Annotated in this window: 52 protein-coding genes, 1 tRNA gene and 1 pseudogene; 32 read left to right on the plus strand and 22 right to left on the minus strand. The window is 64.5% G+C overall.

Annotated features, from left to right (window positions below; genetic code table 11):
- A partial coding sequence (locus OE747_RS22245) for an integrase core domain-containing protein (protein WP_404818352.1) occupies window positions 1-242 on the plus strand: 242 nt, incomplete at its 5' end.
- Between the two features lie 151 nt (window positions 243-393).
- On the opposite strand, the gene OE747_RS22250 is transcribed toward OE747_RS22245, so the two are convergent.
- From OE747_RS22250 to OE747_RS22260, 3 genes are all read right to left on the minus strand, one after another.
- Window positions 394-1,764 carry a glutamate--cysteine ligase gene (locus tag OE747_RS22250; RefSeq protein WP_263830659.1) on the minus strand — a complete coding sequence of 457 codons (1,371 nt, stop codon included), beginning with the start codon at window positions 1,762-1,764 and terminating at the stop codon, window positions 394-396.
- Window positions 1,765-1,918: 154 nt separating this feature from the next.
- A complete protein-coding gene (locus OE747_RS22255; RefSeq protein WP_263830660.1) occupies window positions 1,919-2,446 on the minus strand; it encodes a hypothetical protein in 528 nt (175 codons plus the stop codon).
- A complete protein-coding gene (locus OE747_RS22260; protein ID WP_263830661.1) occupies window positions 2,443-3,168 on the minus strand; it encodes a 16S rRNA (uracil(1498)-N(3))-methyltransferase in 726 nt (241 codons plus the stop codon). The genes OE747_RS22255 and OE747_RS22260 overlap by 4 nt, the downstream gene beginning before the upstream one ends.
- A gap of 12 nt (window positions 3,169-3,180) precedes the next feature.
- Between OE747_RS22260 and ubiA the strand changes: the two genes are divergently transcribed.
- The 3 genes from ubiA (at window position 3,181) to OE747_RS22275 (ending at window position 6,452) form a co-directional block, all read left to right on the plus strand.
- Window positions 3,181-4,143 (plus strand): 4-hydroxybenzoate octaprenyltransferase, encoded by a 963-nt coding sequence (gene ubiA / locus OE747_RS22265; protein ID WP_263830662.1) that lies wholly within the window; start codon window positions 3,181-3,183, stop codon window positions 4,141-4,143.
- A 62-nt stretch (window positions 4,144-4,205) separates the two neighbouring features.
- Window positions 4,206-6,137, plus strand: coding sequence for an OmpA family protein (locus OE747_RS22270; RefSeq protein WP_263830663.1), 1,932 nt, complete (start codon window positions 4,206-4,208; stop codon window positions 6,135-6,137).
- Window positions 6,138-6,452, plus strand: a complete 315-nt coding sequence (locus OE747_RS22275) for a hypothetical protein (RefSeq protein ID WP_263830664.1) — start codon at window positions 6,138-6,140, stop codon at window positions 6,450-6,452.
- A 40-nt stretch (window positions 6,453-6,492) separates the two neighbouring features.
- Here the strand turns inward: OE747_RS22275 and OE747_RS22280 are convergent, their stop codons facing one another.
- Entirely contained in the window at window positions 6,493-7,506 is a 1,014-nt protein-coding gene (locus tag OE747_RS22280) for a zinc-binding alcohol dehydrogenase family protein (RefSeq protein ID WP_263830665.1), read from the minus strand.
- A 95-nt stretch (window positions 7,507-7,601) separates the two neighbouring features.
- Between OE747_RS22280 and OE747_RS22285 the strand changes: the two genes are divergently transcribed.
- Window positions 7,602-7,985 (plus strand): winged helix-turn-helix transcriptional regulator, encoded by a 384-nt coding sequence (locus OE747_RS22285; RefSeq protein ID WP_263830666.1) that lies wholly within the window; start codon window positions 7,602-7,604, stop codon window positions 7,983-7,985.
- Window positions 7,986-8,053: 68 nt separating this feature from the next.
- Here the strand turns inward: OE747_RS22285 and OE747_RS22290 are convergent, their stop codons facing one another.
- Both OE747_RS22290 and OE747_RS22295 read right to left on the minus strand, forming a co-directional pair.
- On the minus strand, window positions 8,054-9,508 hold the full coding sequence (locus OE747_RS22290) for a D-alanyl-D-alanine carboxypeptidase family protein (protein ID WP_263830667.1): 1,455 nt from the start codon (window positions 9,506-9,508) through the stop codon (window positions 8,054-8,056).
- Between the two features lie 301 nt (window positions 9,509-9,809).
- The gene (locus tag OE747_RS22295) at window positions 9,810-10,511 is read right to left on the minus strand and encodes an HAD family hydrolase (protein ID WP_263830668.1); all 702 of its coding nucleotides are present in this window, start codon (window positions 10,509-10,511) and stop codon (window positions 9,810-9,812) included.
- A gap of 90 nt (window positions 10,512-10,601) precedes the next feature.
- On the opposite strand from OE747_RS22295, the gene clpS reads away from it, so the two are divergent.
- The 4 genes from clpS to hemF are packed head-to-tail and all read left to right on the plus strand — an operon-like array spanning window position 10,602 to window position 13,684.
- Window positions 10,602-10,943, plus strand: a complete 342-nt coding sequence (gene clpS / locus OE747_RS22300) for an ATP-dependent Clp protease adapter ClpS (RefSeq protein ID WP_164127358.1) — start codon at window positions 10,602-10,604, stop codon at window positions 10,941-10,943.
- Between the two features lie 40 nt (window positions 10,944-10,983).
- Window positions 10,984-11,949 carry a class I SAM-dependent methyltransferase gene (locus OE747_RS22305; protein ID WP_263830669.1) on the plus strand — a complete coding sequence of 322 codons (966 nt, stop codon included), beginning with the start codon at window positions 10,984-10,986 and terminating at the stop codon, window positions 11,947-11,949.
- Between the two features lie 37 nt (window positions 11,950-11,986).
- Window positions 11,987-12,787 carry an SDR family NAD(P)-dependent oxidoreductase gene (locus OE747_RS22310; RefSeq protein ID WP_263830670.1) on the plus strand — a complete coding sequence of 267 codons (801 nt, stop codon included), beginning with the start codon at window positions 11,987-11,989 and terminating at the stop codon, window positions 12,785-12,787.
- Between the two features lie 12 nt (window positions 12,788-12,799).
- Window positions 12,800-13,684 (plus strand): oxygen-dependent coproporphyrinogen oxidase, encoded by an 885-nt coding sequence (gene hemF, locus OE747_RS22315; protein WP_263830671.1) that lies wholly within the window; start codon window positions 12,800-12,802, stop codon window positions 13,682-13,684.
- 90 nt (window positions 13,685-13,774) lie between these two features.
- On the opposite strand, the gene OE747_RS22320 is transcribed toward hemF, so the two are convergent.
- Window positions 13,775-14,194 carry an RraA family protein gene (locus OE747_RS22320; protein WP_263830672.1) on the minus strand — a complete coding sequence of 140 codons (420 nt, stop codon included), beginning with the start codon at window positions 14,192-14,194 and terminating at the stop codon, window positions 13,775-13,777.
- Between the two features lie 142 nt (window positions 14,195-14,336).
- On the opposite strand from OE747_RS22320, the gene OE747_RS22325 reads away from it, so the two are divergent.
- Window positions 14,337-15,563: a trypsin-like serine peptidase gene (locus OE747_RS22325; protein ID WP_263830673.1), complete on the plus strand. Its 1,227-nt coding sequence runs from the start codon at window positions 14,337-14,339 to the stop codon at window positions 15,561-15,563.
- 7 nt (window positions 15,564-15,570) lie between these two features.
- On the opposite strand, the gene OE747_RS22330 is transcribed toward OE747_RS22325, so the two are convergent.
- The 3 genes from OE747_RS22330 to hemC all read right to left on the minus strand — a co-directional run bounded on the left by OE747_RS22330 (window position 15,571) and on the right by hemC (window position 19,401).
- Window positions 15,571-16,515, minus strand: coding sequence for a fatty acid desaturase family protein (locus tag OE747_RS22330; RefSeq protein WP_263830674.1), 945 nt, complete (start codon window positions 16,513-16,515; stop codon window positions 15,571-15,573).
- Between the two features lie 64 nt (window positions 16,516-16,579).
- Window positions 16,580-18,352, minus strand: coding sequence for an adenylate/guanylate cyclase domain-containing protein (locus tag OE747_RS22335; protein WP_263830675.1), 1,773 nt, complete (start codon window positions 18,350-18,352; stop codon window positions 16,580-16,582).
- Window positions 18,353-18,441: 89 nt separating this feature from the next.
- Window positions 18,442-19,401, minus strand: coding sequence for a hydroxymethylbilane synthase (hemC, locus tag OE747_RS22340; protein WP_263830676.1), 960 nt, complete (start codon window positions 19,399-19,401; stop codon window positions 18,442-18,444).
- A 106-nt stretch (window positions 19,402-19,507) separates the two neighbouring features.
- On the opposite strand from hemC, the gene hemE reads away from it, so the two are divergent.
- Window positions 19,508-20,542: a uroporphyrinogen decarboxylase gene (hemE, locus tag OE747_RS22345; RefSeq protein WP_263830677.1), complete on the plus strand. Its 1,035-nt coding sequence runs from the start codon at window positions 19,508-19,510 to the stop codon at window positions 20,540-20,542.
- A 63-nt stretch (window positions 20,543-20,605) separates the two neighbouring features.
- Here the strand turns inward: hemE and OE747_RS22350 are convergent, their stop codons facing one another.
- On the minus strand, window positions 20,606-21,700 hold the full coding sequence (locus OE747_RS22350; RefSeq protein ID WP_263830678.1) for a CaiB/BaiF CoA transferase family protein: 1,095 nt from the start codon (window positions 21,698-21,700) through the stop codon (window positions 20,606-20,608).
- Window positions 21,701-21,767: 67 nt separating this feature from the next.
- On the opposite strand from OE747_RS22350, the gene OE747_RS22355 reads away from it, so the two are divergent.
- Window positions 21,768-22,697, plus strand: a complete 930-nt coding sequence (locus OE747_RS22355) for a crotonase/enoyl-CoA hydratase family protein (RefSeq protein ID WP_263830679.1) — start codon at window positions 21,768-21,770, stop codon at window positions 22,695-22,697.
- Here the strand turns inward: OE747_RS22355 and OE747_RS22360 are convergent.
- Window positions 22,694-23,134 carry a winged helix-turn-helix transcriptional regulator gene (locus OE747_RS22360; protein ID WP_263830680.1) on the minus strand — a complete coding sequence of 147 codons (441 nt, stop codon included), beginning with the start codon at window positions 23,132-23,134 and terminating at the stop codon, window positions 22,694-22,696. The two genes, OE747_RS22355 and OE747_RS22360, sit on opposite strands and share 4 nt — an antisense overlap.
- Before the next feature lie 91 nt (window positions 23,135-23,225).
- On the opposite strand from OE747_RS22360, the gene OE747_RS22365 reads away from it, so the two are divergent.
- Together OE747_RS22365 and OE747_RS22370 are read left to right on the plus strand one after the other, a co-directional pair.
- Entirely contained in the window at window positions 23,226-24,146 is a 921-nt protein-coding gene (locus OE747_RS22365) for an alpha/beta hydrolase (protein WP_263830681.1), read from the plus strand.
- A gap of 84 nt (window positions 24,147-24,230) precedes the next feature.
- Window positions 24,231-25,520, plus strand: a complete 1,290-nt coding sequence (locus OE747_RS22370) for a TAXI family TRAP transporter solute-binding subunit (RefSeq protein WP_263830682.1) — start codon at window positions 24,231-24,233, stop codon at window positions 25,518-25,520.
- Here OE747_RS22370 and OE747_RS22375 read toward each other — a convergent pair.
- The gene (locus OE747_RS22375; protein ID WP_263830683.1) at window positions 25,504-26,484 is read right to left on the minus strand and encodes a DMT family transporter; all 981 of its coding nucleotides are present in this window, start codon (window positions 26,482-26,484) and stop codon (window positions 25,504-25,506) included. The two genes, OE747_RS22370 and OE747_RS22375, sit on opposite strands and share 17 nt — an antisense overlap.
- Window positions 26,485-26,641: 157 nt before the next feature.
- On the opposite strand from OE747_RS22375, the gene OE747_RS22380 reads away from it, so the two are divergent.
- The 12 genes and pseudogenes from OE747_RS22380 to OE747_RS22435 all read left to right on the plus strand — a co-directional run bounded on the left by OE747_RS22380 (window position 26,642) and on the right by OE747_RS22435 (window position 36,582).
- Entirely contained in the window at window positions 26,642-27,151 is a 510-nt protein-coding gene (locus OE747_RS22380; protein WP_263830684.1) for a CoxG family protein, read from the plus strand.
- A gap of 79 nt (window positions 27,152-27,230) precedes the next feature.
- The gene (locus OE747_RS22385) at window positions 27,231-28,160 is read left to right on the plus strand and encodes an ABC transporter ATP-binding protein (protein WP_263830685.1); all 930 of its coding nucleotides are present in this window, start codon (window positions 27,231-27,233) and stop codon (window positions 28,158-28,160) included.
- Entirely contained in the window at window positions 28,157-28,918 is a 762-nt protein-coding gene (locus OE747_RS22390; protein WP_263830686.1) for an ABC transporter permease, read from the plus strand. The genes OE747_RS22385 and OE747_RS22390 overlap by 4 nt, the downstream gene beginning before the upstream one ends.
- Before the next feature lie 191 nt (window positions 28,919-29,109).
- Window positions 29,110-29,907 (plus strand): S49 family peptidase, encoded by a 798-nt coding sequence (locus tag OE747_RS22395; protein ID WP_263830687.1) that lies wholly within the window; start codon window positions 29,110-29,112, stop codon window positions 29,905-29,907.
- A 1-nt stretch (window position 29,908) separates the two neighbouring features.
- Window positions 29,909-30,079, plus strand: coding sequence for a hypothetical protein (locus OE747_RS22400; RefSeq protein ID WP_203582942.1), 171 nt, complete (start codon window positions 29,909-29,911; stop codon window positions 30,077-30,079).
- Window positions 30,076-31,035, plus strand: coding sequence for a calcium/sodium antiporter (locus tag OE747_RS22405; protein WP_263830688.1), 960 nt, complete (start codon window positions 30,076-30,078; stop codon window positions 31,033-31,035). The genes OE747_RS22400 and OE747_RS22405 overlap by 4 nt, the downstream gene beginning before the upstream one ends.
- 16 nt (window positions 31,036-31,051) lie before the next feature.
- A pseudogene (locus OE747_RS22410) lies at window positions 31,052-31,834 on the plus strand (SDR family oxidoreductase); the annotation flags it as partial.
- Between the two features lie 290 nt (window positions 31,835-32,124).
- Entirely contained in the window at window positions 32,125-33,996 is a 1,872-nt protein-coding gene (gene uvrC / locus OE747_RS22415; protein WP_263830689.1) for an excinuclease ABC subunit UvrC, read from the plus strand.
- A gap of 50 nt (window positions 33,997-34,046) precedes the next feature.
- On the plus strand, window positions 34,047-35,207 hold the full coding sequence (locus OE747_RS22420; protein WP_263830690.1) for a serine hydrolase domain-containing protein: 1,161 nt from the start codon (window positions 34,047-34,049) through the stop codon (window positions 35,205-35,207).
- 57 nt (window positions 35,208-35,264) lie between these two features.
- Window positions 35,265-35,888, plus strand: a complete 624-nt coding sequence (gene pgsA, locus OE747_RS22425) for a CDP-diacylglycerol--glycerol-3-phosphate 3-phosphatidyltransferase (protein WP_263830691.1) — start codon at window positions 35,265-35,267, stop codon at window positions 35,886-35,888.
- The gene (gene moaD, locus OE747_RS22430; RefSeq protein WP_263830692.1) at window positions 35,888-36,133 is read left to right on the plus strand and encodes a molybdopterin converting factor subunit 1; all 246 of its coding nucleotides are present in this window, start codon (window positions 35,888-35,890) and stop codon (window positions 36,131-36,133) included. Before pgsA ends, moaD begins: the two co-directional genes overlap by 1 nt.
- 5 nt (window positions 36,134-36,138) lie before the next feature.
- A complete protein-coding gene (locus tag OE747_RS22435) occupies window positions 36,139-36,582 on the plus strand; it encodes a molybdenum cofactor biosynthesis protein MoaE (RefSeq protein ID WP_263830693.1) in 444 nt (147 codons plus the stop codon).
- Window positions 36,583-36,586: 4 nt separating this feature from the next.
- On the opposite strand, the gene OE747_RS22440 is transcribed toward OE747_RS22435, so the two are convergent.
- The 8 genes from OE747_RS22440 to OE747_RS22475 all read right to left on the minus strand — a co-directional run bounded on the left by OE747_RS22440 (window position 36,587) and on the right by OE747_RS22475 (window position 44,220).
- Window positions 36,587-37,348, minus strand: coding sequence for a LamB/YcsF family protein (locus OE747_RS22440; RefSeq protein ID WP_263830694.1), 762 nt, complete (start codon window positions 37,346-37,348; stop codon window positions 36,587-36,589).
- A 10-nt stretch (window positions 37,349-37,358) separates the two neighbouring features.
- Window positions 37,359-38,357: a 5-oxoprolinase subunit C family protein gene (locus OE747_RS22445; protein ID WP_263830695.1), complete on the minus strand. Its 999-nt coding sequence runs from the start codon at window positions 38,355-38,357 to the stop codon at window positions 37,359-37,361.
- Window positions 38,354-39,103 carry a 5-oxoprolinase subunit B family protein gene (locus OE747_RS22450; protein WP_263830696.1) on the minus strand — a complete coding sequence of 250 codons (750 nt, stop codon included), beginning with the start codon at window positions 39,101-39,103 and terminating at the stop codon, window positions 38,354-38,356. The genes OE747_RS22445 and OE747_RS22450 overlap by 4 nt, the downstream gene beginning before the upstream one ends.
- Window positions 39,090-40,010, minus strand: coding sequence for a hypothetical protein (locus OE747_RS22455; RefSeq protein WP_263830697.1), 921 nt, complete (start codon window positions 40,008-40,010; stop codon window positions 39,090-39,092). The genes OE747_RS22450 and OE747_RS22455 overlap by 14 nt, the downstream gene beginning before the upstream one ends.
- 27 nt (window positions 40,011-40,037) lie before the next feature.
- Window positions 40,038-41,348: a TRAP transporter large permease gene (locus tag OE747_RS22460; RefSeq protein ID WP_263830698.1), complete on the minus strand. Its 1,311-nt coding sequence runs from the start codon at window positions 41,346-41,348 to the stop codon at window positions 40,038-40,040.
- Window positions 41,349-41,352: 4 nt separating this feature from the next.
- A complete protein-coding gene (locus tag OE747_RS22465) occupies window positions 41,353-41,874 on the minus strand; it encodes a TRAP transporter small permease (RefSeq protein WP_263830699.1) in 522 nt (173 codons plus the stop codon).
- 66 nt (window positions 41,875-41,940) lie between these two features.
- Window positions 41,941-42,918, minus strand: coding sequence for a TRAP transporter substrate-binding protein (locus OE747_RS22470; RefSeq protein ID WP_263830700.1), 978 nt, complete (start codon window positions 42,916-42,918; stop codon window positions 41,941-41,943).
- Between the two features lie 39 nt (window positions 42,919-42,957).
- Window positions 42,958-44,220 (minus strand): NAD(P)/FAD-dependent oxidoreductase, encoded by a 1,263-nt coding sequence (locus OE747_RS22475; RefSeq protein WP_263830701.1) that lies wholly within the window; start codon window positions 44,218-44,220, stop codon window positions 42,958-42,960.
- Between the two features lie 120 nt (window positions 44,221-44,340).
- Here OE747_RS22475 and OE747_RS22480 point away from each other — a divergent pair, with 120 nt between their 5' ends.
- Entirely contained in the window at window positions 44,341-44,856 is a 516-nt protein-coding gene (locus OE747_RS22480; protein WP_263830702.1) for a winged helix DNA-binding protein, read from the plus strand.
- 11 nt (window positions 44,857-44,867) lie between these two features.
- On the opposite strand, the gene OE747_RS22485 is transcribed toward OE747_RS22480, so the two are convergent.
- Complete coding sequence (locus OE747_RS22485; protein ID WP_263830703.1) at window positions 44,868-45,995, minus strand: enolase C-terminal domain-like protein; 1,128 nt, start codon at window positions 45,993-45,995, stop codon at window positions 44,868-44,870.
- Window positions 45,996-46,096: 101 nt separating this feature from the next.
- Between OE747_RS22485 and OE747_RS22490 the strand changes: the two genes are divergently transcribed.
- The 5 genes from OE747_RS22490 to OE747_RS22510 all read left to right on the plus strand — a co-directional run bounded on the left by OE747_RS22490 (window position 46,097) and on the right by OE747_RS22510 (window position 49,631).
- A complete protein-coding gene (locus tag OE747_RS22490) occupies window positions 46,097-47,014 on the plus strand; it encodes a LysR family transcriptional regulator (protein WP_263388747.1) in 918 nt (305 codons plus the stop codon).
- Window positions 47,015-47,089: 75 nt separating this feature from the next.
- Window positions 47,090-47,179, plus strand: a tRNA-Ser gene (locus OE747_RS22495).
- A gap of 157 nt (window positions 47,180-47,336) precedes the next feature.
- Entirely contained in the window at window positions 47,337-47,594 is a 258-nt protein-coding gene (locus OE747_RS22500; protein WP_263830704.1) for a cytoplasmic protein, read from the plus strand.
- Between the two features lie 2 nt (window positions 47,595-47,596).
- A complete protein-coding gene (locus OE747_RS22505; RefSeq protein WP_263830705.1) occupies window positions 47,597-48,772 on the plus strand; it encodes a tyrosine-type recombinase/integrase in 1,176 nt (391 codons plus the stop codon).
- A complete protein-coding gene (locus tag OE747_RS22510; protein ID WP_263830706.1) occupies window positions 48,747-49,631 on the plus strand; it encodes a hypothetical protein in 885 nt (294 codons plus the stop codon). The genes OE747_RS22505 and OE747_RS22510 overlap by 26 nt, the downstream gene beginning before the upstream one ends.
- Window positions 49,632-49,704 lie beyond the last annotated feature (73 nt).

Consider the following 49,704-nt stretch of genomic DNA (forward strand, 5'->3'; position numbering starts at 1 on the left):
TGGTTGCCATCATGGATTGGTACAGTCGCATGGTTCTCTCTTGGCGTCTGTCGAACTGCATGGTCGAAAAAGGCGCGCGGCGTGACAATCGGATGATCGAACGACTGTGGTGGTCGTCGAAGTACGAATGTGTCTGTCTGAATGCCTGTGATACGGGTTCAGAAACGCGCGCCGGGATCGGTAAGTGGCTGAGCTACCATAACACCGAACGCCCTCACGCGACACACGGTTTGTTGGCCTAAGCCAGCAAAACACAGACAATGAGAATAGCAGCCTAACTGAACCCCTGATCCATCTCAACCCGGCTGCAAATTGGTCCAAAATCCAGGACCGCCTCTCGCTCAACTGGATCCCCCATCCGCACCGCTCTCGCATGGCGGATGGGGGTAGCGCTCAGTAGCTGTATTCGCGGTAGATGCGGGCCAGGTCGCCGTTCCAGTCGCCGTTGTAGTGGTCGAGCAGCTCGTCGGCGGGGGTCTTGCCGCTTTCAACGCTGTCCTTCAGCGCGCTCAGGAAATGGGTTTCGTCCGGCACCATGCCGCCGGCACCGGGACGGGCGCGGGCCTTCAGCCCGGCTTCGGAGATCGCCAGCACCTCGCGCGCCAGCGCGTGCATGTCGACATCGCCCGCTCGCGCTTGGAGCCCCTGGCGGCTGGCTTCCACCCGCAGGGTGTCGCGGGTCTCGACATCCCAGCCCTTGACCAGATCCCAGGCGGCGTCCAGCGCCGATTGGTCGTACATCAGCCCGACCCAAAAGGCGGGCAGCGCGCAGAGCCTGCGCCACGGGCCGCCATCGGCGCCGCGCATCTCGATGAATTTCTTGATCCGCGCCTCGGGGAAGAGCGTGGTCAGGTGATCGGCCCAATCGCTGAGCGTCGGCGTCTCGCCCGGCAGCGCGGGCAGCTCACCCTTGAGGAAATCGCGGAAGGATTGGCCCAGCGCGTTGATATACTTGCCGTCGCGATAGACGAAATACATCGGCACATCGAGCGCGTATTGCACCCACGCCTCGAAGCCGAACCCGTCTTCGAACACGAAGGGCACCATGCCGGTGCGGTCGTTGTCGAGATGCCGCCAGACGCGGGCGCGCCAGCTTTTGTGGCCATTGGGCTTGCCTTCGAGGAAGGGGGAATTGGCAAAGAGCGCCGTGGCCACCGGTTGCAGCGCGATGGCGACGCGCAGTTTCTGCACCATGTCCGCCTCGGAGGCGAAATCGAGGTTCACCTGCACGGTGCAGGTGCGGCGCATCATGGTGGTGCCGGATGTGCCCACCTTTTGCATGTAGCCGTCCATCAGCTTGTAGCGGCCCTTGGGCATCAGCGGCATCTGGTCGTGGGTCCAGATCGGCGCGGCGCCGAGGCCGATGAAGCCGACGCCGATCTTGTCGGCGATATCCTTGACGTCGCGCAGGTGGTCGTTCACCTCGTCGCAGGTCTGGTGGATGGTTTCCACCGGCGCGCCGCTGAGTTCCAGCTGGCCGCCCGGTTCCAGGCTGACATTGGCGCCGTCCTTGGTCAGGCCGATGAGCTTGCCGCCCTCTTCCAGCGGGGCCCAGCCGTGCTGGTCGCGCAGGCCCTGGAGCACGGCGAGAATCGAGCGCTCGCCCTCGTAGGGGAGCGGTTTCAGCGTGTCCTTGCAGTAGCCGAATTTCTCGTGCTCGGTGCCGATGCGCCAGTCGGACTTGGGCTTGCAGCCCGAGGCAAGGTATTCGGCCAGCTGTTCGTGGCGTTCGATCGGTCCGCCGCCGGACTGGGGAATGGACATGGCTGGGGCTCCGTCTTGGCTGTGCTGCGTCCGCCGAGAAGTGGCATATTTCGCGCGGGTGTCAATGCATGCGGCGCGAGAAGCTCACGCGGATGTGTTGGCCAGATGCATCTTGATGGCCGGGCGCACGCGGACGCGGGGACTGATTCGGCTGTCAGTGCAGCCATTGCGCGGGGGGCCGCGAGGGGGTGCGCTCCCAGATCACCACAGCATGGCGGGGGGTGCCGTTCAGCTCGGCCAGCATGCGTTCCGTGCGCAATCCGGGCAGGCTGGCGAAGACATCAAAGAGCGCCTCGGCCCCTTCGGCATTGACCGGGATCAACAGTGGCGGCTGGCCGGGGCGTTCCAGCACCCAATGGGCGGGTGTGAGAGCGGGGTCGAGGGTGAGCCGTTCGATATCGGCGGCGGCGACCGAGCCGCCGGTGAGCGGGCCCATATAGGTGATCTCGCCCTCGTCCAGCGTAACCACACCCGGCCCGCCGGACCCGGTACGGAAGCGGGCGCGCTGGAGGCCGATGAAGGTCAGTGCCGTACCGGCCAGCAGGGTCGGCCAGCCGACCCAGCCCAAGAGCCCGCCCGGGCCGGTGATCCAGCTAAGCCCCACCAGCGCGATGGCGACCCCCGCCAGCACCTCGCGCCAGCGCCATAGAGCGTCGCGCGCTTCGGGGCGGATGAAGCTCATCCCCAGTCCCCCAACGCCTGCTGCCAGAGGGTCATGGAGGCCACGGCGGCGGTGTCTGCGCGCAGGATGCGGGGGCCAAGGCTGACGACATGGGATTGCTCCATCGCGTGCAGGCGCTTGCGTTCGGCCTCGGAAAAGCCGCCCTCGGGGCCGATCAGGATGGCCCAGGGCTTGTTCCGCCCTTCCGAGGCGAGGCGCAGGGCGGACCCGGCCTCGGCCTCGTCGCAGAACATCAACTGCCGGTCTGCGGGCCAATGATCCAGCAGGCGCGAGAGTTTTTGCAGATCCGCCACCTCAGGCACGAAGGTGCCGCCGCATTGTTCGGCGGCCTCGATGGCGTGGGCCTGGAGCCGGTCCTGACGGATGCGCTCGGAATTGGTGAAATCGGTCTGCACCGGCAGGATGCGGGCGGCGCCCATCTCGGCCGCTTTCTCGACGATGAAATCGGTGCGCGCCTTCTTGATCGGGGCGAACAGCAGCCACAGGTCGGGGGGCAATTGCAGGGGTCTGGTCTGCGCCTCACAGACCAGTGTGCCGCCGCGCTTGCCGGCCTCGGTCACATGGGCCAGCCATTCGCCGTCGCGCCCATTGAACAGCGCAACGGGGGCGCCCGCGTCAAGCCGCATCACCCCGAAGAGGTAATGCGCGTGGTCGCGCGACAGCGGAACCGGTTGCCCCGGGGCAAGCGGGTGCTCTACATACAGCCTGATCTTTGCACTCATGAAAGACTACATATGCAAGGCCAAGCCCCAACACCAGATGGTCAGGTTGCTGATGCGGTGACCGGCAACTGGGTCGATATCCATGCCCCGGCCTGGTCGCGGCCCTATCTGCGGCTGAGCCGGGCCGACCGGCCGATTGGCACCTGGCTGTTGCTGCTGCCCTGCTGGTGGGGGCTGATGCTTGCAATGCTTGACGGGCAGGACGCGCGCTGGGGCGATCTGTGGATCGCGGCGGGCTGTGGCATCGGCGCCTTCCTGATGCGGGGCGCGGGCTGCACCTGGAACGATATCACTGACCGCGATTTCGACGGGCAGGTCGAGCGTACACGCTCGCGCCCGATCCCCTCGGGGCAGGTGAGCGTCCGGATGGCGGTGGTCTGGATGGTAGCGCAGGCGCTGCTGGCGCTGATGATCCTGCTGACCTTCAACCGGGCGGCCATTGCACTGGGTGTGCTGTCGTTGCTGCCGGTGGCGGTCTATCCCTATGCCAAGCGGTTCACCTGGTGGCCGCAGGTGTTTCTGGGGCTGGCGTTCAACTGGGGCGCGCTGTTGGCCTGGACGGCGCATGCGGGCTCAGTGGGCTGGGGCGCGGTGTTTCTTTATGCGGCGGGCATCTGCTGGACGCTGTTCTATGACACGATCTATGCCCATCAGGATACCGAGGACGACGCGCTGATCGGGGTGAAATCCACCGCCCGGCTGTTTGGCGACCAGACCCCGCGCTGGATGATGTATTTCCTGGCGGGAACCGTCAGCCTGATGGGGGTCGCGGTGATCGAGGCGGCGCTGCCCGATGCCTCGATCCTGGCGCTGGTGCTGGCGCTGGCGGGGCCCTGGGCGATGGGCTGGCACATGGCCTGGCAGTTGCGCGGGCTGGACCTGAACGACAATGGCAAGCTGTTGCAGCTGTTCCGGGTGAACCGCGACACCGGCCTGATTCCGCTCATCTTCTTTGGGGCCGCCCTGTTCGCGTGATTGCGCCCGGGTGCGGTGACCGTTAAGAAACCTGTCAAAGACCGGAGAGACACGACCTGCTCATGCGACTTCCCCTGACCCTTGTGGTCGCGCTGACCTTTGTTCTGGCTGCGGCCCTGTGCGGTGTTGCCGCCAGTTTCGCGGTGACCGCTGTCGAGGAGAACTCGGAAATTGCCGTGCGCCGGGCGCTGGACCTGAACGGGCATGACTGGGCCGAGGTCGAGGCGAACGGATTGCAGGTGCAACTGACCGGCATGGCCCCGGACGAGGCGACACGGTTCAACGCGCTGTCGGTGGTGGGCGCCGAGGTGGATGCCTCGCGCGTCATCGACCGGATGCAGATCCGGCCCTCGGCCGGGATGGCGCCGCCGCGCTTTTCGATCGAGATCCTGCGCAATGACAGCGGTATTTCGGTGATCGGGCTGGTGCCCGCCCGGATGGACCGGGCGGCGCTGATCGCCTCGCTGGGTCGGCTGGCCGAGAATGAAAGCGTGACCGACCTTTTGGAGACTGCGAGCTATCCGGTGCCCGAGGGCTGGAACGACGCGCTGGGATTTGCGGTGAAGGCGCTGGACATGCTGCCCCGGTCGAAGATTTCCGTCAGCGCCGGGCGGGTGACGGTCAAGGCAATCTCGGACAGCGGCGCCGACAAGAAGCGGCTGGAAGAGGCGTTGAACCGGGCGGCGCCGCCCTCGGTGCGGATCGGGCTGGATATTGCCGCGCCGCGCCCGGTGCTCACGCCCTTTACCCTGCGCTTCCTGATCGACGAGGAGGGCGCGCGGTTTGACGCCTGCGCGGCCGAAACCGCCACCTCGCGCGCGCGCATCCTGGCGGCGGCAAAATCGGCGGGTGTCAAGGGCACACCCGGCTGTACGATCGGCATGGGCGTGCCCTCGCCCCGCTGGGCGCGGGCGGCGGAACTGAGCATCGGCGCGGTGGCCGCGCTGGGTGCAGGATCGGTGACCATAGCGGATGCCGACATCACCCTGGTCGCCGCCGAAGGTACCGATCAGGCGCTGTTCGACCGGGTGGTCGGCGAGTTGCAGACCGCGCTGCCGGATGTCTTTGCGCTGCATGCGGTGCTGCCGGTACCGGAGAAGACCTCGACCGTGGGACCGCCGGAATTCACCGCGACGCTGAGCCCCGAGGGGCAGGTGCAGCTGCGCGGGCGGCTGGGCAGCGAGGACATGCGGTTCATGGTGGACAGCTATGCCAAGGCGGCCTTTGGCTCGGACGCGGTCTATACCGCGACCCGGATCGTACCTGAATTGCCAGGGGATTGGTCGTTGCGGGTGATGGCCGGGATCGAGGCGCTGGCGACGCTGAAGAACGGCGCGCTGGTGGTGCAGCCCGACAACCTGATCCTGCGCGGGGTCAGCAATGACGCAGAAGCGGGCGCCGGCATCGCGCGGCTGCTCTCCGAGAAGCTGGGCGAATCGCAGAGTTACGAGCTGGACATCGCCTATGAAGAGCCGCCGGTGACCGAGGAGGCCGGGCCCGACCCAGACCTTTGCGAGGCGCAGCTGGTGGAGATCCAGAAAGCCGGGAAGATCAATTTTGAACCCGGTTCGGCCACCATCGCGGGCAGCTCGGCGGATACCATCGAGCAGATCGCAGAGCTGTTGCAGGCCTGCGGACCGATCCGGCTGGAAATCCAAGGCCATACCGACAGCCAGGGCCGTGAGGAAATGAACAAGCAGCTGAGCCAGGCGCGGGCGCAATCGGTGTTGAACGAACTCAGGGCGCGGCGGGTGCTGACCTCGACCTATTCGGCAGTGGGCTATGGCGAGAGCCAGCCGATTGCCGACAACGAGACCGAGGAAGGCCGCGAGGCGAACCGTCGGATCGAGTTCCGCCTGATCCGGCCCGAGTTGCTGAACGAGGAAGCCACCGCATTGGAAGAGATCGAGGCGACGGAAGACGGCGCGGCCGCCCCCACGGATGCGGATGCGGGGACGACCGGGGCTGACGGAGCATCCGGGGAGGATGAGTAAGTGAACAGAACCGAGTTTATCATCACCACCGCGATCATCCTGTTCGTCGCCTTTTCCATGGGCTGGTTCGCCAATTGGCTGGTGCACCGGTTCACCCGCGTGCGCCAAAGCGACGTGGCCGACCTGGACCGGATGAGCCAGGAGCTGCACGAGGCGGAGGAAACCCGCGATCAGGCGATCACCTATCTTCAGCAGCGCGAGGCGGAGCTGTCCAATCAGCTGGCCCAGACCGAAGCGGAACTGGCCGCCGCCATGGACGGTCTGCGTGCGGCGCGGCAAGACGCCGAAGAGTTGCGGCAACATCTGAACGGATAGCCCCGGCGGCGGCGCCACCGGGGCCTCCGGGGCGTCTGTCTCAGAACCCTTTCAGAACGATCTTACCCCTGGCCTTGCCGCTTTCCAGCAGGGAATGCGCCTTTGTGAGGTTGGCGGCGTTGATCCGGCCCAGAGTCTCGGTGACCGTCGAGCGGATGCGGTCGCTGTCCACCAGCGCCGCCACCTGATCCAGGATTTCGCCCTGACGAGCGATATCGGCGGTGCCGAACAGCGCCCGGGTGAACATGAACTCCCAATGGATCGAGACACTCTTGCGCTTGAACGGGGCGATGTCGAAGGTTTCAGGATCGTCGATCAGGCCAAAGCGACCCTGCGGCGCGATCAGTTCGGCGGCCTGCGATAGGTAGGATCCTGTGGCATTAGTCGAGAACACGAAGCCCGGCGCGCCGATGCCCAGCGCCGTGATCTGCTCCGGCAGAGGTCGGCTGTGGTCGATCACGTGATGCGCGCCAAGCCCCGCCACCCAGTCGCGGGTTTCGGCGCGCGACGCGGTGGCGATCACGGTCAGGTCGGTGAGCGCCCGCAGGAGCTGGATCGCTATAGAGCCGACCCCGCCCGCGCCGCCGATGATCAGCACGGCAGGCGCCGCGCCCGGCACCGGATCGGTGACGCGCAGGCGGTCGAACAGCATCTCGTGCGCGGTGAGCGTGGTCAGCGGCAGGGCGGCGGCGGCCGCGTCGGAAACGCTGGCGGGCGCATGCCCGGCGATACGGTCATCGACCAGGTGGTATTCGGCATTGGTGCCGGGCCGGTCGATGGCGCCCGCGTACCAGACCCGGTCACCGGTTTTGAAACGGCTGGCGTGGGTGCCGGTGGCGACGACCTCGGCCACGGCATCCCAGCCCAGAATGCCCGGGGTCTGCCCGGCGGGGGCGACATTCTGGCGGATCTTGTAGTCGACGGGATTGACCGACACCGCAAGGACCCGGACCAGCAGGTCATGGCCGGTCACGGTCGGGGTGTCGGTTTCAAAGTCGATCAGTGCACAGGCGCGGTCGATCGGCCCGGCGGCAGTGTATCCAACGGCTTTCATGGCAGTCTCCTGATTGTGGTCAGGAGGCAGATAGACTAAGCTTCATTGTCTGTCATACGAACAAGATAAGCCTATAGTGTCAAAAAGGATACCATGTGGGAAAGCTCAAGCATCACAGGTTCGATTGCTCTCCGGGTTGTCCGGTCGAGGCAACGGTGAGCCTGATCGGCGGCAAGTGGAAAAGCGTGTTGCTCTGGCATCTGTTCAGCGACGGCACCTTGCGCTTCAGCGAGCTTCGCCGCCGGGTGCCAAACGTCACCCAACGCACCATGACCAACCAGTTGCGCGAGCTGGAGGAAGACGGGCTGGTGCATCGCGAAGTCTATCCACAGGTGCCGCCAAAGGTGGAGTACAGCCTGACCGATCTGGGCCGGGGGCTGGGACCGGTGTTGGTCGCGCTCAAGACCTGGGGCGAGATCAATCTGGACCTGTTCGGCAAGCCGGTGGTACGGAATGCCACCGCCCCGGCAGCGGAGTAGCCAAGCCCGCAAATGAAAAGGCCACGGCTTGGGTCCGCGGCCAATTCACGAGGTAACCGGTCTTGGGCCTAGGACGGCCCGATCATGAAACAGGGCACGTTGCGCGCCGAGAGGCGGCGGCAGGCCAGGTCGGCCTGGTCGCGGGTCATGCCCTGGAACGTGGCCTCATACCCGCGCGAGGACTGGTTGACCTTGCGCAGGGTGCCGTCGAGCGTGTTGATCTCGGCCAGCGCGGTGCGCAGCAGAACCTTTTCGGCATCGTAGCGGCTGGAATAGCGGCCGATATTTATGCCCCAGAGATGCCCGCCCGAGGTGGACAGGCGGGTGACGACCTCACGCTCGACCTCGACCACGTCGGCCTGCGGCGAAGCGGCGTCAACCGAGGCCATGACCAGATTTTCCGGACGCATGGACGGGCGGACACCGGGCACGGCGTCGGCGCCGCGTTCGAGCTGGGTCGCGACCGAGGGGGCGGCGGGCGTGGCTTCGGCCATGGCGGCAGAGATACCGGCCTGAATGCGATCTTCGTCCTGACGGGCGGTCTCGGCAACCGCCTCGGCGACCACAGAGGCGATCTGGCCGCCGGGGCGGGCCAGCGGTCGCAGGCTGTTGCCCGGGGCACCCGCGACGCGCACGGTCTTGGAGGTGCTTTCAGTGCCGGGCGTGTCAGACGGCAGGTTGTCGTTGCCTGCATAGAGCGGAATACCCGGCGCCCGGATCGGGGCACGGTTGGGCGCCTTGCGAAATCCGAGGTCGAGCAGTTCGGCCACCTTGGCATTGCGCGCGGTGCTCGACTTGCCACCGAACACGGTGGCGATGACCCGCTTGTCGCCGCGTTTCGCCGAGGCCACGAGGTTGAAGCCCGCCGCCTGGGTATAGCCGGTCTTGATCCCGTCTGCGCCCTGGTAGGCGTCGAGCAGGCGGCGGTTGGTATTGGCGACGCTCTTGATCCCGGCGCTGGTCTCGCGCCGGGAGAACAGGTTGTAGTACTGCGGATAGTCATAGAGCAGATGCCGCCCGAGAATGGTCATGTCCTGGGCGGTGCTGAGATGACCGGATTCGGTCAGGCCATTGGCGTTCTTGAAGGTGGTGCGAGTCATGCCCATCGCCGCCGCGGTCCGGTTCATGCGGCGGGCAAAGGCCGCCTCGGACCCCGATATGGCGATGCCGATGGCGGTGGCCGCGTCATTGGCCGACTTGATCGCGGCGGCCCGCACCAGATAGCGAAATGCGATTTTCTGACCGGCGCGCAGGCCCAGTTTCGACGGCGGCTCGGCAGCAGCCTGCGGGGTGATGCGGATCTCGGTGTCCATGGTCAGCTCGCCGTTCCGCACCGCCTCGAACGCGATGTAGAGCGTCATCATCTTGGTCAGCGAGGCCGGATGCAGCCGGGCATTGGCGTTCTGCGAATGCAACACCTCGCCCGTTCGCGCATCCATCACCATCGCCGCATAGGGCGCGGCGCGCGCAACCGAAGAGAGCGACAGCATCACCAGCGCCGCGAAGAATAGGAGTAAGCCCATAAGGGCCGGCATTTTTTGCCGAACCTGCACGATCATTGCCTCTGTCTGCCTCGGGCCGCCGGTTTCCGGCTGGCGCATTTATTGTGTTTGGGACAGGCTAACACAGCAATTTCTCAAAATAAACCCGCCGCTTGTGCGCATCGGCAGAAATTGTCAGGATCGGCGGGACCAGATGTAGCGGTCTGGATCTCATTCGCCCCCACACTGGCGATTGTGACGAGAATGTGGCCGATCCCGATGTGATTCGAACAGCTCGAAACTGTGATCCCGGTCACGGGCCGTGCGGTTTCTCGCAACAGGTTCAGCCGATGGTGGCCACCAGCCCCGCCAGTGCGCCGAGATCGGAGAGACTGCGAAACCGGGTTTGGTCGCCGGGCGGGTCGGCTTTCTCGATTTCCCATTCCAGCCCGTGCGGCACGTAGACGCCCCAGCTGCCCGCCGCGATCGGGGCCAGAACGTCCGACCGCATGGAGTTGCCGACCATCATCGAGCGCCCTGCCCCGTCGCCATGGCGGGCAAAGACGGTCTGATAGGTCTGCGCGGTCTTCTCCGAGACGATCTCGACCCCGTGGAACAGATCGCCCAGGCCCGACTGCGCCAGCTTGCGCTCCTGGTCGATCAGGTCACCCTTGGTGATCAGCAGCACACGGTGGGTTTGCGCCACCGCCTCGACCGCGGCGCGGGCGTGCGGCAACAGTTCGATCGGATGCGCCAGCATCTCTTGCCCGGCCTCGATCAACTGCCGGATCACGGCGGCGGGCACCCGGTCCTCGGTCACTTCGATGGCGGTTTCGATCATCGACAGGGTGAACCCCTTTACCCCGTAGCCATAGTGGCGGATGTTGCGCCGTTCGGCGGCCAGAAGGCGCTCCATCAGGTGGTCGGCCTCGGCGAAATCGGCCAAGAGCCCCGCAAAATGCGCCTGAGTCAGTTGAAAGAACCGCTCGTTATGCCAAAGCGTGTCGTCGGCATCGAATCCCACGGTGGTCAGATTTTGCGCCATGTTTCGCGTTTGCTTTCTCTTTTCCATTTCCGCGCTAAGGTTATATAAGCTTGCGACCCAACCGAAGCCGGAATCGGATACGCGCCGCCAATGACCGCAAAACCGCATATGATGTCGGACAAGGACGATCAGGACAACGACGCGTCTGTCCTGTTGCAGACGCGCCCCAAGACCAAGCGCCCGCCGCTGTACAAGGTGCTGCTCTTGAACGACGATTACACGCCGATGGAATTTGTCGTGCATGTGCTGGAGCGGTTTTTCGGCATGAATCACGCGCAGGCGTTCGAAATCATGCTGACCGTGCACAAGAAAGGCGTTGCGGTGGTCGGCGTGTTCAGCCACGAGGTGGCGGAAACCAAGGTGGGACAGGTGATGGATTTTGCCCGCCGCCACCAGCACCCGCTGCAATGCACCATGGAGAAAGAGGACTGACGGCACCCGCCGCCTGCCCCCTCTGGAACGGAAAACGCCGATGTCCCCTCGTCTTGAGCTGGCCTTAGCCTCGGGCCTTGTCCTGAGCCCGCCCGTGTCTGTTCTGGGGCCGTCCCCGGCGCAGGACCTGTCGGCCATGCCCGAAGGCACCCAGGTGGTGCAGCCGTTCCGCCCCTATCACGACCATTTCGCGCGCCTTGGCTTTGACACGGTGGCGCGGTCGGAGGCGCCCTGTACGGATGTGATCGTGTTCCTGCCGCGCGCCAAGGCGCAGGCGCGGGCGATGGTGGCCGACGCCTGCCGCCGCGCCTCGGGCCTCGTCGTGGTGGACGGGGCCAAGACCGATGGCATCGACAGTGTGCTCAAGGATATCCGCAAGCGGGTGGCGGTCGAAGGGCCGCTGTCCAAGGCGCATGGCAAGATCTTCTGGTTCCGGGCCGATGGCGCCGATTTTTCCGACTGGGCGGCGCCAGAGACGCAGGAGGTGGACGGATTCCGCACTGCGCCGGGCGTGTTTTCCGCTGACGGGATCGACCCGGCCTCGGCCCTGCTGCTGTCGGCGCTGCCGAAAAAGCCCGGCAAGGTGATTGCCGATCTGGGCGCCGGATGGGGTTATCTGTCCGCCGGGCTACTGTCGCGCGAGGGGGTCAAGGCGGTGCATCTGGTCGAGGCCGATCATGCGGCGCTGGAGTGCGCCCGGGTAAACGTGACCGACCCGCGCGCGCGGTTTAACTGGGCCGATGCGCTGACCTGGAAAGCGCCCGAGCATATCGACACGGTGGTGATGAACCCGCCGTTTCACACCGGCCGCACCGCCGAGCCGGAACTGGGCCAGGGGTTCATCGCGGCCGCCGCGCGGTTGCTGGTCGCCTCGGGTCAGCTGTGGATGGTGGCCAACCGGCACCTGCCCTATGAGGCGGCGCTGTCGCGGCATTTCGCGCAGGTGGCCGAGGTGGCGGGCAACGCCCGCTTCAAGGTGCTGCATGCCTCTCGCCCCCGGCGGTGATCCCGGCTAAGTTGCGCCCCGAGTCAGGAGGAAGCTCATGTCCTTTTCCATTACCGGCAAGACCGCCATCGTGACCGGGGCCGCCAACGGCATCGGCCTCGCCATTGCCCGTCAGTTTGCCTCGGCCGGAGCGAATGTGATGTTCGCCGATATCGACGAAAAGGGGCTGTCCGAGGAATTGGGCGATCTGGGCGAAGAGGGCAAGATTCGCTATTTCGCGGGCGACCTGCGCGAGCGGCTGACCATCGCCAACCTTCTGTCGGCCACGATGGACGCGTTCGAGCAGATCGACATTCTGGTCAACGGCGCGCGGCAAGTGGTCCCTACCGATCCGCTGGATCCCGAGGACGACACCATCCGCACCCTGCTGAACCAGAACCTGTTTCCCGCCTATCGCCTGAGCCAGGCGGTGGCGAAGCGGATGATCAAACAGGCGGGCGAGGATGGCGAGGGACCTGCGGGCACCATCATCAACATCTCGTCGGTGGCCGCGCGGCGCACCCATCCCGACCTGATGGCCTATTCGGTGTCGACCGCGGCGTTGGACCAGATGACCCGTTCACTGGCGGTGGCGCTGGCGCCGCATCGCATCCGGGTGAACGCCATTGCGATCGGTTCGGTGCTGAGCGCTTCGTTGCAGGCCACGCTGAAGGACAACCGTGAATTCCGCCAGGATATCGAGCGGCATACGCCGCTGGGCCGGGTCGCCGCCGCCAACGAGCTGGTGGAGACCGCGCAATATCTTGCCTCGGAGGCGTCGAGTTTCATGACCGGGCAGATCCTGACGGTAGATGGCGGGCGCACCCTGCTGGACCCGGTGGCAGCACCCGCGCATTAGAGAGAAGACCCGATGTTCGAGACCGAGAAATCCACCGCTGCCGCCTGGTTCCGGGATCTGCGTGACCAGATCGTTGCCGCCTTTGAGGGGCTGGAGGACAGCCATTCGACGGGCCCCTTTGCCGATATGGCGCCGGGCAGGTTCGAGGTGACCGAGACCCAGCGCCAGTCCGATGATGGCACGGATGCGGGCGGCGGGCTGATGAGCGTGATGCGCGGTGGCCGGGTGTTCGAGAAGGTCGGCGTCAACATCTCGACCGTCTATGGCACGCTGGGCGAACGGGCGCAGGCGGCGATGGCCGCGCGCAAGGGCATTCCGGGGATGGCGGACGATCCGCGCTTCTGGGCCTCGGGCATCAGCCTGGTGGCGCATATGCAGAACCCGCATGCTCCGGCGGTGCATATGAACACGCGGATGTTCTGGACCCCGCATGCCTGGTGGTTCGGGGGCGGTTCGGACCTGAATCCCTGTATCGAATATGCCGAGGACACGGCGCATTTTCACGCCACGCAAAAGGCGCATCTGGACCCACATGGGGACGGGCATTATCCCCGGCTCAAGGCCTGGGCGGACGAGTATTTCTATATCCCGCACCGCAAGCGGGCGCGCGGCGTCGGCGGTATCTTCATGGATGATCTCTGCACCCATGACTGGCAGGCCGATTTCGCGCTGACGCAGGATATAGGGCGTGCCTTTCTGCCTGCCTATCTGCCGCTGGTGGAACGCCGCAGGCTGCAGGACTTCGGCGAGGCCGAGAAGGAGGCGCAACTGGTGCATCGGGGACTCTATGCCGAATACAACCTGGTCTATGACCGGGGCACCAAGTTCGGGCTGGAGACCGGCCATGATGCCAATGCCGTACTGATGAGCCTGCCGCCGCTCGCGAAGTGGATCTGACCGGGGAAAGGGGGCGCTGCCCCGGTCGCCTGGCGGCGCGGCCCCGGAGTATTTTCAGCGAAATGAAGCGGCGGGACGGTTTCCGGGCGGTCAGGGCCGAAGCCAGAAATCCTCCTCGAGCCGGTCGTAGCAATAGTTCTGCGCCATCGAGGCGGTCATGTTGTCGCCGACAACCTTGACGCTGACCGAGTAGCCCGGCGTGGTGTTGACCCCCGGCGGCGGTTGCAGCGCATAATGCACGCCCTTGCGGCCCTGGACCGTGACCGCGGGGCCCACCGGGCGGACCAGATAAATCCGCTGGGTGGCGCTGGTGCGCAGCACGCGGATGGCATAGTCACCCGCGCCGCACCAAAAATCCTTGGGCGCCGAGCCGTTTCGGTTGACCACCTCGATCACGCCTTTGCTGACGGGATAGACCTCGAACCGGTTGAAGGCCTGAAAGGCCAGCGCCATGCCGGGGGCCAGAAGGCCCGCGCCCAGCAGCGCCAGTACCGTCTTGCGCCGTGTCATCCAAATCTCCTGCACAAAATGCTTTGAGGTTCACAGGATAGCGGAAATCACGCGCGGCGCCAGTGAAACGAGGGGACGGCGCCGTTTGACCCATTCAGGGAACGCGGGCAAACTGCCGGGGTGTGTTTGGGAGGTGCCAGCGATGCGTTGGAGTGTTTTGCTTGCGTTCAGTCTGATGCCAGCCATGGCTGCGGCGCAGGGTGCGCCTGCAAGCTACGAGGCGGTTTCCGGCGAAGACTACAAGAGTGAGGTGCTCTTTTTTGCCTTTGATGGCAACTACGACGGATTTCTGGCGCGGCGACAAAACGAGTCTCTTCAACAGGCCTTCTGCCTCGAAGGCTGTGAGCGGGCCACACTGGATAATCCAGAAAGTTTCCCCCATGTTCGGGCAGAGCTGATCACGGATGAGAGCGCGACTTGGATCTCTCTTCGCATGTCGGATTTCTGGTTAGGTGAGAAGAGCCACCTTCTCGTATCCGGGCAAACTGGATCGTTTCAGGAGTTCGATCAGCAAAAGCTGGATGACTGGGAAGGCGAAACTGCAGTGTTCAACGGAAACGCTCTATTGCTGGAGTTGGTTGTTTCGGAAGATGCAGGTCTTCTTCCGTTCTATTCCATCGACGAGATCGCGTTCGGACGCCCGCCGGAGGCCAGCCCCCGCGAACCCGGCGCGTTGATCGAGGAAAGTGCCGACAGTCCCCAGGCGGTCTGCGGCACCGATCATCGCGTACCTTCCCATGACGAGCGGCTGTCGCGAGTCTGGAAAAACGGTTGCACCGCCTGGCCTCTGGCCAATGGAGCGATGCTGACCGCAGGCCATTGCGTGACCGCCGGAGGCATGGGCATTCTCGAATTCAACGTGCCTATGTCTGGTCCGGACGGCAGCCCGATGCATCCGGACCAGAGTTTCCAGTACAAGATCATGTCGGACAGCGTCGAATACGACAGTTCCGGTGTCGGACGGGATTGGGCGGTGTTCGGTGTCGTTCCGAACGACGCCGGGCATCTGCCAAAGGATGTGTTCGGGTATTTCCAGGTGACGCGCAAGGGAACGGACGGCGAGGTCACTGTCCGGGGATATGGGCGGGATAGCGACCCGCTGGGATCCGGTCGAAACGGGTTCAACGCCTATAGCCAGACCCAACAGCAACATGGCGGGCGCTATGTTGTGGAGCCGGGCGGATCGGTCGTGGTGCACGAGGCCGACACGGATACCGGCAACTCGGGTTCACCGCTGCTGAGCGGAACGGGGGCGGCCTTTGGCATTCATACGCATGGCAAATGCGACAGCCGCGTGACCGAGAACAAGGGTACCGGATTCATGAACGCCGATTTCTGGGCGGCGATCCAGAAGTTCGGGCCGCTATAGGGCGCGCTCAGACGCTGCGCCAGCCGGCCTCGCGCAGGGCGGCGCCATAGCTGGGGGCGGTTTTCATCCGGGCGCCGAGCCCCTTTTCCAGCAACAGCGCGTGCATCCGGGGCAGGTTGTAGCAGGGCACATGCATGATCATGTGGTGCTCCAGATGGTAGTTCACCCAATAGGGCGCAACCAGCAGGCGGGCGATGGGCCCGGCAAGGGTGGTTCGGACGTTCCGGAACGGGTCCTCGGATTGTTCGGTGGCGCCGTGCTCGGCGATGTTGCGGATGCGCAGGACGAACTGGAACCAGGTGAGATAGGGCAGGATCCAGAAGGCCAGCCCCCACCACCAGTCGCCGACAAGGCTGATCAAGAGCGCAATGCCAAGAAAGACCGGCAGCGATTTCCACAGTTGCGGCGCCTTGAAGCTCTGCGCGAAATCGGACGCGGCGGCCCTGATCGCCTCGTCATCGCCAGCAAGGCGGAAGGACATCAGGATCTGGCCGGTCAGCTGCTTGATCCCGGTACGCCCGGTCAGGTCGCGCGCGAATTTCCTTTTCATCGAAGCATGCGAGGTGGGGAATTTCGACGACAGCACAAGGTCGGGGTCCTTGTCTGTCTGGGTAAAGCGGTGGTGTGTCAGGTGGTAATGGCGATAGGCCGCCAGTTCCGCCAGGATCGGACGGCCGCAGAGCCATTCGCCCACCAGATCGTTGAGCCGCCGGTTACGGAAGAGCGCGTTATGCGCCGCCTCGTGCATCAGGATGGCAAGGCCAAGCTGGCGCGAGCCGATCACGATCACCGCCAAGGCAAAGGTCAGCGGGTTGGGCCAGAGCCCGAAGAGCGCCACCGCCAGCGCGATGGTGCCCCAGCAATGGGCGACCAGCCAGATGCCCATCAGGTCCGACCGTTCGGCCAAGGGGCGGATTTCCTCGGTGCTGAGATAGGCCTTTCCCGGTGTCATGTTGCGTCCTCCATGGCGGAAAGGGTCTCAGGTCGGGGACGGGCCTGTCAAACAGAGCGCCACGTCATTCCGGGGGCAGGCCGAGATCGATCAGGATCTGGAGATTGGCTTCGTCGGCCGCAACCCAGCGCGCCCAGATCGGAAAGCGGAAGGCGCGGCGCCAGAATTCAGCCGTCAGGGCCGGGTATCTTTCGCGTGCTTGAGCAAGGTAATGCGCGGCCTTGTCCCGGTTGCCAAGCTTGGCGTGTTTCAGCGCGGTGGCCATGAAGACGAAGTAGTCCGCATTGGGAAACCGGCAGGCGGTCTCATAGGCGGCCAGCGCCTCGGGATCGGCGGCGTCGGTGTTGCGAAAGGTGAAGGCATTGCCAAGCTGGAACCAGAAGCCCCAGGCCATAGGGTCCTTGGGGTTCAGGCGCAGTGCGGTGCGGGCGGCCCGTTCCAGCCGGTCGCAATCGAGCCTTTGCATGAACAGGCAGGCGTGGCAGCGACCGAAATGCAGCACCGCGTTGTTGGGATTGAGCGCCTCGGCCTTGTCCAGCGCGTCGGCGGCATCCTGTTCCCGCCCGGTTATGGCCAGCAGGACGCCCAGCGCGACATAACCGATTTCAAGGCGATCGTCGCGCTCGATGGCTTGCGCAGCATGGTCTAGCCCAGTCGAGATTTCGGCGGCCGGGTCGCGCGACCGCCCGGTAATGACCTTCACCCAGGCGAGGCGCGCCAGCAGCGCGTGCGGCAGGGCGAAATCCGGATCGGCGGCAATGGCGCGGGTGTAGAAGGCATGTGCCTGCGAATAACCCTCGTCGGTGTAGCGGGTGAATTCGGAATAACCCTTTTGGCACATCTCCCAGGCGGTCAGGCTGTCGGTGGGTTTGCGGCGCGCCAGATTACGTTCGTGCGCGCCCAATTCCGGCTCCACCCCGGACACGATGGCGGCGGTCAACTCGTCTTGCAGGTCGAACAGATCGGCCATGGTCCGGTCCCAGCGTTCAGCCCAGACATGGGCGCCGGTCCGGGCATCGATCAGCTGCGCGGTGGCGCGCAGCCGGTCGCCTGCGCGTCGGACGGAACCCTCGACCACATAACGCACGCCCAGTTCCTCGGCGATCTGGCGCACGTCCTTGTGGCTGCCCTTGTAGGCAAACGCCGAGTTGCGGGCGATCACGGTCAGGGTGCGGAACCGGCTGAGTTCGGTGGTCACGTCCTCGACAATGCCATCGGCCAGGAAATCCTGTTCCGGGTCGGCCGACATGTTGTCAAAGGGCAGGATGACCACGGCGGGCAGTTCGGCGCGCACCTGGGGTTTGTCCGCGGCGCAGGCGATGCCCTCTGCGCCCACGCGCCAGACCTCGACCGGGTCAGGAATGTTCTTGACCGGCTGCGGCCCCAGTTCGATCAGTTCGGCGGCGACCTTGCCGCGCACCTGGTCATGGACACTGCGGGAGATGCAGATGCCGCCGGGAGTGGCCAGGCTTTCCAGCCGGGCGGCGATGTTGACCGCGTCGCCCAGGATATCGTCGCCATCGCTGATCACGTCGCCCAGGTGGATACCGACCCTGAACAACATCCGAGTGTCGGGGTTGGTTTCGGCCTGGTCGCGCGCCACCCGTTGCAGGATGGCGACGGCCGACCGCAGGGCGGCGACGGGCGAGGCGAATTCGGCCAACAGGCCGTCGCCCATGGTCTTGATCAGCCGCCCGCCCTCTCGGGACAGGTCGGGCTGGACGATGTCGGCAAAGAGGTAGCGCAGGCGGGTGACCGTGCCTTCCTCATCCACAGCCATCAGGCGCGAGTAGCCCGACAGGTCGGCGGCGAGGATGGTTGTCAGGCGGCGGTCCATGCGGGGTCTCCGGGCGGGCGCAGCGGTGCGCCCCGCCCACTATGCCCGGGGAACCGGCGATGACAAAGCAGCAAAGGCCGCGCGGGTGGTCAGCCGCGCCAGGCGAAGAAGCCCGGCCCGGCCTGGGCCAGCAGGTCACGCGCCATCTCGGTACCCAGTGCCGGACCGTCGGCCACGTCGCCGCTGCGATCGAGCGCGATCGCCTCGGACCCGTCGGGACGCAGCACCTCGCCGCGCAGGCGCAGGGTGCTACCGTCCAGCTCGGCCAGCCCGGCGATGGGGGTCTCGCAGGACCCGTCGAGCGCGGCGAGCAGCGCCCGTTCGGCGGCCAGCCGCTGACCGGTCTCGGCATGGTGAATGGCGGCCAGCATGTCACCGGCGCGGGTATCATCGGCGCGTCGCTCGATCCCGATGGCGCCCTGCGCGATGGCGGGCAGCATGTCGTCAGGCGAGATTGCGGTGGCGGGCACCTCGGCCATATTAAGCCGCCGGATGCCTGCCATGGCGAGGAAGGTGCATTCGGCGACACCTTCGGAGAGCTTGCGCAGGCGGGTCTGCACGTTGCCCCGGAATTCGACAACCTTGAGGTCGGGCCGACGGTTCAGCAACTGCGCCTTGCGGCGCAGCGACGAGGTGCCGACCACGGCGCCCTGCGGCAGGTCGCGGATCGCCGAATGGCTGGGAGAGATGAAGGCGTCGCGCACATCCTCGCGCGGCAGGAAGGTGTCGAGCACTAGGCCCGCCGGCTGTTCCACCGGCATGTCCTTGGTCGAGTGTACGGCGATGTCGATATCGCCGCGCAGCATCGCCTCTTCGATCTCCTTGGTGAAGAGACCCTTGTTGCCGATCTCTTTCAGCGGGCGGTCCGCCTCGATCATCGCGCGGTTGTCGCCGGTGGTCGAGATCACCACGATCTCGAACGCGTCCTCGGGCAGGTCAAAGGCGGCACCCAGGCGGCGGCGGGTCTCATACGCCTGCGCCAGCGCCAAAGGCGAGCCACGGGTGCCGATCTTGAGCGGCGATGCGGGAGAGGGAAGTACGATTTTCATGGACGTCAGCTTTAGTCGCGTCACATTGCCCTGACAATGGGGGCTGCGCTTGACAAATTGCCGCCGAAGGCAGACCCGTGGCGCAACGTGAAGGATGGGGGCGGATATGGCCGAGACAAAGAAACTGCTGCGGGTGCTGGCGGGCGAGGTGCTGGACACCCCGCCGATCTGGATGATGCGGCAGGCCGGACGGTACCTGCCCGAGTATCGCGCCACCCGCGCGCAGGCGGGCGATTTCCTGTCTTTGTGCTATAACCCTGAACTGGCCGCCGAGGTGACGCTGCAACCGATCCGCCGCTATGGCTTCGACGCGGCGATCCTGTTTGCCGATATCCTGCTGGTGCCGCAGGCGCTGGGCGCCGATCTGTGGTTCGAGACCGGCGAGGGGCCGCGCCTGTCGACCATCGGGTCGCAGGCGGATTTCGACCGGCTGAAGCCGGTGGAAGCGATCCACGAGACGCTGGCACCAATCTATGAAACGGTGCGCATCCTGACCCGCGAATTGCCTGCCGAGACGGCGCTGATCGGTTTTGCCGGGGCGCCCTGGACCGTTGCGACCTATATGATCGCCGGGCGCGGCACACCGGATCAGGGCCCGGCGCATGCGCTGCGCGAGGGCCATCCGGCGCTGTTTGACGCACTGATCGAACGGCTGACAGCGGCCACCATCGAATATCTGAGCGCCCAGATCGAGGCGGGCGCCGAGGTGGTCAAGATATTCGACAGCTGGGCCGGGTCGCTGAAGGGTGAGGCCTTTGCCAGATACGCGCTGGAACCCTGCCGCGAGATCACCCAGGCGCTGAAAGCGCGCCACCCGAACATCCCGGTGATCGGTTTCCCGCGAGAAGCGGGTGAGGGCTATGTCGGCTTTGCCAAGGCCACCGGCGTCGATTGCGTGGCGCTCGACAATTCGGTGACGCCGGATTGGGCGGCGGCGCATGTGCAGGTGGATGGCTGCGTGCAGGGCAACCTGGCCTCGTCGCATATGGTGACCGGCGGTCAGGCGCTGGTGGACGAGACACGGCGTATTGTCGAGGCGTTTTCCAAGGGGCCGCATATCTTCAACCTGGGCCATGGCATCACGCCGGATGCCGATCCTGCAAACGTGCAGCTGATGATCGACACGGTGCGCGAAGGTTGAGTGCGGAGCGAGGGGCGCTGCCCCTCGCGCTCCCCGGAGTATTTCCAACCAGAAAGAAGCAGGTCAGGGGTTGGCGGTCTCTGCCAGTTCGGCAAGGATCTGCGCCGTGTGTTCGCCGCGCGTGGGGCTGGGCTTCGGTTGCCAATCGCGGTCTTTGAAACGGGGCGCAGGTGCGGCCTGGAGCGTGCCGTCGATCTCGGCCCAGGTGCGGCGGGCGGCGTTCATCGGGTGGTGCTGCGCCTCTTGCGGGCTGAGCACCGGCGCGACGCAGGCGTCGGTGCCGAGGAAGAGATCGGCCCAGTGGTCGCGCGGCTTTGTGGCGAAGAGTGCGGCGAGGCGGGTGGTGAGCGCGGGCCAGAGTTTTGGCGCGAATTGCTGCTGAAACTCGGGATCGTCTGACAGGCCGAGGCGGTCGAGGAATTGCGCATAGAACTTGGGCTCAAGGCATTGCACGGTGACATGGCCACCATCGGCGCAGGCATAGGTCCGGCTCCAATGCGGGCCGTCGAGCAGGCTGCGGCCGCGTATCTCGGACAGGCTGCCTGTCTGGCCGAGGCTCATCAGCAGGTTCATCATATGGGCCGAGCCGTCATAGATCGCGGCATCGACCACGGTGCCCTGTCCGGTGGCGCGGGCGTTCAGCAGGCCAGCCAGCAGCCCGGTGACCAGATACATGGCGCCGCCGCCGATATCGCCCACCAGCGTGGCGGGCGTCTGCGGCGCGTCGCCGGGGGCCGAGCCGTACCAGAGCGCGCCCGACAGCGAGATATAGTTGAGGTCATGCCCGGCGGCATGGGACAGCGGCCCGTACTGGCCCCAGCCGGTCATCCGGCCATAAACCAGCGCCGGGTTCAGAGCGTGGCATTCGGCGGGGCCGAGGCCGAGTTTTTCCATCACGCCGGGGCGGAAGCCTTCGATCAGCGCGTCGGCACTGGCGATCAGGGCGCGGGCGGTGGCGATGTCGGCGGCATCCTTGAGGTCGAGCGCGATCGAACGCTTGCCGCGATCCAGAAGCGAACGCTCTGGCATGCCCGGGGTCACCGCGCCACCCTTGCGATGCACGGTGATCACGTCTGCGCCCAGATCCGCCAGCAGCATGGCGGCAAAGGGTCCGGGGCCCAGCCCCTCGATCTCGACGATGCGGATGCCGTTCAGCATGATGCTCTCCTTTTCTTTGTGGCAGGTTCCCGGCCCCGCGTGCCGAAATCAAGCGCGGCGGTGCCGCATGACGTGGCGTCGTATTTTGTCCGAGCCGCGCCGCGTGCTCTGCTGGAGTGCAGTCAGGGAGGAAGACATGTCCGTTGTTGCCTATGAAAAGGACGGGCGCATCGCCCGGATCACGCTGAACCGGCCCGAGGTGATGAACGCCATCAATGACGAGCTGCCCGGCGCACTGGCCGCTGCCGTGGCGCGGGCCGATGCCGATCCGGGTGTGCATGTGATGGTGCTGTCGGGGGCGGGGGGCGCGTTCTGCGCGGGCTATGACCTGACCTATTACGCCGAGGGCAACGGGGCGGGTGACGTGACCCAGCCGATGCCCTGGGACCCCATAAAAGACTATCGGTTCATGTGGACCAATACCCAGCATTTCATGTCGCTCTGGCGGGCGGTAAAGCCGGTGCTGTGCAAGGTGCACGGCTTCGCGGTGGCGGGCGGGTCGGATATTGCACTCTGCGCCGATCTGACGATCATGGCCGAGGATGCGCAGATCGGGTACATGCCGTCGCGGGTCTGGGGCTGTCCCACCACGGCGATGTGGGTCTATCGGCTGGGGGCCGAGCGGGCCAAGCGGATGCTGTTCACCGGCGACAAGATCAGCGGGCGTCAGGCGGCGGATATGGGGCTGGTGCTGGAGGCGGTGCCGGCGGAGCATCTGGATGACCGGGTCGAGGAACTGGCCGCGCGCATGGCCACCGTGCCGATCAACCAGCTTGCTATGCAGAAACTGGTGATCAACCAGGCGATCGAGCAGACCGGGCTGATGCAGACCCAGCGGCTGGCCACCATTTTCGACGGCATCACCCGGCACAGCCCGGAAGGCATCCATTTCAAGGAGCGCGCCGAGGCGGTGGGCTGGAAACAGGCGGTGGACGAGCGCGATCAGGGCACCTGGGACTGGACGGCGAATGAGGCGATCCCGAAAGGCAACCGCTAGGTTCGCCGGAGACGCATCGTTTCATAGGTAAGCGGCGTGCCGGTGGCGCGGTCGACCACAACCGGATCGACCTCGCGCCCGTCCTCCAGCGAGACGACGCGAACCGGCGGTGGCAAGTCGCTGGGCAGGTTCTCGGTGGCCCAATCGACCAGCAGCAGCATGACCGGGCCAAAGGCACGCCCCGTCGGGGTCAGCCGGTATTCATGCCTGAGGGGCCGCTCCTGATAGGGGGTGCGGTGCATCAGGCCCAGCGCCTCAAGCTTCTTGAGCCGTTCCGCAAGAAGGTGACGGGTGATGCCGAGCCGGTCCTGAAACCCATCGAACCGGAGGGTGCCCAGAAATGCCTCGCGCAGGATGAGCAGGGTCCAGCGGTCACCCACCACGGACATGGCGCGGGCTACCGGACAGGGATCTTGATCGAGGTCGCTCCATTTCATGCCGTTGGTTTTAGCATGAAAGTTATGGGTTCCAAATAGGAACTTACTGATGCATAGTAAGTTCTGTTTTAGAACGCAATGGGAATCAGGAATGTCGATCACAGATCCCTCTGGTCGGTCCCGCCAGCCCGACCGCTCAGACCCGCTGGTGATACGGTTGACGAGAGCGGCGGCCGCCCTCGCCTCGCGCGCGGTACCGGGGCTTTCGGCGGGGGTTCTTGAGCGCCTGTTCACAACGCCGCGCCGGTATGCGCTTCGGCCGCACGAAGCGGACCGGATGGCCAGCGCGCAGCGCGGTCATCTGGATTTGGCCGAGGGTCTGCGTATTCCGCTCTATCGCTGGGGCAATGGACCGACGGTGCTCTTGATCCATGGCATGAGCGGGCGCGGCAGCCAGATGGCGGGTTTTGCCGCGCCCCTGGTCGCGGCCGGGTTCAGCGTTGTCGCCTTTGACGCGCCCGGACATGGCGCGGCGCCGGGCAAGCGGTTCTCTCTGCCCGAACATGCGCAGGTGGTCTTGCAGGTCGCGCGTCACCTCGGCCCCTTGGCCGGAGTCGTGGCGCATTCGGTCGGCGCCGCCGCAATGACACTGGCATTGAGCGAGGGGGCCGAAACCGGGCGGCTCGTCTATTTCGCACCGCCCGAGGACATGGAGGGCCATCTGTTCCGGGTCGCGCGGCTTCTCGGATTCTCGACCCGGGTCGCGGGCAGAACGAAACGCCGGTTGGAAACCCGGCTGGGCGTTCCGATGGAGGCGCTGCGCGGGCGCGACATCGCCCGGACCATGACACGGCCCCTGCTCGTCTTTCATGATCGGGGCGATGGCATGGTTCCGTTTTCCGACGGAGCCACCCTGATACGCCACTGGCCCAGCGCGCGTCTGGTCGCGACCGAAGGTCTGGGGCATGCCCGGATCCTGCGCGACCCCGAGGCGCTGGACCGGACGGTCCGCTTTCTGGCCGGACGGCAGAGCGGGCAAGGCAGCATTGGCTCGGAGGACGTGGCGGCATAGGATCGCCCCTGCCGAGGGGCTTGCCTTGCGGGGTCCCGGCCAATAGCGTCATGCCGGACTGTGTCAAGTTCTTGGGGGGGAACGATGCGCGCCTGGCTGCTTGTATGCATAGCCATTGTTCTGGCGATACTCTGGGCGGTTTTTGACCATTTGCATCCTCCCGACCGGTTTGTGATGGCCGCCGGACCCGAGAACGGCGCCTATGCGCAGATCGCCGGAAAGTACCAGACAGTGCTGGCCCGGGACCGTATCCAGCTGGACATCGTGTACACGGCAGGCTCAGCCGAAAACGCCCGGCTGATCGCCGAGGGCAAGGTTGACGCCGCGCTGTTGCAGGGCGGCATTACTGTCCCCAGCGCCACGGTCGAGGCGGTCGGCACGATTTTCTATGAACCCATAGTGTTTCTGATCCGGCGCGACGCGCCGATTCCGCGCAACCCGGCCAACTGGTCGGGGCTGCGGATCGCCAGCGGCATGCCCGGCTCGGGAACCGAGGCGGCGTTCCGCGATTTCGAAGCCGCAGTGGGTCTGCGCCATGAGGCGAACACCCATGTGCCAATGCCTTATGCCAAGGCCGCCGACGCAGTCGAGCGCGACGAGATCGACATCGCCACATTTGTGGCACCGGTCGACGCGCCCTATCTGATCGAAGCCTATGGCCATCTGTCGCTGGGGGTGCTGCCGCTGGAGCATGTCGAGGCGATCTCGCGCCGGATGGAATACGCGGGTGTGGTAACGGTACCGGCGGGCGGCATGTCGCTGGCGCCGGTTCTACCGCCGGTGGAGCGCTCGCTGATCGCGCTGGAGGCCCGGCTGGCAGTGCAGGTGGGTTTGCATCCGGCGTTGGTCAACCGCCTGACAATGGCCGCCATCGAACTGCACGGCCGCCGCGGCATCATCACCGATCCGGGCCGGTTCCCTTCGATCGAAGGTGCAGGGCTGGTGGTGAACAACACCGCGCGCCAGCTAATCCTGGAAGGACCGTCGACCTGGCATGACTGGCTGCCCTATTGGGTGGCAGCACAGATCAACCGGGTGCTGCTGCTGGTGCTGCCCTTCTTCTTTGTTGTGGTGCCGTTGCTGCGGCTGATACCGGCGCTTTATGCCTATCTGATGCGCTGGCGGGTCTGGCGCTATTACCCCGAAATCCGCCGGGTGGAAGAGGAACTGGCCAGCAATCCGTCAAGCGATGCCCTTGCGGACATGCAGGCACGGCTGGCCGAAGTGGAGGACCGTCTGGCGGCGATGCGCCTGCCCACCGCCTATCGGCAGAGCCAGTACGACGCCCGCCTGCATCTGGAACTGGTACAGAACCGGCTGAGCGAAATCCGGCAGGCGCGGATGCAGAAGGAAGGGTCTAGTAACGCGCCTTGACCTCGGTCCGGGCGACCACGCGGGCCCGGGCCCGCTCGCGGAAGAATACAAACAGACCGGAGCCCGCGATCAGCGCCATACCGGCCCAGACCTCCCAGTCGGGCAGTTCGTGCCAGATCAGCCAGCCCCAGAGCACGGCGAGCGGCAGACCGACATATTCGAAGGGCGCAACCGTGGCCGCATCGGCCAGCCGATAGGCCTGCGCCAGGCAATAGCCGATGATGGCCGAGTTCAGACCCAGACCCAGCAGGTAGACCCAATCGCCCTCACCCGGCCAGATCCAGGCCCGCAGCAGGAAGATCAGGCTGGGGTCGCTGACCCCTTGGACAAAACGCCCGCCGCCCGCGATGACGTAGAAAAGCGCCGAGACCACGATGAACATCGCCTGAATATAGACCGCCAGCGCCGAGGCGCGGGTGGTTGCGCCCAGCTTGCGCGTCATCAGCTGCAACAGCGCGTAGGTGAGCGCCGAGACCACCGGGAGCAGCAACACAAGACGGTTGACCTCAAGCGCGGCCGTCCCCTCCCATGGGCGCTGCATCAGGATCACGCCGCCAAAGCCCACGACCACGGCAGCCATCCGCATCGGCCCCACCCGCTCGCCCAGGATCGGGATCGACAACAGCGTGATAAAGAGCGGCGCCGCAAAGAACAGCGCGGTGGCGTCGGCCAGCGGCAACACCGCAAGCGCAACGAAGTAGGTCATGTTGGACACCACCACCAGGAGGCCGCGCAGCAGGTGGAGGAAGGGTTGGCGGGTTTTCAGGATCGACAGGCCGCCTTCGGCCTGGACCAGGATCAGCGAAAACAGGATCCCCACGCCCGAACGGACAAAGACGATCTGATGCAGCGGGTAATCGCCCGAAAGCTGCTTGATCAGCATGTCGTTGACCGAAATCGCCGTCATACCCACCAGGATATAGACGATACCGGCAGTCGCCATGGTGGTACCGGTTTGCTTCATCCGTCGCGCGTTCCATCTGTGACAAGGGTCCGCCTCAGGGGTATCACGGGAATGCCGGTGCGCAATTCCGTATTTCGATGGCGCCCCGTGTTGCTTGCGACCCCAGAGGGGGCTAGGTCTGGATCAAACCCGGCCTGAGCGACAAGGAGTGCGCCCCATGCAGATGAGTGATACCCGCGAGATTGCGGCGGACCCCGCCACCGTCTATGCCGCCCTGCTGGATCCGGCGGTGCTTCTGGCCTGCGTGCCCGGCGCGAAGGAGGTGACCGGCAATCCCGAGGAGGGATACACCGCCACCGTCGTGCAGAAGGTCGGGCCGGTAAAGGCGACATTCCAGGGAACCGTGACCATGTCGGACATGGTTCCGGGCCAGTCCCTGACCATCGCGGGCGAAGGCAGAGGGGGCGCGGCAGGCTTTGCCAAGGGCGGCGCCAGTGTGCGTTTCGCGCCGTCGGAGAGCGGCGGCACCGTGCTGAGCTATGATGTCGAGGCCCGGGTCGGCGGCAAGCTGGCGCAACTGGGCAGCCGTCTGATTGACGGCTTTGCCAAGAAAATGGCCGACCAGTTCTTTGACACGCTGACAGCGCAATTCGCGCCACCGCCCACAGACGAGGGCGCGCCAGAGGAGAAGAAAGGCTGGCTGGGTCGGCTCACCGGACGCGACTGAGGGCGTGGCGGCGCGCATATTCGGCCTGTTCCTGCCCCGATCCAGCCTGTAGGTTCGCCGCGAGAACGGGGTCAGGCGCATGAAAACCATACTGTCAATCCGGGACCTGCGGAAATCCTATGCCGACGGGTTCGAGGCGCTGAAGGGCGTGACGCTCGATATTCGCGAAGGCGAGATACTGGCGCTGCTCGGCCCCAATGGCGCAGGCAAGACGACGCTGATTTCGACCGTCTGCGGCATCACCACGCCGAGCTCGGGCAGCGTGACCGTGGGCGGCCACGACATCCAGACCGATTTCCGCGCTGCCCGCCGGATGATCGGACTGGTGCCGCAGGAAATCGCGCTGGAACCGTTCGAGAAGGTGATGAACACCGTCCGTTTCTCGCGCGGGCTGTTCGGCAAGCGCGCAAATGACGGCCGGATCGAGGAAGTGCTGCGCAAACTGTCGCTCTGGGACAAGCGCCGCAACGCGATCAAGGAACTGTCGGGCGGCATGAAGCGCCGGGTGCTGATCGCCAAGGCGCTCGCGCATGACCCGCGTGTGCTGTTCCTCGACGAACCCACCGCCGGGGTCGACGTGGAACTGCGCAAGGACATGTGGGACATCGTGGCCGAGCTGAAGGCCGCGGGCGTCACCATCATCCTGACCACCCATTACATCGAAGAGGCCGAGGCGATCGCCGACCGGGTCGGCGTGATCAACAAGGGTGAGCTCTTGCTGGTCGAGGACAAGGCCAAGCTGATGGCACGGATGGGCAAGAAGCAATTGTCGGTGATGCTGTCGCGCCCGATCACGGCCATTCCACCGGCGCTGGCCCGGCACAATCTGGAGCTGAACGGGGCGGGTGACGAGCTGCTTTACACCTATGACACCCATGCCGACCGCACCGGCATCACCAAACTGCTGAACGATGTGGCCGAGGCCGGGCTGGTGCTGCGCGACGTGGCGACCCGGCAATCGAGCCTGGAAGAGATCTTCGTCACCCTGGTCAAGGGAGAAACACCATGAACTGGGCCGCCATTGCCGCCATCTACCGGTTCGAAATGGCCCGGTTCTTTCGCACCCTGACGCAGAGCTTCATTTCGCCGGTGCTCAGCACCTCGCTCTATTTCGTGGTCTTCGGCACCGCCATCGGCAGCCGCATCCAGGAGATCGAGGGCGTGTCCTATGGCGCCTTCATCGTGCCGGGGCTGGTGATGCTGTCGGTGGTGATGCTGGCGATCTCGAACGCCTCATTCGGTATCTATTTTCCGAAATTCCTCGGCACGATCTACGAGTTGCTCTCGGCGCCGGTGAATTTCATCGAGATCGTCATCGGCTATGTCGGCGCGGCGGCGACCAAGGCGCTCTTCGTGGGCGTTGTGATCCTGTTGACCGCCAGCTTCTTTGTCGACCTGCGCATCGAGCACCCGCTGGCCATGGTGGCTTTTCTGGTGCTGACCTGCCTGAGCTTTTCGCTTCTGGGCTTCATCATCGGCATCTGGGCCAGCAATTTCGAGCAGATGTCGCTGGTGCCGCAACTGGTGGTGACGCCGCTGATCTTTCTGGGCGGGACGTTCTACAGCATCTCGATGCTGCCGCCGGTCTGGCAGACCATCACCCTGTTCAACCCGGTGGTCTATCTGATCTCGGGCTTCCGCTGGTCATTCTACGGGCTGGCGGATGTCCCGGTGGCGCTGAGCCTCCTGGCCATCGCCGCCTTTACCGGCCTGTGCCTCGCGGTAATCTGGTGGATCTTCCGCACCGGCTGGCGCATCCGCAACTGAGACGCGGCGGGGTGCCCAAACAACCTGCGCTTCTTTCTGATGGAAAATACTCCCGCCGGAGGCATCGCGCGTGGCGCGATAGGCTGGCCCGCCATTCAGGTCACGCCATTGTGTGGGAAAATTGTTGCCGTGGCGTTTCTGTTCCCGCCCGCGTCTTGTTTGTCGGACAGCAGCGCTCTACATCGGCTGCCATGACACTCGCCCTGCCCTTTCTGAAAAAGCCGCCGCTGGTGGCCGTGGTTCGCCTGTCAGGCGCCATTGGCCTGACCGGGCGCGGGTCTCTCAACGACACCTCGCTGGCCCCGGTGCTGGAACGCGCCTTTCGCAAGGGTAAACCGGCGGCCGTGGCGCTCGAGATCAATTCGCCCGGCGGCTCGCCGGTGCAAAGTTCGCTGATCGGTGCGCGGATCCGGCGCCTGGCGGATGAGCTGGATGTGCCGGTCTATGCCTTTGTCGAGGATGTGGCCGCTTCGGGCGGATACTGGCTGGCCTGCGCCGCCGACGAGATCTGGGCCGATGACAGTTCGATCCTGGGATCCATCGGCGTCATTTCGGCCGGGTTTGGCGCGCATGTGTTCCTGGCCCGGCAGGGGATCGAACGGCGGGTGCATACGGCGGGCAAGTCGAAATCCATGCTCGACCCGTTCAGCCCGGAAAAGGACGAGGATATCGCCCGGCTCAAGGGCATCCTGGGCGACATTCACAAGAATTTCATCGACCACGTAAAGGCCCGGCGCGGAACACGGCTGGACCTGTCCGAGGACCTGTTCACCGGCGAGATCTGGCTGGGTGCGCGGGCGCGCGATCTGGGACTGATCGACGGCATCGGGCATCTGAGACCCAAGATGCAGGAACGCTTCGGAGACAAGGTGCGGTTCCGCCGCTACGGGTTGCGCCGCGCGGTCTGGTCACGGTTCGGCCTGTCCCTGGCCGAGGACGCGCTGGGCGGGATCGAGGAGCGGGCCGCCTTCGCGCGGTTCGGCCTCTGACATGCTGGTCAAGATCGTCACCCTCTTTCTCGTCGCCATCGCGGTGCTTGCCATGTTCGGGCGGCTGCGGTTTCCCGGTGCGCGGCGGCTGAGCTCGGCGAAATGCCCGCGCTGCGGGCGCTATCGGATCGGAAAGGGCCCCTGTGCCTGCGGACATGGAGGTCGGGCATGATGGCATGGCTCCTGTCGGGCCTTGGGCTGTTGATCCTGCTTCTGGCCGGTGACGCGCTGGTTCGGGGCGCGGTCAATCTCAGCCTGCGGCTGGGAGTGCCAGCGCTGATCGTCAGCCTGACGATCGTGGCCTTTGGCACTTCGGCGCCGGAGCTGCTGATCTCGATCAAGGCGGTGCAGGAAAACGCGCCCGGTATCGCGCTGGGCAATGTGGTGGGGTCGAACACCGCCAATATCCTGCTGGTGCTGGGCCTGCCCGCGCTGTTGGCGACGCTGCACACCAGCGAATGCGACACGCGGCGCAACTATGTGCTGATGCTGCTGGCCTCGGTGCTGTTCATCGGGCTGGCCTTCTGCGGCACCTTCACGGTGACCAGCGGCATGATCCTGCTGGCGGGTCTGGGCCTGATGCTGGCCAATGCCTTTCGCGAGGCACACGCGCATCGCAAGGCCTGTGGCGACCCCTGCGCGGATGACGATCTGGAGGCGCTGGAGGAGGCCGACCCGAACATGCCCTGGTGGCGGATCGGTGTCTTTCTAGTGCTGGGTCTGCTGGGCCTGCCGATGGGGGCGCATCTGCTGGTCGACAATGCCTCGGTCATCGCGCGCACCTATGGGGTCAGCGAAACGGTGATCGGCCTGACGCTGGTGGCGCTGGGCACCTCGCTGCCGGAACTGGCGACCACGGTGATGGCGGCGCTGCGCCGTCAGGCCGATGTCGCGCTGGGCAATGTGATCGGATCGAACATGTTCAACCTGCTGGCCATCATCGGTGTCGCCACCCTGTTCGGACCGATCCCGGTCGATCCCGCTTTTCTGGAATTCGACCTCTGGGTGATGCTTGCCGCCTCGCTGATGCTGATCCCTTTCGTGTTCTTCAAGCTGGACATCAACCGGTTCTGGGGGGCGGTGCTGAGCGCCATGTACGTCGGTTACGTGGTCATCGTTCTGGTCTAGGCGGCGAGAGGAGAGCCACATGTCACGCGCATTGGTAACCGGGGCCGGGCAACGGCTGGGCAAGGCGATGGCGCTGTATCTGGCCCGGCGCGGTTTCGATGTTGGCGTTCACTATGCCAATTCCGAAGGCGACGCCGAGGCGGTTGCCGCAGAGGTCCGCGCGCTGGGGCGCGCGGCCGCGACCCTGCAAGCCGACCTGCTGGACGAGGCGCAGACGCGGGCGCTGTTGCCCCGGGCGGCAGAGATGCTGGGGGGGCCGATCACCTGCCTGGTCAACAACGCCTCGATCTTTGAATACGACAGTCTCACCAGTGCCAGCCGGACCAGTTGGGACCGGCATATGGAAAGCAACCTGCGCGCGCCCTTCGTGCTGACCCAGGCGATTGCGGCGCAGGGGTTGCAGCCCGTCGCCGATGACGCTGGCGAGCCGATGGCGACCGGGCTGATCGTCAACATGATCGACATGCGGGTGCGCAAGCTGACGCCGGAGTTCATGACCTATACACTGGCCAAGGCGGCGCTGTGGACCCTGACCCAAACCAGCGCACAGGCGCTGACACCGGCGATCCGGGTCAACGCGATCGGCCCCGGCCCGACCCTGAAAGGCCATCGCCAGTCACCCGAGCACTTCGCGGCGCAGCGCGCCAACACCATCTCCGGGCGCGGATCGAATCCGCGGGATATCACCGCCGCTTTGGGATATTTCCTTGATGCCCCTGCGGTAACCGGGCAGTTGCTTTGCGTCGATGGCGGGCAGCACCTGGGGTGGCGCACACCTGACGTGATCGGGGTTGAATGAGCTTTTGCGGCTCAAGTTTTGCACCGTTCACATTTCTGTTGCGAAAGCGTTACAAAAATCCCTTTGATTTCATGAGCTTGTATTTAGATCAAATTTTTATTCATTAAAAACAAGCGCCTACGGTTCTGCCTATTTTCTAGGCAAATCTACAAAGGCCCCGAGTTTCAAGGGAAATTTCCACCTCGCGGGAACTTATGGTCAGACTTATCCACAGCAATCGTGGATTTGTTTCCTCTTGAACTGGCGACCAGAAGATTGCAGCCAAGGGGTGAGAATCGTATGTCAGAGCCATGGCCGAACAAACCCCCAACACCACCGATACACCCGTGACCGGCTACGCCTGTATCCAGGGCTATCTGCGCACCCTGAGCGGCGCGCCGGGGGTCTACCGGATGCTCGATGCGCAGGCGCGGGTGCTCTATGTCGGCAAGGCCCGCAATCTGCGCGCCCGGGTGTCGAACTATGCCCGCCCCGGCCATAGCGCACGGATCGAGCGGATGATCCGCGAGACCGCCTCGATGATGTTCCTGACCACGCGCACCGAGACCGAGGCGCTGCTATTGGAACAGAACCTGATCAAGCAGCTCAAGCCGAAATACAACGTGCTGCTCAGAGACGACAAAAGCTTTCCCAATATCCTGGTGGCCAAGGACCATCCGTTTGCCCAGATCAAGAAACACCGGGGCGCGAAAAAGGAAAAGGGCACCTATTTCGGACCCTTTGCCAGTGCCGGTGCAGTCAACCGCACCCTGAACCAGTTGCAAAAGGCCTTCCTGCTGCGCAACTGCACCGATGCGGTGTTCGACAGCCGCACCCGGCCCTGCCTGCTTTACCAGATCAAACGCTGTTCGGGGCCGTGCGTGGGGCTGATCTCCGAGGCCGACTATGCCGCCAGCGTCAAGGATGCCGAACGCTTTCTCTCGGGCCGCTCCACCCGGGTGCAAGAGGAGCTTGCCGCCGAGATGATGGCCGCCTCCGAGGCTATGGAGTTCGAACGAGCAGCGGCGTTGCGAGACCGGATCCGCGCGCTGACCACGGTGCAGGGCGCTCAGGGCATCAACCCGCGCGGCGTGGCCGAGGCGGATGTGGTGGCCCTGCATCTGGAGAACGGCCAGGCCTGTGTGCAGGTCTTTTTCATCCGCGCCAATCAGAACTGGGGCAACCGCGATTTCTATCCCCGCGTGGGCGAGGACGTCTCGGCAGCCGAGGTGATGGAGGCCTTCCTGGGTCAATTCTATGACAACAAGGAACCGCCCCGGCAGTTGATCCTGTCGGACGCGATCGAGAATGCCGACCTGATGACCGAGGCGCTGAGCGAGAAGGCCGGGCGCAAGGTGGAACTTCTGGTGCCCCAGCGCGGCGAAAAGGCCGAGCTGGTCTCGGGCGCGCTGCGCAACGCGCGCGAGTCGCTGGCCCGGCGGATGTCGGAAAGCGCCACCCAGGCCAAGCTATTGCGCGGTCTGGCCGAGGCGTTCGACCTGGACGGCCCGCCAAAGCGGATCGAGGTCTATGACAACAGCCATATCCAGGGCACCAACGCGGTCGGCGGCATGATCGTGGCCGGGCCTGAGGGGCTGATGAAGAACCAGTACCGCAAGTTCAACATCCGGGGCGACGAGCTGACGCCGGGCGACGATTTCGGCATGATGAAAGAGGTGCTGACCCGCCGGTTCACCCGGTTGCTGAAAGAGGACCCGGACCGCGACAAAGGGCTGTGGCCCGATCTGTTGCTGATCGACGGCGGCGCCGGACAGGTCAGCGCGGTGCAGGAAATCATGGTGGCGCACGGGGTCGAGGATATTCCGATGGTCGGCGTGGCCAAGGGCGTCGACCGCGACCACGGCAAGGAAGAGTTCCACCGCATCGGCCAGCGCCCCTTTGCGCTGAAGCGGAACGACCCGGTGCTGTATTTCATCCAGCGGCTTCGGGATGAGGCGCACCGCTTTGCCATCGGGACCCATCGCGCCAAGCGGGCCAAGGCGGTGAGCGCCACCCCGCTCGACGATATCCCCGGTGTCGGCGCCGCGCGCAAACGGGCGCTTTTGGCGCATTTCGGCAGCGCCAAGGCAGTGAGCCGTGCGGATCTGGCCGATCTGACCGCGGTCGAGGGTGTCTCCGAAGGGTTGGCGCGGAAAATCTATGACTTCTTCCACGAAAGCTGACTTGCCTTTCGCGCCTGCCTGCGGTTGGGTCTGACCTGGGAGGAAAGCAGATGACATTGATGCAGGGATTTCCACCGGCCGAGGCCGACCGGGCGACGCTGGCGAACTGGCGGACGCAACCCTATTCGGCTTGGGCGTTTCACCATGTGCGCGAGGTTGTGCCCTCGGCCGAGATCGCCAACGCACCGGGCGATGTCTGGGCGCTGGACCAGGGTGCGCCGCTGCTGTCGGATGCCGCGATCGAGGATATCCTCGCCCCGACCCTGACCGATGCGCTGGTGGTGCTGCACAAAGGCCGGGTCGTGCATGAGCTGTATCGCAACGGCATGACCGCCGAGGACCCGCATATCCTGATGTCGGTGTCGAAATCCATGCTCGGCCTCCTTGCCGGTATCCTGGCGAACAAGGGTCTGTTGGATCTTGAGGCCGGCATCATCGACTATATCCCCGAACTCGCGCCCACCGCCTATGCCGGGGCGACCGTGCGCCAGGCGCTTGACATGCGCGTGGGGGTCGAATTCTCGGAAGATTACACCGCCACATCTGGCCCGATCATCGCCTATCGCAAGGCGGCCAACTGGAACGTGGTCGAACCCGGCGAGGTGGCCCCGGACCTGCGCAGTTTCCAGATGATGCTGACCGCAAGCGACGGCCCGCATGGCGGGCGGTTCCACTATGTCTCGCCGGTGACCGACCTTCTGGCCTGGGTGATCGAGCGGGCGGCGGGGCGGCGTTATGCCGACCTGATGTCCGAGCATCTGTGGCAGCCGATGGGCGCGGAAAAAGCAGGCTATATCACCGTGGACCGGATCGGCGGGCCGCGCGCGGCGGGCGGCATGTGCGTCATCGCCCGCGACCTGGCGCGGGTCGGCCAGCTGATCTGCCAGGGCGGTGCGCGTGCGGACGGGCGGCAGGTAATCCCCGCCGCATGGCTGGAGGATATCGCGACCGCAGGCGACCGCGAGGCCTGGACCAGCGGCGATTTTGGCGAGCGTTTCAGCGATTTCGACATGGTCTATCGCTCGAAATGGTATGTCCATCCGGGCGAGGCGCCGCTGATCCATGGCATGGGCATTCACGGGCAATACGTCTTTGCCGACCCGGCGCGCGACCTTGTCGTGGCCTGGATGTCCTGCGAGGCCGAACCCACCAGCGACCGTGCCTTTGGCCTGCGCTACCGGCTGATCCAAGAACTGCGCGCGGCGCTGTAAGCGATGCCGCGCGCCTGCCCTCTTTTCCAATCGCCTCGTGCAGGGTAGACCCGTGACATGAAATGGAACCTGCCCAATATCCTGACCCTGCTGCGCCTGCTGGCGGCGCCGGGTCTGGCCATCATGTTTCTGTACTTCACCCGGCCCTATGCGGACTGGTTCGCGCTGTTGCTGTTCGTGTCGGCGGCGGTGACCGACTGGTTCGACGGTTATCTGGCCCGTGCCTGGAAGCAGGAAACCAAGATGGGCGCGATGCTGGATCCGATCGCCGACAAGGCGATGGTGGTAATCGCGCTGATGATCCTGGTGGGTTATTCGGCCGAACACTGGACACCCTGGCTGGTGCTGCCCGCCACAGTAATCCTGTTCCGCGAGGTGTTTGTCTCGGGTCTGCGCGAATATCTCGGTGACGTAGCGGGCACTCTCAAGGTCACCAAACTGGCAAAGTGGAAGACCACTGCGCAGATGATCGCCATCGCCACGCTGTTTTCCCAGGGAATTTTCGAACACTACCTGTCCAAGCGGCCAGAGGACTTTGCGGACCTCAACTGGGTCGATGTCGGTATGGTCTGGTCGGGGCGTCTGGGCCTGTGGCTGCTCTGGGTCGCGGCGGCACTGACATTGATCACCGGCTACGACTATCTACGTAAAGCCATGCCGCACCTGAAGGAGACGCGCTGATGGATGTACTCTATTTCGCCTGGGTCCGCGAACGGATCGGCATCCCGCGCGAGCGGGTCGAGACCGGCGCCGAAACCGTGGCGCAGCTGGTCGAGGAGTTGCGCGCCCGCGAGCCGCGCTACGAGGCGGCCTTTGCCGATCTCAGCGCCCTGCGGGTGGCGCTGGATCAGGACCTAGCCGATTTCGACGCATCGCTGGCCGGTGTGCGCGAGGTGGCGTTCTTTCCGCCGATGACCGGGGGCTGATCGCGATGCGCGTGGTGGTGCAGCAGGAACCCTTTGACCTTGGCGCCGAGGCCAACGCCTTTGCCGCCGCCGATACCGGCATGGGCGCCATCGTGACCTTTACCGGTGTCGTGCGCGACCTGGCGCGCGGCGACCTGGATGTGATGGAGATCGAGCATTATCCGGGCATGACCGAAAAGGCGCTGACCAAGATCGCGACCGAGGCGCAGGAACGCTGGTCGCTGGGCGATGTGCTGGTGATCCACCGCTATGGCCGCCTTGCCCCTGGCGACCGCATCATGATGGTGGCCACCGCCGCGCCCCATCGCAAGGATGCGTTCGAGGCGGCCGAATACCTGATGGATTACCTGAAATCCCGCGCGCCGTTCTGGAAAAAGGAAATCACCGGGGCTGGTGCCGGTTGGGTCGCCGCCAAGGACGAGGACGAAGACGCCCTGACCCGGTGGTGAGACCCTAGCGTTCGAACTTTGTCACCTCTACCCCGCCCTCTTCCAGGCAGGCCCGCACCGAGCGGGCGATCTGGACCGCCGTCGGCCCGTCGCCATGCAGGCAGATGGTGTCGACCGAGGTCTCAAGATGCTTGCCGCTTTCGGTGATGATCGCACCCGCCCGCACCATCTTTAGCATACGCGGCCCGGCGATATGTGGATCGTGGATCACCGCGCCGGGCAGCGACCGGTCGACCAGCGTGCCGTTGTCGTTATAGGCGCGGTCGGCAAAGATCTCGCCCACCCATTTGCAGCCCAGTTCGCGCACTGCCTGTTCCTGTTTGGTGACCGCCAGCACCATGATGATGATGTCGGGGTCCACGTCCAGCGCACCCAGGTAACAGGCGCGCGCCATGTCCTGATCGACCGAGCACATGTTGGCCAGCGCCCCATGCAATTTCAGATGCCGGACCTGCGTGCCCACCGCCCGCGCGATGCCCAGCGCCGCGCCCAGCTGATAGCGCACCATGTTGCGCAGGCTGTCATGCGGCACCTTCATGTTGCGGCGACCGAACCCTTGCAGGTCGGGAAAACCCGGATGCGCGCCGATGCCCACGCCGTTTTCCGCCGCAAGCGCCATGGTTTTCGCCATCACGTCCGGGTCGCCCGCATGAAAGCCGCAGGCGATATTGGCCGAGGTGATGATTTTCAGCAGGCTGTCATCGTCGCCCATCTTCCACGGGCCAAAGCTTTCGCCCATGTCGGCGTTCAGGTCCACTTGGGTCATGGAATGCTCCTCAGTCATTGGCGGACACGACGCCGCTGATCAGTTGGTAGGACAGAAGATCGGGAATGTCATGCGGGTCGCGTACCAAGGGTTCGACCCGCGAGCTGAGGCGCGCAAGGTCCTTGAGCCAGGCCGCATGCAGGGTGACCGCCTCGTCGAGCGGGACAAAGCGGAAGCGCATCGCGCCCCCCGGCGGCGTCTGCGCCGCGCGCGGCAGGTCACAGGGCAGCACGGTGGCGATGCGGGGATAGCCGCCGGTGGTCTGGCATTCGGGCAACAGGATGAACGGGTTGCCGGTGCCGGTCATCTGGATGTCACCGGGCGAAATCACCTCGGACAGGATGTTGAGCTGCCCTTTGGCGGCAAAGCCCGGCCCGTCGCTGTCCAGCTGCATCCCCATCCGGTTGGCGCGCGGGCCACGGCGGAACTCGGTCGCCTCGAACCGGGCCAGCGTCTCACCATCGAACAGCGCGGTCTGGAAGCTGGCCACCACCCGCAGGGTGCCGCCGCCGAACCGGTCCTCGGCGGCGATCTTCATGCCCGTCTCGCCCTTGTCCGGCCCGTTTGCCAGTGTGTCGCCCACCGCCACCGCGCGACCGACCCGCGCCGCCAGATGCGCCGAGCGCGAGCCGAGGAAAGGCTCGGTCGCGATGCCGCCACCCAGGTGCAGGTATCCGTATCCGCCGCGCAGCACCGCGCCGATGCTCAGCCGCTGGCCCTTGGCCAAAGCATGCGAGGCGTTCCAGGCGACCGGGCTGCCGTCGATGCTGGCCTGCATGGGCGCGCCGGTGAGCGCGATGCGCAAGGGCGCTGTGGCCTCGAATTCACCGCCCATACCAGCCATCTCCAGCGCCGCCAGATCGGGTTTCTGACGCAAAAGCGCAGCCCCTTCGTAAAGCGCGCGCAGATCGGCCGCGCCCGAGCGGGACAGGCCCTGATCCAGGAAGCCTGCGCGCCCCTGATCCTGGATGGTGCAGGCGGGGCCGATGCGGCGGACAATCAGGCTCATGCCTCGATCTCCTCGACCGTGGCACCGCCGGTACCGTCCTCGTTATGGACGCGGATATGGTCCAGTTCCGCCCGCTCGATGGGTTCGAACACCATCTCGTCGCCGGGGTTGAGGGCAAATGTCCATTCCATCCCCGGACGGAAGCAGCGGAACGCGGTCTGTCCGATATGGCGCCAGCCTGTGGGCGTTGGTCCGGCAAAGACGATGAGCTGGCGGATGGCGCAGACCAGCGCGCCCTCGGGCACCATCGGGGTCAGCTGTTGCAGGCGGGGAATGTCGAACTCGGGTGCCAGCGGACCCAGATAGGGCTGGCCGGGGGCAAAGCCGATGGTCAGCACCCGCACGCGCGACTGCGCCAGACGGCGGACCGCCTCATCGACGTCCAGACCGGCGGCGGCGGCTGCGTCTTCAAGCTGCGGCGCCAGATCGGTGCCATAGACCGTGGGCACCCGCCACAGTTTGCGGCCCGAGGGCAGCGGCGCGGCGTACCAATCGCGTTCGGCCAGCAGGGCGGCCAGCCGCGCCTGCACCTCGGCATGGCTCAGGCGCAGCGGGTCAAAACGCAGATAGGCCGAGGCGAGCGAGGTCGAGCTTTCCACCACGCCCTCCCACCCGGCCTCGTGTAGCGCACCGCGAAAGGCCAGCGCGGCGCGGTTCGACGGCTCGGTCATGGTGTCGGCAAAGGTGACAAGCACGCCATCAAGGCCGACGGTCCGGATCAGGGGAAAGGGGTCAGCGCGGGTCATAGAGCCTCCGCATCAGGGTCGGGGTCAGATACATGGGAAACTGGTAGCATCCCAGAAAGATCAAGAGCGGGTCGGTCGCCTCGGGCGGCAGGGCCACCAGAAACAGCGCGAAATTGCGGTTGCCCGCGACAATCGAGGTCGGCACCGGGTCGGGCCGGCCGGTGGCGCGCAGGAACGCAAAGCACAGGATCTGGCCCCCGAAATTGATCGCAAAGGCGGCGGCAAGCCAAAAGGCCAGCTCGGCCGGGCGCTCGGCCAGCGCGGGCCGGATCGCCGACATCAGCGCCACCACCACAACGGCCAGCGCGATCACCGTCAGCCCGTCGACCGCGCGGCGGTTGATCTCCGACAGATGTCGCGCGCCCCAGTGGCGCAGGGCAAAGCCCAGACCGGCGGCGGCAAGGATCACCGCCAACAGCCGCAGCGCCGCCGCCAGCACGGCAGCCAGGTCGCCGAACTCGGGCAGGAACCAGAACACCGGAATCGCCGTCAGCGGCAACAGCGCGGTGCCCAGGATGAGAAGGCGCAGCGCCGGGGCCGGGTCCTGCCGCAGCAGGATGGTGAAATTCGCCGATCCGGTGACCGAAGGCGCCGCCAGCACCAGTGCCGCAGCCAGCGCCAGCGGCGTCATCGGCAGGCCGATGAGCTTCAACAGCAGCAGGAAACCCAGCGGCAGCGCCAGTTGCAGGACCAGCACCGCCCGGGCGGTGCGGGTCAGGTCGTTGAGCTTGCCCGCCGCATCGACCGGGCCGATGCGAAAGGCGGTGAGGAACAGCAGGAATGCCACCAGCTCGGGGATCCAAGGCCGCATCGCGGCCGCCACCCCCGGCAGGGCAAGCCCGGCAACCAGGCCCGCGATGAGGCCAAGCTTGCCATGCCGGGCGATGAAGGCCAGCGCCTGTTGCATCCTGCCGTTCCTCTCGGACCATTCTCGTCAGCTAGGTCGCGCTCTGATGTTCTCGGGCAGCCATGTGGCCAGATCCGGGAAGGCGATGAGAACGAAGACCATCAGAACCATGATCAGGAACATCGGGATCGCGGCGCGGGCGATGAACCCCATCTGGTGTTCGGTCATGCCTTGCAGCACAAACAGATTGAACCCGATCGGCGGCGTGATCTGCGCCATCTCGACCACCACGACGATGAAGATACCGAACCAGATCAGGTCGATCCCCGCCTCGCGGATCATCGGCTCGACCACCGCCATTGTCAGCACCACCGAAGAGATACCGTCGAGGAAACAGCCCAGGATGATGTAGAACACCAGGAGCACCATCAACAGCTCGAACCGGCTCAGCTCGAAACTGGCGATCAGGTCGGCCAGGCCGCGCGGCAACCCGGTAAAGCCCATGCTGAGCGACAGAAAGGCCGCGCCCGCGAGGATCAGCGCGATCATCGCCGAGGTGCGCACCGCCCCCATCAGGCTTTCGACAAAGGTGCCCCAGTTGAGCGACCCCTGCCCCGCCGCCAGCACCAGCGCGCCGATGACGCCAAAGGCGGCTGCCTCGGTCGCAGTGGCAAAGCCCAGGTACATCGACCCGATCACCACGATGATCAGCAGCATGACCGGGATCAGAAAGCGCGAGTTCTGCACCTTTTCAAAGAAGCTCATCTTTGGTTCCGGTGCCGGGTTCCAGTTCGACGACACTTTGGAATAGATCGCCACATAGGTCATGAACATCAGCGCCAGCACCAGCCCGGGCAGGATGCCCGCAAAGAACAGCTTGGTGATGGATTCGTTGATGGTCACGCCATAGACGATCAGCGTCAGCGACGGCGGGATCATCAGGCCCAGCGTGGCCGCGCCCGCCAGGGTTCCGATCACCATCCGCTCGGGATAGCCGCGTTTGCGCAATTCGGGGATCGACATCTTGCCCACGGTGGTCAGCGTTGCCGCCGAGGACCCCGAGACCGCCGCAAACACGGTGCAGCCCACGATGTTGGTATGCACCAGCCCGCCCGGCAGCCGCGCCATCCAGGGCGAAAGGCCACGGAACATGTCCTCGGACAGTCGCGTTCGGTATAATATCTCGCCCATCCAGATGAAGAGCGGCAGCGCCGTCAGCGTCCAGCTGGAGGCCGAGCGCCAGATCACCGTGATCATCGCGTCCCCCGTGGGGCGCGAGGTAAACAGCTCCATCCCCACATAGGCGACGCCCAGCAGCGCGAGGCCGACCCAGACACCAGAGCCCAGAAGCAGGAACAGGACGAAGAGAAACAGTGCAATCGGGATCAGTTGTTCCATGTCCCTACTCCGCGTGGCTTTGCTCCACGAGATCTTCGCGCATCCCGTGGTTTCCGGTAAAAATCAGACGGATCAGGTGATCCCAAAAGCAGATCGCCAACAGCACGGCACCAATGGCCATGATGGATTGCGGGATCCACAGCGGGGTGGCGTCCTGGCCCTGGCTCACATCCTTGAACCGGTGGCTCTCCATCGTCACCTTGATGGCGAAACGCGCCAGAAAGGTAGAGGCGGCGGTCCCGACGGCAAAGCACCACAGCTCGCCCCAGTACCGCCAGCGGCCCATCCTGCTGAGCAGCAGCGACACGCGAATATGGGCGCCATGGTTCAGAGCATAGGCAAAGGCAAAGAAGGACGCGCCCGCCATGCAGTACCCGGCATAATCCGCCGCGCCGGGGAATGTGGACCCGGTCCAGCGCGCCAGCATTTGCAGCACGATGATCCCCAGGATAGCGATTGTGAAGAAAGCGGCGACGACACCCCCGGCGGTATAGAGCGCGTCAAGCCCGCGGCGCAAAGAACCCATGTCCCTGCCCCCTTATGATTTCAACAGGTTGGGAGGCCGCAGCATGCGGCCTCCGCCTGATGATGGTTAATTTTTCGCCTTGTACGCGTCGACGACAGCACGGCCTTCGTCGCCCGCGCTTTCCAGCCACTCGGCGGTCATGGTCTCACCAATCGCCTTCAGTTCGGCAACGAGGTTGGCGCCAGCCGCACCCACGGTCATGCCCCCGGCCTTCAGACCGTCCAGCGTGAACTGGGTATAGTCCTTGGACCGTTGCAGACCGTTGGCCTTGGCGGTGGCGGCACAATCCCGCATCGCCGACTGGGTTTCAGGGCTCAGCCCATCCCATGCATCCTTGTTGGCGAACACGATGTTGCGCGGCAGCCAGGCGTCCACTTCGTAGAAATGGGTCAGGTGTTCCCAGACCTTGCGGTCATAGCCAGTCGCGCCCGACGAGATGAAGCTTTCGGCCACACCGGTTGCCAGCGCCTGGCTGAGTTCGGCCGCCTCGACCTGCACCGGCAACATGCCGGTCAGTTCCGCCATGCGGGCGGTTGCGGTCGAGTACGAGCGGAACTTGATCCCCTTCATGTCGGCCACGCTTTCGACCGGCTTCTTGAAGTAGAGACCCTGCGGCGGCCACGGCACCGAGTAGAGATAGACCAGGTTCTGCTGCGCCAGGATCTCGGCCACTTTCGGGCCTGCGACTTCCCACAGCTGCTCATGCGCGCCAAAGGAGGTGGCCAGGAACGGGATCGAGTCGATACCGAACATCGGGTTCTCGTTCTGGTGCGCCGAGATCAGGCGCTCGCCAATCGGCGCCTGGCCGGTCTGGATCGCGCGCTTGATGTCGTTGCCCGCAAACAGCGAGCCGGACGGATGGGTCACGATCTCCATCGCGCCAGCGGTCTTGTCCTTGACGCAGGTGGCGAACTCGGCCGCGTTTTCCGAATGGAAGTTGGTCGCCGCATAGGCCAGCGGCATGTCCCATGTTTCGGCAGTGGCCGACAGGGCCGAAGCCGCGGTCAGGGCGGTTGCCGCCAGCAGGTGTTTCATTTTCAGCATTTCAATCTCCCTAGTTTGTTGGATCGGTTTGGTTTCTTATTATTGCCCGGCCTTTGCATAGCGTGCCGGGGAATAGGCGGTCAGGTCAACATTGGGTTGTCGACCCGAGATGAGTTGGGCCAGGATACGGCCCGTTTTCGGCCCGCCGGTCAGCCCCACATGATGGTGGCCAAAGCCGGTATATGCCCCCTTGATATGCGGCAACTCGCCGATCACCGGGATCGAATCCGCGGGCGCGGGGCGGTGACCCATCCATTCGGTCACCTCGTCGGCCTTGAGCCCCGGGAAAACGGCAGCGGCGCTGCGTTTGAGCAAGTCGATCGGCGCCTTGGACGGGCCGTTTTCAAGCCCGCCGAACTCGACGACGCCCGCCAGCCGCAAACGTCCCTCCATCGGGGTGGCGACGAATTTGCGCGCGGCCACCATGACCGGCGACTTCGGCATGAAACTCGGGTTCCAGAACTCGATATGATAACCGCGCTCGGATTCGAGCGGCACGTCGAGGCCCAGTTTCTTGGCCAGCGGCCCGGACCAGACGCCGGTGGCCACCACGGCGGCATCACATGCAATCGTCTGCCCCCCGGCCCGCACGCCGGTGACGCGGCCATTCTCGTGCACGATATCCTCGACCGCCGCCGTGATCAGCTGCCCGCCCTGCGCCACCACGTGGGCGGCAAGATCCTTGACGTATTGGCCCGGGTCGGTGATGCGGCCATGATCCTTGAGCCGCACGGCAAACCCCAAATCGTCGGAGAACACCGGGTCATAGGCTCGGAATTCAGCGGCGTCCATCTCGTCCCAGACGAACCCGTTCTGCCGCCGCAGGCCCCAGCCAAAGGCATCGTCCTGATAATGCGCCCGGTCGTTGTAGATGAACAGGTAGTCCGATGGCACCACCCATTTCTCGGCCCCCGTCCCCTGCGCCAGCGCCAGGTGATCGGCCAGGCTGTCACCGACGATCTGCGCCATGGCATTGGCCGTGTGGGTGGCGGCGGCGGCATTCGCATGGCCAAGATACTTGATCAACCAGGGCGCCAGACGCGGCAGATATCCCCACCGCAGGAACAGCGGCTGGTTCGGGCTGAAAAGCATGCCCGGCGCCTTGGCGATCAGACCCGGCCCGGTCACCGGCACGATCGAGCAAGAGGCCAGAACGCCGCCGTTGCCGAAAGAGGTCCCCTCGGCCGGACCGGCCCGGTCGATCAGGATCACCCGGTGACCGTCGCGTTGCAGCCAGATCGCGGTCGATACGCCGACAATGCCGGCGCCGATAATGGCGATGGTCTTTGCGGTCTCGTTCATTTCGCCTCCCGACCCTCACGCATAAGGCGCTGGACCGATTCCATGGGTCGAAGCATGACACACATCGACAAAACGTCAACAAATTGTTGACATGATTTTAGCGTTGGGTAGTCTTGCCTCATGTCACACTCCAAACTTGGTCCGGTGGTATCCTCGGCGCATCTGGCGGCGGGCAGCTTTCCGGAGGTTTCCGAATTCGAATTCGGCCTGATCATCGCAGGCCATGCCTTTGGCCGCTGGACCGTGCGGGCGATGGCGGCGGCGGGATATCCCGAACTGTCCTCGCTGGACGTGCTGGTGCTGCACACGGTGCGCCACCGGGACCGGCCCAAGAAACTGGCCGACATCTGCCTGGTGCTGAATGTCGAGGACACCCATACCGTCAACTACGCGATCAAGAAGCTGAGCAAGCTGGGGCTGGTCAGCGAAGGGCGCCTGGGCAAGGAAAAGACGGTCGAGGCCACCGAAGAGGGGCGCGCCGCCTGTGACCGCTACCGCGAGATTCGCGAGGACCTGTTGCTGGCGGCGATGAAGGATGCCGGCATCGAACCCGACCAGATGAGCCGCCTGTCGGCCATGCTGCGGCTGATGTCGGGACAGTATGACCAGGCCGCGCGGGCCGCCACGGCCTATTGAGGGCATGGCGTTCATTCCGATTTCCTGACCGCATAATGGTCGAGCTTTCCCAGCTCGGGCCGTGCGCCCAGGCCGGGACCATCGGGCACCACCACCTGGCCATTCTGAACCCTGAACGGAGTTTCCAGAATGTCCTCTTTCAGAAAATAGCTGGCCTGGTAGAACTCGCAGCCCAGCGTGATCTCGGGTGTCGCTGCGATCATGTGGGTCCCCGCCAGATGGGCCAGCCCCGCCTCGAACATGTCGCCGCCATAGGCCGTCAGCCCGTGCGCCGCCGCGATGCGCGCCACCGACTGGCCGCGTGACAGGCCGCCGGACTTCATGATCTTGACCGAGACACCGTCGCAAATGCCCTCACGCGCGGCGCGCACCATATCCTCGGGGCCGAACACACTTTCATCGGCCAGAAGAGGGATGTCCGTCAGCCCCCGCAGTTGTGCCATCATGTCGAAATGGTGGAACCGCACCGGCTGCTCGATGAAATCCGGCCGGAACCTGGCGACGTCCAGCACCTGCGGAATCGCCTGTTCGATGCTGAGACCCTGATTGTAATCGACACGCACCCCGAATTCGGGAAAATCCCGCGCGATCCGTTCCAGCCGCATGATGTCGAACGCATGGTCCTTGAACCCGGTCTTGAGCTTGATCAGCCCGACGCCATCGTCGCGCAGGCGCTCCATTAACGCGATGTCGGCATCAAAATCCGGATTGGCGATGGAACAACTGAGTGGGATAGTATCGCGGAACCTGCCCCCCAGCAGCGCCCAGACCGGCAGGTCCGAGATCTGTCCGGCTAGGTCCAGCAATGCGCTTTCCAGCGCCGCCTTGGCCTCGGTGCAGTGGGCGACGGCGCGACCGGCCTGCTCCATGATCAGGGCGCGGTCACCGACCCGGCGCCCCGTCACCAGCGGCCGCAAGTACCGGTCGAGCGCGGCATAGCTCGCCTCGGGCGTTCCCGTAAAGACAGACCAGGGCGAAGCCTCGCCAAACCCTTCGGCGCCGCCCTCGGCCGTCAGGCGCAGCACCACGATCTCGCAAGATCCCTCGACCCGGCCGATGCCATGATCGCGTGCGGAAACCACGGGTAAGGCAAGGTGCCACAGATCGAAACCGATAATTTTCTGGTCAAGCGCGCTCATTTGATCCCCCGATGACGCAAGGGAAGTGTGCGAGAGGTTTTTCATCATTTCCAATACTAAGATTTGCAAAAGGTATCATTTCGGATGATGATTTGGATGATATGACCTCGTATTTCCGCCATTATCAGGCGTTTCACGCCATCATCGAGACCGGCACGGTGACCGGCGCGGCCGAACGGCTGGGCGTGTCGCAACCGGCAATCTCGAATCTGCTGGCGCAGCTGGAGCGGCGCACCCGGCTGAAACTGTTCGAGCGCAACCGCGGACGCCTGTTACCAACGCCCGAGGCGATGGTGCTCTATGACGAGATCGACACCGTGATGCGCGGGCTCGTGCATGTGAACCAGGCGGTGGTCGACCTGCAAAACCAGAAGGCCGGGCAGTTGCAGGTTGCCACCAATCACGCCATGGCCTTTGGCTTCATGCCCGGCGAAATCGCGCGCTTTGCCGCCGACAAGCCGAACCTGACAGTGGCCTTTCAGTCGCAGTATTCGGCCAAGATCCAGGAATGGGTGATGGCAGGCCTGTTCGAGATCGGCATCTGCGAACTGCCCGTGCGCCACGACGGGTTGGAGGCAAAACCCTTTTTCTTCGAAATCCTCTGCGCCCTGCCGGATCACAGCCCCCTGGCCCGGCACGAGGTGCTGACACCCTCACTGCTGGACGACCAGCCCTTCATCGTCATGGGGGCCGACCACATGGTCACCCGCCGCGCCCGCGAAGCGTTTCACAACGAGGGCGCCACCCTGCGCATCCGCTGTCAGACCGACCTGTTCCGTAATGCACTGAACCTTGTGAAACAGGGGTTGGGGGTGACGCTGGTCGATCCGTTCACGGTGGCGACCGACCCGCAGCAAGGCTATGTCCTGCGCCGGTTCACACCGCGCATCCTGCTGGATGTGATCATCGTCACCGCGCGCGGTCGGCCGATTTCCGCAATCGGCGCGCAGTTCCTGGAGCAGGTATCGGCCAGCATGGCCGCCCTGGCAGCCCCCGAGACGGACCGGTTTGAGGGATGAAAAAATCTCTGCCTGACTGACAAGGCGGCAAATTCGCCCTTGTCCTCCTGTCCCGAAATCCATAAACGGGTCAGCGGAGCTGTGGCCGAGTGGTCGAAGGCGCTCCCCTGCTAAGGGAGTAGGCCCGGAAGGGTCTCGTGGGTTCGAATCCCATCGGCTCCGCCACCCGCCATTTTCATACAGTTGTATTCAGACCCATTCAACGCCATATGGCGCTGTTTTTTTTTGATTATCTGCATCCGTTGTTGATCTTCACATTTCTTCGATTACACTCATTTCTGTTCATTGGGTGGTATGAAATGTGGTATTTTGAGTGAGTGCTATGGATGACCTGAAAGCAGCGCATCAGAAGTCGATCCGGCATCGGGCAGCGATTCTGGCTAGTAACCAGTGCGGGTGCTTCTACTGCTTGGCGATCTTCCCGGCGACCGAAATTCAAGACTGGTGCGACTCGCAATGGCACCCCGAAGGAGCAACGGCATTGTGTCCGCACTGTGGGGTCGATGCCGTGATCGGGGATGCATCGGGGTATCAGATCACAGCAGAATTTTTGACCGATTTGAATAGGCACTGGTTTTAGTCATGGCTCTGCATAGCGGCAAACTGACCAAGAATCTGGTGCGAACGCTTGGCCCCGGTCGGCATGGCGACGGAAACGGCCTATATCTTGTGGTAGACCCGAGCGGCGCGCGGCGCTGGATTGTGCGCGTCACCGTCAAGGGGCAGCGGAATCGGGGGGGCAAACCTCTGCGCACCGATTTTGGCTTGGGAGGCGCGGACATCGTGACGCTGAACCAAGCGCGCGACCGCGCCCTCGAATATCGCCGCATGGCGAAGCAGGGCCTCAACCCGCGCTACGACATCCGCCAAGAGGTGCCGTGCTTCGAAGAGATCGCCCAGCAGGTTCACATCGAGCGCTTGCCGACGTGGAAGAACCCCAAGCACGGGCAGCAATGGATCAACACGCTCGCCGAATATGCCTTCCCAAAGATCGGGCGCTTGCCGGTGTCGGAGGTCGGGCAGCCCGAGGTGTTGCAGGTTTTGCTTCCCATCTGGACTGAGAAGCACGAAACGGCCAAGCGCGTTGCGCAGCGGATCAAGGCGGTGCTGGATGTAGCCAAATCGAAGGGCTTCTACACTGGCGAAAACCCCGTCAACACGATCCGCGATGCCAAGGTGTTGCCACGCGTCAAACAGAAGGTGCAGCACCACAAGGCAATGCGCTGGCAAGATGTCCCCGCCTTCTATGCCGACCTTGCCACGCGGGACGCCACTGCAGCCAAGGCGCTGATGTTCACCTGCCTGACTGCAAGCCGGACCAGCGAGGTCTTGCAGGCCCGTTGGGAAGAGTTTGATTTCGATGCGATGCTCTGGACGGTCCCGCATGAGCGGATGAAGGCCGGAGAGGAACACCGCGTCCCCCTGACACCCCAGATGGTCGCAGTCTTGGAGCCATTGAAAGCGCTGCAATCAGAGGCGGTGTTCGAGGGGCAGAAGCGCCATAAGCCCCTGTCGAACATGGCCATGCTGATGCTTTTGCGGCGCATGAAGATCGAGGGGATCACCGTCCACGGGTTTCGTTCGACCTTTCGCGATTGGGCGGCGGAACAGCCAGATGTGTCCCGTGAGGTGGCCGAGATGAGCTTGGCCCACAAGGTCGGGTCGGACGTTGAGCGCGCCTATGCGCGGTCAGACCTGTTGGAAAAACGACGGCAGTTGATGGAACGGTGGTGTGAGTATGTGGTGGGATGTCGTTAATTTCAAAAGTAATGGCGATATCGTCTGTGGCGATGAAGTTTTTTGCGACGAAATAACGTCTGAACTTCTGCAGGTTTGGGCTGGAATCACACAAATTCTGTCGGAGTATCTGGACCTACCGATTGCGGATCACGAAATGCTTGCCGCATCAGCCTTGATAGGAAATCCCTATGAAGGCAACGGCGAGGTCTGGTCGAAGGTTGCCAAGAAATACGGCACTAACCCGCCTGTCGGCTCAGTCAAAAGGCTGGAGGAGGCCAGAATTCAGCTTGCTAAGATGCGCATACATCAGGACCGGGGTGGCGCTGACAACCCGGAAGCACTCGACGAGGTGAGACGCACTGTTCTTGAGGCTTCCGGCGCACTGTGGAGGGACATCAGATGGCGAGTGCTCCGCAGTTCACGAGATGAACTTGAAACCATTGTGGACTTGCTGACTGGATTCTTTGAAGCCGGAAAAGGGACTGCTGACAAGAATGCGGAAAGGCATCAGCCCTATACCATTGCTATTAGCCTGCGGTGTGTCTTTGAGAAATATTCCAGTAGACGGATCACATCCGGCTTTGGTGCAAGTGGCGGCCCAAATGGAGACGACACAGTAGCGCCGGAGGTTGTGAGTGGATCATATGCGAAATGTTTACAAGAACTCTATGCATTCCTGAGGGTTACAGGCAGCCCAAGATATTACGCCCAAAAGGCGAAAACGTGCGCTGATACTGACGACCAGTATCGCGAAGTCAGGAAAAATTTTGCTGTCGCATCTGAAAAAATGCTCGAGTTCCGTCATCTGTTCGAGAGCGACAAAGATAGCAAGCGCTATCCCGGAGGACGAGGCGCGCCTTCGCCGACCTCAGATTAGGCCGTGTTGACAAAAGGGATTCACAGGCAGCGCTGAACGTGATTCAAGCTGGTATCTGCGATGGAGACCAGCT

The sequence above is a fragment of the Ruegeria aquimaris genome, from assembly GCF_025751555.1.
In the GTDB taxonomy this organism is placed as follows: Bacteria; Pseudomonadota; Alphaproteobacteria; order Rhodobacterales; family Rhodobacteraceae; genus Ruegeria_B; species Ruegeria_B aquimaris.

What these genes read in the sequence shown, in the direction of transcription:
- OE747_RS22475 (WP_263830701.1), bottom strand. Translation starts at nt 44,220, where the DNA reads ATGAACGAGACCGCAAAGACCATCGCCATTATCGGCGCCGGCATTGTC.
- hemC (WP_263830676.1), bottom strand. Translation starts at nt 19,401, where the DNA reads ATGAAAATCGTACTTCCCTCTCCCGCATCGCCGCTCAAGATCGGCACC.
- clpS (WP_164127358.1), top strand. Translation starts at nt 10,602, where the DNA reads ATGACCGCAAAACCGCATATGATGTCGGACAAGGACGATCAGGACAAC.
- OE747_RS22260 (WP_263830661.1), bottom strand. Translation starts at nt 3,168, where the DNA reads ATGAGTGCAAAGATCAGGCTGTATGTAGAGCACCCGCTTGCCCCGGGG.
- OE747_RS22390 (WP_263830686.1), top strand. Translation starts at nt 28,157, where the DNA reads ATGAACTGGGCCGCCATTGCCGCCATCTACCGGTTCGAAATGGCCCGG.
- OE747_RS22500 (WP_263830704.1), top strand. Translation starts at nt 47,337, where the DNA reads ATGGATGACCTGAAAGCAGCGCATCAGAAGTCGATCCGGCATCGGGCA.
- OE747_RS22370 (WP_263830682.1), top strand. Translation starts at nt 24,231, where the DNA reads ATGCGCGCCTGGCTGCTTGTATGCATAGCCATTGTTCTGGCGATACTC.
- OE747_RS22420 (WP_263830690.1), top strand. Translation starts at nt 34,047, where the DNA reads ATGACATTGATGCAGGGATTTCCACCGGCCGAGGCCGACCGGGCGACG.
- OE747_RS22455 (WP_263830697.1), bottom strand. Translation starts at nt 40,010, where the DNA reads ATGCAACAGGCGCTGGCCTTCATCGCCCGGCATGGCAAGCTTGGCCTC.
- OE747_RS22445 (WP_263830695.1), bottom strand. Translation starts at nt 38,357, where the DNA reads ATGAGCCTGATTGTCCGCCGCATCGGCCCCGCCTGCACCATCCAGGAT.
- OE747_RS22350 (WP_263830678.1), bottom strand. Translation starts at nt 21,700, where the DNA reads ATGCTGAACGGCATCCGCATCGTCGAGATCGAGGGGCTGGGCCCCGGA.
- moaD (WP_263830692.1), top strand. Translation starts at nt 35,888, where the DNA reads ATGGATGTACTCTATTTCGCCTGGGTCCGCGAACGGATCGGCATCCCG.
- OE747_RS22450 (WP_263830696.1), bottom strand. Translation starts at nt 39,103, where the DNA reads ATGACCCGCGCTGACCCCTTTCCCCTGATCCGGACCGTCGGCCTTGAT.
- uvrC (WP_263830689.1), top strand. Translation starts at nt 32,125, where the DNA reads ATGGCCGAACAAACCCCCAACACCACCGATACACCCGTGACCGGCTAC.
- OE747_RS22395 (WP_263830687.1), top strand. Translation starts at nt 29,110, where the DNA reads ATGACACTCGCCCTGCCCTTTCTGAAAAAGCCGCCGCTGGTGGCCGTG.
- OE747_RS22385 (WP_263830685.1), top strand. Translation starts at nt 27,231, where the DNA reads ATGAAAACCATACTGTCAATCCGGGACCTGCGGAAATCCTATGCCGAC.
- OE747_RS22365 (WP_263830681.1), top strand. Translation starts at nt 23,226, where the DNA reads ATGTCGATCACAGATCCCTCTGGTCGGTCCCGCCAGCCCGACCGCTCA.
- OE747_RS22280 (WP_263830665.1), bottom strand. Translation starts at nt 7,506, where the DNA reads ATGAAAGCCGTTGGATACACTGCCGCCGGGCCGATCGACCGCGCCTGT.
- OE747_RS22325 (WP_263830673.1), top strand. Translation starts at nt 14,337, where the DNA reads ATGCGTTGGAGTGTTTTGCTTGCGTTCAGTCTGATGCCAGCCATGGCT.
- hemE (WP_263830677.1), top strand. Translation starts at nt 19,508, where the DNA reads ATGGCCGAGACAAAGAAACTGCTGCGGGTGCTGGCGGGCGAGGTGCTG.
- OE747_RS22355 (WP_263830679.1), top strand. Translation starts at nt 21,768, where the DNA reads ATGACGTGGCGTCGTATTTTGTCCGAGCCGCGCCGCGTGCTCTGCTGG.
- pgsA (WP_263830691.1), top strand. Translation starts at nt 35,265, where the DNA reads ATGAAATGGAACCTGCCCAATATCCTGACCCTGCTGCGCCTGCTGGCG.
- OE747_RS22440 (WP_263830694.1), bottom strand. Translation starts at nt 37,348, where the DNA reads ATGACCCAAGTGGACCTGAACGCCGACATGGGCGAAAGCTTTGGCCCG.
- OE747_RS22310 (WP_263830670.1), top strand. Translation starts at nt 11,987, where the DNA reads ATGTCCTTTTCCATTACCGGCAAGACCGCCATCGTGACCGGGGCCGCC.
- OE747_RS22330 (WP_263830674.1), bottom strand. Translation starts at nt 16,515, where the DNA reads ATGACACCGGGAAAGGCCTATCTCAGCACCGAGGAAATCCGCCCCTTG.
- OE747_RS22460 (WP_263830698.1), bottom strand. Translation starts at nt 41,348, where the DNA reads ATGGAACAACTGATCCCGATTGCACTGTTTCTCTTCGTCCTGTTCCTG.
- OE747_RS22485 (WP_263830703.1), bottom strand. Translation starts at nt 45,995, where the DNA reads ATGAGCGCGCTTGACCAGAAAATTATCGGTTTCGATCTGTGGCACCTT.
- OE747_RS22360 (WP_263830680.1), bottom strand. Translation starts at nt 23,134, where the DNA reads ATGAAATGGAGCGACCTCGATCAAGATCCCTGTCCGGTAGCCCGCGCC.
- OE747_RS22305 (WP_263830669.1), top strand. Translation starts at nt 10,984, where the DNA reads ATGTCCCCTCGTCTTGAGCTGGCCTTAGCCTCGGGCCTTGTCCTGAGC.
- OE747_RS22400 (WP_203582942.1), top strand. Translation starts at nt 29,909, where the DNA reads ATGCTGGTCAAGATCGTCACCCTCTTTCTCGTCGCCATCGCGGTGCTT.
- OE747_RS22320 (WP_263830672.1), bottom strand. Translation starts at nt 14,194, where the DNA reads ATGACACGGCGCAAGACGGTACTGGCGCTGCTGGGCGCGGGCCTTCTG.
- OE747_RS22375 (WP_263830683.1), bottom strand. Translation starts at nt 26,484, where the DNA reads ATGAAGCAAACCGGTACCACCATGGCGACTGCCGGTATCGTCTATATC.
- OE747_RS22335 (WP_263830675.1), bottom strand. Translation starts at nt 18,352, where the DNA reads ATGGACCGCCGCCTGACAACCATCCTCGCCGCCGACCTGTCGGGCTAC.
- OE747_RS22480 (WP_263830702.1), top strand. Translation starts at nt 44,341, where the DNA reads ATGTCACACTCCAAACTTGGTCCGGTGGTATCCTCGGCGCATCTGGCG.
- OE747_RS22435 (WP_263830693.1), top strand. Translation starts at nt 36,139, where the DNA reads ATGCGCGTGGTGGTGCAGCAGGAACCCTTTGACCTTGGCGCCGAGGCC.
- OE747_RS22380 (WP_263830684.1), top strand. Translation starts at nt 26,642, where the DNA reads ATGCAGATGAGTGATACCCGCGAGATTGCGGCGGACCCCGCCACCGTC.
- OE747_RS22470 (WP_263830700.1), bottom strand. Translation starts at nt 42,918, where the DNA reads ATGCTGAAAATGAAACACCTGCTGGCGGCAACCGCCCTGACCGCGGCT.
- OE747_RS22290 (WP_263830667.1), bottom strand. Translation starts at nt 9,508, where the DNA reads ATGGGCTTACTCCTATTCTTCGCGGCGCTGGTGATGCTGTCGCTCTCT.
- hemF (WP_263830671.1), top strand. Translation starts at nt 12,800, where the DNA reads ATGTTCGAGACCGAGAAATCCACCGCTGCCGCCTGGTTCCGGGATCTG.
- OE747_RS22295 (WP_263830668.1), bottom strand. Translation starts at nt 10,511, where the DNA reads ATGGCGCAAAATCTGACCACCGTGGGATTCGATGCCGACGACACGCTT.
- OE747_RS22465 (WP_263830699.1), bottom strand. Translation starts at nt 41,874, where the DNA reads ATGGGTTCTTTGCGCCGCGGGCTTGACGCGCTCTATACCGCCGGGGGT.
- OE747_RS22270 (WP_263830663.1), top strand. Translation starts at nt 4,206, where the DNA reads ATGCGACTTCCCCTGACCCTTGTGGTCGCGCTGACCTTTGTTCTGGCT.
- OE747_RS22255 (WP_263830660.1), bottom strand. Translation starts at nt 2,446, where the DNA reads ATGAGCTTCATCCGCCCCGAAGCGCGCGACGCTCTATGGCGCTGGCGC.
- OE747_RS22505 (WP_263830705.1), top strand. Translation starts at nt 47,597, where the DNA reads ATGGCTCTGCATAGCGGCAAACTGACCAAGAATCTGGTGCGAACGCTT.
- OE747_RS22250 (WP_263830659.1), bottom strand. Translation starts at nt 1,764, where the DNA reads ATGTCCATTCCCCAGTCCGGCGGCGGACCGATCGAACGCCACGAACAG.
- ubiA (WP_263830662.1), top strand. Translation starts at nt 3,181, where the DNA reads ATGCAAGGCCAAGCCCCAACACCAGATGGTCAGGTTGCTGATGCGGTG.
- OE747_RS22490 (WP_263388747.1), top strand. Translation starts at nt 46,097, where the DNA reads ATGACCTCGTATTTCCGCCATTATCAGGCGTTTCACGCCATCATCGAG.
- OE747_RS22405 (WP_263830688.1), top strand. Translation starts at nt 30,076, where the DNA reads ATGATGGCATGGCTCCTGTCGGGCCTTGGGCTGTTGATCCTGCTTCTG.